The organism is Pantoea sp. AN62 (assembly GCF_050432985.1).
Taxonomy (GTDB): Bacteria; Pseudomonadota; Gammaproteobacteria; order Enterobacterales; family Enterobacteriaceae; genus Pantoea; species Pantoea brenneri.
The window spans coordinates 1-48,828 of record NZ_JBNPYB010000025.1 but is presented as its reverse complement, the minus strand read 5'-3'; the positions used below and the strand labels follow the sequence as shown (position 1 = coordinate 48,828).

Sequence of the window (48,828 nt, the reverse complement as noted above, 5' to 3'; positions counted from 1 at the left end):
TAGCTGAACAGGAGGGACAGCTGATAGAAACAGAAGCCACTGGAGCACCTCAAAAACACCATCATACACTAAATCAGTAAGTTGGCAGCATCACCTCAATCGCGAAGCTGGTGCAGTGCGGTTTGAACTGTACGCAGGTGGAGGGCGTCGCCAGGACCCGGCGGCCGTGCCACTCGACATCCAGCTCCTGATGGATATGGCCACAGACCAGGGTCTTCGCCAGCGGAAACTGTTGCAACACTGCATCCAGCTGATGCGAATTACGCAGGCTGTGCTGGTCAAGCCAGGTGCAGCCGGACGCCAGTGGATGGTGATGCAGCAACACCAGAGTGTGCCGTTGCGGATAGCGGGCCAGCGCGTTTTCCAGCCACTCCAGCTGATAGTCACTCAGCATACCGTGCGGCACGCCGAACACCTGGCTGTCGAGCAGGACAATCTGCCACTGCTCGCCGATCAGCACCTGTTTGTGCGGATTGATGTGGGCGTCAGCTAAGGTATCGACCATTGCGGGCTGGAAATCGTGGTTGCCGGGCAGCCAGACGCAGGGCCTGGGCAAACGTGAAATGCCCTCAGCAAAATGCTGATAGGCTTCAACAGAGTGGTCCTGGGCCAGATCGCCCGTGGCGATGATCAGGTCATAGTCCCGATGCTGTGCAATTATCGCATCCAGGACCGCCTCATAGCTCGACCAGGTATTCACCCCAAGTAGCGATTCATGTTTTCCTGCGAACAGGTGGGTGTCCGTGATTTGCAGAATCCTGATTGCGGAACCGTTCGCTGCAGGAAGAGTTAGCAGGCTATCCAAAGCGTTTCCTTCGTCTCCACGCCATTTAACGCATTATACGCATCAGCAGACCGGAACTGCCATCGCGCCGTGCGCCAGGCAGTAGCGCAACCAGTCAGCGAGGAACTGGTTTATCTGATGTTTTTCATCACGCTGATGCAGTTTTTTATTAGGATAATCATAGCGCGCTTTGAAACGATAGATCTGTTGAGTTGAACACACTTCGGCGACCATCGCATCGTGGTAGAGCCGCACCGACATCGAAGGCAGGCTCCAATAGCTCACGGCAGGCGCCACCTGGCGGATCTCCACCAGCGTGGTGTAGCGCGTCGACTCCTGAATCGTCAACTGATAACGGGCGCCACTCACCTGATAGATCACCGATGCGCCCGCGTCATCATCACGTGGCAGCAGGCGGCGTAACTGGGCGAAATTGGTTTCGCACAGCCGCATCATTTCGGGAAAGTCAGGGGTATAGCGCTGTTTCATTGTGGTATCCACTCTTCTCGTAGTTTCTCATGGTGCAACGCCAGCCATTGCAAGGCGATGACAGACGCCGCATTGTCAATAATCCCCTCTTCCACCCAGCGATAAGCCTGTTCGCGACTCACCACATGGACAAGAATATCCTCATTCTCTTCCTCCAGACCATGGCATCCTGTTGCCTGGCTGGCATCCACTTCCCCAATCAGCACCGATAAACGTTCACTGGTGCCTCCGGGGCTGGCCAGGTAATTAAGCATTGGCTTAATCCGTCCGACCTGTAATCCTGCTTCTTCGACCGCTTCGCGACGCACCACCTGTTCAACGGTTTCACCGGGATCGATAATGCCGGCCACCATCTCCAGCAGCCAGGGCGATGCACTGCTGTCATAGGCCGGAATGCGGATCTGTTCGATCAGCACCACTTCGTCGCGTAAGGGATCATAAGGTAGCAGCACGGCGGCATGTCCGCGCTCAAAAACTTCGCGCTGCACTTCGGCGCTCATTTCGCCATTAAAACGGCGGTGACGGAAGCGATAGCGTACCACTGAAAAAAAACCATCGTAGACGGTTTCGCGTGCAATAATTTCTACATCGTTTTTTGTAAAAGTCACAGGGGATTTTTTTTCTTCCGACATCATCTGGTTCCTTATGCAGATTGGGGTGGAGCGAAAAAAGCCTGGCACAGTGCTCCGTCTGAGTGGTTCTTTCTGAATTATTTACGTAAATTAGGGGAAGAAGGCACGTTCAGCCAACTTATCTAACAGTTGCCCTCTGCTAGAATCGGCGATAATTTTTTGGCTTACCCGGCAGCGCTACCACTGCAATTTGCTGCAACAAAAGGAATGCAAATGAAAAAACTGCTCCCATTTTTTATTGGGCTGAGCCTGGGCGGTTTCAGCTTCGCCAGCCAGGCCGAAGACCTGCTTCAGGTTTATCAACAAGCACGTCTGAGCAACCCGGATCTGCGCAGCGCCGCTGCCGATCGCGATTCTGCCTTTGAGAAAATCAACGAAGCGCGTAGCCCATTATTACCGCAGCTCGGTCTGGGTGCGGATTACACCTATAACAACGGCTACCGTGACAGCAGCGGTCTTCATTCCAACACGACCAGCGGCACGCTGCAATTAACCCAGACAATTTTCGACATGTCGAAATGGCGCGCCCTGACCCTGCAGGAAAAAGCCGCCGGCATCCAGGACGTTACCTATCAGGTTGCGCAGCAGGATTTGATTCTGAACACCGCGACCGCTTACTTCAACGTACTGAAAGCGATTGATACCCTTTCTTACACCGAAGCGCAGAAGCAGTCGATCTATCGCGAACTCGATCAAACCACCCAACGTTTTAACGTCGGCCTGGTGGCGATCACTGACGTGCAGAACGCCCGTGCGCAGTATGACAGCGTATTAGCTAACGAAGTCACCGCGCGCAACAATCTGGATAACGCGGTTGAATCACTGCGCCAGATTACCGGCATGGATTATCAGGCTCTGGCGTCGCTCAATATCGACCGCTTCAAAACCGATAAGCCGGATGCGGTCAGCGCGCTGCTCAAGCAGGCTGAAAGTCGTAACCTGACGTTGCTGTCTGCCCGTCTGAATCAGGATCTGGCACGTGAGCAGATTCGTTCAGCAGAAACCGGCCACATGCCAACGCTGGATCTGACTGCCTCAACCGGCATGTCCAACAGCAAATATGGCGGCAGCCGCGCTAACCAGAGCGCCGGTACGACCGATTCGATTACCGGTTCTAACCAGGTTGGCCTGAGCTTCTCTCTGCCACTCTACAGCGGCGGCAGCGTGACCTCGCAGGTGAAACAGGCGCAGTATAATTTTGTCAGCGCCAGCGAGCAGCTGGAAGGTGCGCACCGCTCAGCGGTGCAGACCGTGCGCTCATCGTTTAACAACGTGAATGCATCGATCAGCACCATCAACGCCTACAAACAGGCTGTGGTCTCAGCGCAAAGCTCACTGGATGCGTCTGAAGCCGGTTATCAGGTCGGTACGCGTACCATCGTCGATGTGCTGGATGCGACCACCGCGCTGTATAACGCTAAGCAGCAGCTTTCTGATGCGCGCTACAGCTACCTGATCAACCAGCTCAACATCAGCTATGCACTGGGAACGCTCAACGAGCAGAACCTGCAGGCGCTGAACAGCCAGCTGGGTAAAGAGATCCCAACGTCACCAGAAACGGTGGCACCGGAAAACGCGCAGCAGACCGCGCGCGTGGATAATGGCCCGTCTGCCAACGGCTCTGCCGCCGCAGCACGCCCTGCAGCTCGTAACAGCAGCAGCAATCCTTTCGGTAACTGATGACGATGACGGGTCGCTTTGCGGCCCGTCTCTCTATCGAACGTATAGCTAAGTAAAGATCCCTACAGTATCAGGCCCTCAGCTTCAATTTTGACCCCTCATCCCCTATTCTATGCGCTACCTTTGGGCACAGGATAATCATAATGAAACGCACAAAATCTATTCGCTATGCCGCTTTTCGAAAGAGCTGGCAGGCACGCCATTTAACGCCCGTCGCGATCGCCGTTTCGGCGGTATTTATGCTGGCAGGTTGTGAACAAAACGATGAATCCGTCTCGATGTATCAGAATGCGGATGACTGTTCGAAAGCCAATCCAGGCCAGAGTGCGCAGTGCACCACCGCCTTCAATGAAGCCAAAAAAGAGGCAGAACGCACCGCGCCTAAATATGCGACCCGTGAAGATTGCGTCGCCGAATTCGGCGAGAATCAGTGTCAGCAGGCTCCGGCTCAGGCTGGCGTCGGCAGCACCAACAATGCGGAAGCGCAACAGAGCGGCGGCAGCTTCTGGATGCCACTGATGGCCGGTTACATGATGGGCCGGATGATGGGCGGCGGCGCAGGCTTCGCCCAGCAACCGCTGTTTTCACCCAAAACCCCTAACAGCCCGGCAAACGGTCAGTTTGTTGATGCGTCCGGTCGTAACTATGGTGCTGCCACCTCAGGCAAAACCATGAATGTGCCGAAGACGGCGCTGGCACCGAAGCCTGCCACCACCTCGACCATCACCCGTGGTGGCTTTGGCGAGACGGTAGCCAAACAGAACAGCATGCAGCGCAGCAGCGCTACCGGCACCTCCAGCCGGACAATGGGAGGCTAACGCCCCGATGCAACGCATTGCCATTTCAGAACGCCCAGGCTGGCGGGAAAAAGCCACCGAGTTCGGTTTTCGTTTTCATACCATGCACGGCGAGCCGTACTGGTGTGAAGATGCTTACTACCAGTTTACGCTGGCACAAATTGAACAGCTTGAGGACGTCACCGCTGAGCTGCATCAGATGTGCCTGCAGGTGGTCGACAAAGTCGTTAACGATGAAGCGTTGCTGACCAAATTCCGCATCCCCAAACATACCTGGGATTTTGTGCGTGATTCCTGGCATCAGCGTCAGCCTTCGCTCTATTCCCGTCTTGATCTCGCCTGGGATGGCAAAGGCGACGCCAAATTACTTGAGAACAACGCCGATACGCCGACCTCACTGTATGAAGCGGCATTTTTCCAGTGGCTGTGGCTGGAAGACCAGCTCAGCGCCGGGCAGTTGCCGACAGGCAGTGACCAGTTCAACAGCCTGCAGGAAAAGCTGATCGCACGCTTTGCCGCGTTGCATCAGCAGCACGGTTTTAACTGGCTGCATTTCGCCTGCTGCCGCGACACTGACGAAGATCGCGGCACGGTGCAGTATCTGCAGGATTGCGCCACCGAAGCGGGCCTGCCGAGCGAATTTCTCTACATAGATGAAATTGGTCTGGGTGAAAAAGGTGAGTTTACCGACGTCCACGACCAGGTCATCAGCAACCTGTTTAAGCTCTATCCGTGGGAATTCATGCTACGCGAGATGTTCTCCACCAAGCTGGGCGACGCCGGCGTACGCTGGCTGGAGCCGGCCTGGAAGAGCATTCTGTCGAACAAAGCGCTGCTGCCAATGCTGTGGCAGATGTTCCCGAATCACCCTAACCTGCTGCCCGCCTTCTTTGCCGAAGATGAGGTGCCGCCGATGGACAAATATGTGGTGAAGCCGCTGTTCTCTCGCGAAGGTGCCAACATCCGCATTGTTGAAAACGGTCAGGAGATTGCCCGCGTCGACGGTCCGTATGGCGAAGAAGGTATGATCGTCCAGCAGTTCCATCCGCTGCCGAAATTTGGCGACAGCTACACGCTGATCGGTAGCTGGCTGATTGACGATCAGCCGGCCGGTATCGGCCTGCGTGAAGATCGCGATCTGATCACTCAGGATCTTTCCCGCTTCTATCCGCACGCCTTCATCGAGTAATGCCCTGACAAACAGACCCGCCCTGGGTCTGTTTGCATTCAGCCGACCTGCACCGACAACATACTGATCGCGCCCATCTCCATTCCATCCACCGGAATGCTGATCGTTTCCCCTTTCTGGCGTGTGCCCAGCACATATAACAGTGGCAGATAGTGTTCTGGCGTCGGGTTTGAGAGCGAAGCACCAGGATGCTGCATAAAGTTGACCAGCGGATGCGAAGCCGCGTCGCTCTCTGCCGTCAGGTTGTCACGCACAAACTGCTCAAAACTGCTGGCCCACGGATAGACCTCATCGCCACCGTCCCAGCGCACCTTTCTCAGGTTATGCACCACGTTACCACTGGCAACAAACATCACGCCCTCGTCACGCAGCGCCGCCAGCTTCTGGCCCAGTTCAAAATGCCAGGCCGGCGATTGGGTACTGTCGATACTTAACTGCACCACCGGAATATCCGCCTGCGGGTACATCTTGATCAGCACCCCCCACGAGCCATGATCGAATCCCCAGCTGTGATCCAGCTGTACCGGAATTGGCGCTAACAGACTAACAAGTTGTTCAGCCAGTTCCGGCGATCCCGGCGCCGGATAGCGGGTATCAAACAACGCCTGCGGAAAACCGCCAAAATCATGCAGGGTGCGAGGATGTGCCATCGCCGTTACTGCGGTGCCACGCGTATACCAGTGGGCCGAGACCGCAATAATGGCGCGGGGTCGCGGCAGGGTATCGCCCGCGTGACGCCACGCGGTGGTATAGCGGTTCTCTTCCAGGGCGTTCATCGGGCTGCCATGGCCCAAAAACAGCGCTGGCATACGTGACTGGCTCATAACGGGTTCTCAGAATTGAATGTTTGATAGCCACTACGATACGCGCTTTACCCGCTATATCACGCGGATAAGCCTGATGATGATGCTCAGAAAATCTGAATAAGATTGATGATAAAGGAGATGACCGATCGGGGATAACAGCAGACGAAGGCTGGCTGACGGCTCAGATTGCCGCCACAAAAGCGGACGTGCGGATTAAGCGCCGGTAAAACAGGCCGGGCTGGCCTGTTTTACCGCGTCATCACGCTGATTAACTGGCGTGACGCGTTTCGTGGCTACGACGCCAGGCCACTAAATCCTCAATCGTTACCACTGGCATATTGTGTTGTCTGGCAAACGTAATGGCTTCCGGCGCATGCGCCATGGTGCCGTCATCGTTGGTCAGTTCGCACAGTACGCCTGCCGGCTTGAAGCCCGCCAGAGTAACCAGGTCGATGGTTGCTTCGGTGTGACCGCCACGGGTCAGCACACCGCCTTCGCGCGCGCGCAGCGGGAAGACATGACCAGGACGATTGAGATCGCTGGGTTTAGCATTATCGGCAATCGCGGCACGAATGGTGGTGATACGATCCTGGGCAGAAACCCCGGTGGTCACACCTTCGGCCGCTTCAATCGTCACGGTAAAACCGGTGCCGTAGGAGCTGGTGTTGTTCTCCACCATCATCGGCAGATCTAACTGCTGGCGACGCTCTTCGGTCAGGCAAAGGCAGACGATGCCGCTGCCGTGGCGAATGGTCAGCGCCATCTGTTCAACGGTCATGGTTTCCGCGGCGAAGATCATATCGCCTTCGTTTTCACGATTTTCATCGTCGAGCACCATCACACCGCGTCCCTCACGAAGGGCGGCGATAGCACGTTCTACACGCTGTTCAGGCGTGCCAAATTCAGAAAGTAGCGTCTGATTCATGGTAATAAAAACCTTTAAATGTATGGGTTACCAGAATCAGGGCGTGCTTAGGAGTGACGTCAAAAAGACGTGGCAATAACGTGAAGCAGACACAATTGTCCGACAGATGTCGTTACCCTCTCCCATCCGGACTGTAACCGTCGGCCCCGGAATTACACCGGATCTGCTGACCTTCATGGCGAATTTTCATCATCATGAAGCGCTCGCGGGCTTTCAGCCTAAGCTGATTTACCGCCGGTGGGGAATTGCGCCCCGCCCTGAGAATAAGCGTTTTTACTATAGCGCCGATTATCTGGAGCGGCAATCATCAATAGTGCAATTGCTTTTGCATTTCCTGCGTTGCCGATTTGAGGTTTATCCTTTTCATTTCTGGCATTACACTTAACCGTTATCAGGTTAGTAAAATGCTGACACAGCTCCCCGAAACCAGGAAATCATCATGATCGACACGAAAAAAATTGAACAACTTGCACGTCAGGTTCACGAAGCGATGCCGAAAGGGGTACGTGAGTTTGGTGATGATGTCGAAAAGAAAATTCGTCAGGTTCTTCAGGCGCAGCTGACGCGTATGGATCTGGTCAACCGTGAAGAGTTTGATGTGCAGACGCAGGTGTTGCTGCGTACGCGGGAAAAACTGGCGGCGCTGGAACAGCGTCTGGCACAGCTGGAAAGCCAGAGCGGCGCAACGCCGACAGCACCAGCCACCAGCGCACCCGTTGCTACGGCAAACACCGCAGCGGCGGGCGCAGCGACCTCTCCTGCCGCGTCACCCGCACCGTCAGTGATCACTACTCCAGATGTGGTCAAACCTGATACTGACAGCAACAACTAATCACCGGTTTAGCGGGAGCAGGTCTCCCGCTGACTACGGGTGTTAGCTGTCGCCGCGAATGGTTTTAATGATATTGGTGGTTGAGATGCCATCTTCAAAATTCAGCACCTGCACGTCTCCGCCGTTGGCCCACACCTCTTTACTGCCGGCGATATCTTCCGGTTTGTAATCACCGCCTTTCACCAGCAGATCCGGCAGGATACTGGCGATCAGCCGCTGCGGCGTATCCTCTTCAAATACCACCACCCAATCTACCGCTTCCAGTGCACCGAGTACGATCATGCGGTTTTCCTGCGGGTTAACCGGGCGGCTCGCGCCTTTCAGCCGTTTGGTTGACGCATCGCTATTCACCGCCACGATCAGGCGATCGCCCAGCTTACGCGCATTGGCCAGATAAGAGACGTGACCGGCATGCAGGATGTCGAAAACACCGTTGGTCATCACCACTTTTTCGCCACGCCGACGCGCCATTTCGACTGCCGCTTTCAGCTCCGCTTCGGTCATGATGCCGAAGCCCTGCTCCGGACGGGCATGAATCGCATTTTCCAGCTCAACGGTGCTGACGGTGGAGGTCCCGAGTTTACCCACCACTACGCCAGCGGCGGCATTGGCGAGGAAACAGGCCTCTTCCAGCGAGTCACCAGCCGCTAACGCCGCAGCCAGCACGCCGATAACCGTGTCGCCCGCACCCGTCACGTCATAAACTTCCTGGGCCTGAGTCGGCAGATGCAACGGCGCTTTGCCGGGTTGTAGCAGCGTCATGCCATTTTCTGAACGGGTCACCAGCAGCGCGGAGAGATCGAAATCAGCGATCAGCTGCATACCGCGCGCCACGATCTCCTCTTCGTTTTTACACTTACCGACCACCGCTTCGAATTCAGACAGATTAGGTGTCAGCAGCGTTGCGCCACGATAGCGGGCAAAGTCGGTGCCTTTCGGATCGATCAGCACCGGGACGTTTGCTTCGCGCGCCAGGGCGATCATGGTCTGCACGCTGCAGAGCGCGCCTTTGGCGTAGTCAGACAGCACCAGTGCGCCCGCAGCCGCCAGCGAAGCACGCATTTTTTGGTGGATCGGTTCGGGATCGACCTGATCAAAACCCTCTTCAAAGTCGAGCCGGATCAGCTGCTGGTTACGTGACAGCACGCGCAGTTTGGTGATGGTCGGATGGCTTTTCACCGCCACGAAATCGCAATGTACGTTGACGTCTTTCAGCGTGTTACTCAACACGCGCGCCGCATCATCTTCACCGGTCAGGCCAATCAGCCGTGAGGCGGCACCGAGTGCTGCAATGTTCATCGCCACGTTTGCTGCGCCGCCAGGACGCTCCTCAACGGTGTCCACTTTCACCACCGGAACCGGTGCTTCAGGCGAGATACGGCTGGTAGGGCCATACCAGTAACGATCCAACATCACATCGCCAACGACCAGCACTGAGGCTTGGCCGAACGCGGGCAGAGTAACTTTCATTCCAGACACTCCAGACTGCATTAAAAATAGTGCGCGGATGATAGCACAGTTGCGATTTGTGCTATCAGCATCACGCCGGGAGAGACGCGGGCGAGTTAAGCCAGCGCTGCCAGCTGGCAACAACCGTTTGCCGTTCGGCGGCGAAAGCATCCGGCTCCACATGGCCGGGCAGCTCCTGCAATGCCCGATGGTGCAACGCATCGCGCAGCGTAACGTACACCTGCGTCAGCGCCTGCGCTTCATCGGCGGGCATTTTATGGTATTTCGCCATCAGTTCAAAAATACGCACATTGTCGGACCAGCGCGTCAACTCAGGTTGTTCAGCGGCGTAGCGTAAGACAAGATATTGGGCGATGAATTCAATGTCGGTGATTCCACCCTGATCGGTTTTAATCTCCCAGCGTCCTTTATGCTTGTTACTGAGGTGAGCGCGCATCTTTTCTCGCATTTCTCGCACTTCAGTCTGTAACGCCTCAGCGGGACGCGGCAGACAGAGGATCGCCTGGCGGATGGCATTAAAACGTTCGCCCAGCGCAGGTTCGCCAAACACCACGCGCGCCCGCACCAGCGCCTGATGCTCCCAGGTCCAGGCCTCATTGCGCTGATACTCGTCATACGCTTCAAAGGTGCTGACCAGCATGCCCGCCGCGCCGGAAGGACGTAGCCGCGCGTCCACTTCATACAGAATGCCGGATGAGGTGCGGGTACTGAACAAGTGCATAATGCGCTGGGCGAGGCGCAGATAGAACTGGCGGCCATCAATGCTGCGCTCTCCTTCGGTCACCGCATCTGCCGGGCAATCGTGCAGAAAGACTAAATCGAGATCGGAACTGTATCCCAGCTCCCAGCCGCCCAGTTTGCCGTAGCCCAGCACCGCAAAGCCGCGTTCGTGCTCATTACTCAGGTGCGATGGCCGGCCGTAGCGCTGCACCATCATGTGCCAGGCCTGGCGTACCACCGATTCGATAATCGCCTCGGCCAGCCAGGTGAGGTGATCGCTCACTTTCATCACCGGTAGCGTGCCGGCGATGTCGGCAGCGGCAATACGCAGATGCTGCGCCTGCTTAAACTGACGCACCGCCTCAAGCTGCTGCTCCTCATCATCGGTGGGAATTCGCATCAGATACTGACGCAACTCATCACGGTAGGCATCAGTGGCGGTGGGCTGGTAGAGCGTGGCCGGATCGAGCAGTTCGTCCAGCAACAGCGGGTGCCGGGCCAGCTGACTGGCCACCATCGGCGAAGCGGCGCACAGACGGATCAAATGCCGCAGCGCACCGTGATATTCGGTTAATAATTCGAGGTAGGTGCTGCGGGTCAACACGCCAAGCAGTAACGGCGTCAGGCGGCTGAGCGTGACGGCAGCATCGTCGCGCGGACAGACTTCGCTTAACAGACGCGGCATCAGCTGGTCCAGCGCCTGGCGACCGCGCGGGCCGATGGTGCGCCGGCTGATATCCTGGCGAAACGCCTCCAGCGTCTGGTGCAGCGTGCGGCACTGTTCATCGCTGAGTTGTGGCACCAGCGGTGCCAGTTCGCTCTCTTCCAGCGGGTCCTGCCACAGCATCTGGTATTCCGCCAGCTCGCGCTGATCGCCAATCTCTGGCGTATCTTCGCCAATCAGCTCATCAAAAATAGCGCGAACCGCCGCCATCTGGCTTTCGAGTGCCGCCATCAGGGCGGGCCAGTCCGCGTTGCCCATCGCCCATGCCAGGCGGGCGCGATGCAGCTCATCTTCAGGTAAAGTCTGGGTCTGCTCATCACCCAGGCTTTGCAGCAGATTCTCCAGCCGCCGCAGGAACAGATAGGCTCCACGCAGCGCATCGACCTGCTCTGCGGGTAATAACGCCAGCGCTTTTATCGCTTCCAGCGTCGGCAGTAAGGCGCGCAGTTGAAGTGAGCGCTCACGTCCGCCGCGAATCAGCTGAAACACCTGGACGATAAATTCGGTTTCGCGAATGCCGCCTGCACCCAGTTTGATGTTGTTTTTCAGGCCGCGCCGCCGCACTTCCCGGCTGATCATACCTTTCATGTTACGCAGCGACTGAATCACGCTGAAGTCGATATAACGCCGGTAGACGAACGGCCGCAGCATCTGTTGTAACTCCTGGCTCCAGCGATCGTGCTCGTCTCCCATCAGTCGCGCTTTGACCATCGCGTAACGTTCCCAGTCGCGTCCCTGCTCCTGGTAATAATCTTCCAGAGCGGCAAAGCTCATGACCAGCGGGCCGCTGTCGCCAAACGGACGCAGACGCATATCAACCCGGTAGACAAAACCATCCATGGTCGGCTGATCAAGCACCTTGATCAGCCGCTGTCCCATGCGGGTAAAAAACTGGGCATTATCCAGTTCCCGCCGTCCGCCGCGGGTGCTGCCGTTTTCCGGCCAGGCAAAAATCAGGTCGATATCGGATGAGAAGTTCAGCTCGCCGCCGCCCAGCTTGCCCATACCGAGGATCAGCATCGGTTGCGCTTCGCCATCGGCGTTGCAGGGAGTACCAAAATCACGACAGCAATCCTGATAGACCCAGTCGCGCGCCCGGCTGATTAACACTTCCGCCAGTACGCTTAACTGCTGCAGGCTCTGTTCCGTGCTGGCGTGTTGCAGGCACTGCATCCAGGCGATACGCACCAGCATCCGGCGGCGAAACAGTCGCAGTTCGCGCATCAGGCTGGCTTCGCTATCAACCGTCGTCATCACCTGATTCAGCCAGTCAGCGTAGTGCTGCCACTCGTCAGCCTGCGGCGGCGCATGACAGATCGCCTGCCACCAGTCGGGATGCTGTTGCAGGTTTTCCAGCACAAAATCACTGAAAGCCAACCCGGCCGCCTGCTCCGTGCTCAGCGAAGCAAGGGGAACCTCAAGCTGCTGCGCGGCGCGTGCCGCCTGTTCGCGTAACAACGCGGGAAGTGCTGACAACATAAATCCCTCCATGATGGCGTGGCACAGGTCAGGTTAGCGGGCAGACCCGCTGGTGAGCCAGAACGGTGGCTGTTTCAGCGCCTGCGTCGTCAGCCAGGCTAATCCGGCTTCCTGTTGCTCATGAATCGCTGACAGCAGCTGTTGCCATGGTGCCAGCCAGACCGCCACATCTTCCTGCGGATAAGCGCCGGCCAGTAAATGCACCGCCAGCAACTGGCGCGACAGGCGGGTCGCTTTATCCCGATACTCATTAGGCTGCTTAACCGTGCTGAAGGTCTCTCTGAGATCGGCATTAATGCGGCTCAGCATGATGTCGCCAAAGCGTTTAAACGAACCTTGTAATTTGGCCTGGCCTTTGACATCCACCCACTGCTGCCATTGCGATTCCACCAGCCAGTGCGTCAGCGCCAGCTGGGTTTCCACCGCCAGCGATGAGAGGCAGAAGCTGGTTGCATCCACCTCGTCGTTGACCAGCGTCTCTTCCAGCGTGGTCAGCTGCTGACGCAAGGCGCTGCTGGCCTTGCGCGGCACCAATGCACCAAACAGGGAAAACGCCTGACGCAGCACATCCAGCGCTTCACGCACCGCATCCTGTGCCGCTGCGTTGCCGCGCAGCCAGACTTCTTCGTGATACTGCCAGTGACTGAGACCGGCCGACATAGCTGCCACCATGCCCTCTTCTACCGTGGCTTTGGTACCGGCTTTCAGCAGCGGGAAAGGACGCAGCTGACGCGGCGGATTGCCCTGCGCCAGCTGATAACCGCGTGCGGCTTTGCTCAGGCTGCCCATGCGCAGGCCGCCTTGCGCCACCAGCTGTCGGGCAATGGCCAGCATATCTTTTCGTTCACCGCGCTTTAATTCCAGTTCGATTTCGCACAGCGGTTCGCTCAGGTCGCCCGCCGTGACGTCGCCCTGATCAAACGCCAGCTCAATCTCGCTGTCGCCGATGGTGATCAGCCAGGTTTCACGCTGGAAATGCGTGGTAAACAGCGGCTGTAACCGTGACTGCAACGCCGCAATGTCGGTGCCCTGCGGCCAGATGTCAGCGGGCAGCTGCGCAATATCCAGCGTGGGCTCGCTCAGGTCGACATTATATTCCGGGCGCTGATGCAGCCCGCCAAGCGTTTTACCGGCCGCTTTCAGCGTCATTTCATAACGCTTATCGACGCCACGGATGCGCAATCCCATATCCCAGCGTCGCAGCTGGTTATCGTCGGTTTCAAAATAGATGTTGGTCAGCTCGCGCGCAGGCTGATGCTGATGCGGCCACGCCGCGACAAGGTCAGCCAGTTTCCCGGCCGCCTGAGGAGTTGCAATGAACTTTAGTTCGATTTCGATGGTCATAATTTTTTATTCACTACGCCGCTGGCACTTAAGAGGATGTTTCCTGCATATTTCAGGCGATAATCAGCAGGTTACTCATGCTGTCGCCTGGAGGGCAAGGGGTTATCAGGCGAAGATTAATGCACAGAAGCCGCGCTGTCTCTGCTTTCTTTGTGCTTTCGCAGACCTTTTCGCACTCTCATGAGACCAGGATAGTTCTCATAGTGATTTATGTGAGGCCTCTCCAGACTGTGCCGGTAAATTTTTAGTCAGACTAAGCAAAACGAAATCGAATGAAAAAAATCACACTCGCTGGACTCACTTTGCTGGCCCTCAGCACCCTTGCACCTGCCCACGCCGACGAAAAACGCTACGTGTCTGATGAATTATCGACCTGGGTTCGCAGCGGACCGGGCGATCAGTTTCGCCTGCTCGGTAAGCTGAATGCCGGGGAAGAGGTGCAGCTGCTTCAGACCAATAATGATACCCATTATGGCCAGATCCGTGACTCGGAAGGCCGCACCACCTGGATCCCCCTGTCGCAGCTGAGCGCCAGTCCCAGCCTGCGTACCCGGGTGCCGCAGCTGGAACAACAGGTTAAAGATCTTACCGCCAAGCTGGATAATATCGACAACAGCTGGAATCAGCGCACCGCTGAAATGCAGAATAAAGTCGCCAGTAGCGACGGCGTGATCAACGGGCTGAAGGGCGAAAACCAGAAGCTGAAAAACGAGCTGATCGTTGCGCAGAAGAAAGTCAGTGCGGCAAACGTCCAGCTCGATGACAAGCAGCGCACTATCATCATGCAGTGGTTCATGTATGGCGGCGGCGTGCTGGGTGTCGGTCTGCTGTTAGGTTTACTGTTGCCGCACATGCTGCCGCGCCGCAAGAAAAACGATCGCTGGATGAACTGACCCGTCTCTGCCGTTTTTCATCAGGGGATCGCCAGATCCCCCTTTTGGCATGCCTGCAATCTGCTGAATCTGTGCAACAATAGAGCAACATGCACTGCTGAAGTGTCGCGCGGGATGCGCCCGGCGTGCAGGTCATTTCTTTTTCTCTGGAGTTTTGCGTGAAGACGTTTCTTGTGGGCGGCGCAGTGCGTGATGCACTGCTGAAGCTGCCGGTTAAAGACAAAGATTGGGTGGTGGTCGGTGCCACGCCCGAGGCCATGCTTGAGCAGGGCTATCAACAGGTCGGTCGCGACTTTCCCGTTTTCCTGCATCCTGACAGCCGCGAAGAGTATGCGCTGGCGCGTACCGAGCGGAAAAACGGGAAAGGCTATACCGGATTCGTGACCTGGTCCGCGCCCGATGTGACGCTGGAGCAGGACTTACAACGCCGCGATCTGACCATCAATGCGATTGCGCAGGATGAAAACGGCCGGCTGATTGACCCTTACCACGGCCAGCGTGATATCGCCCAGCGCCAGTTGCGGCATGTTTCTGACGCCTTCAATGAAGATCCGCTGCGGGTGTTACGCGTGGCGCGCTTCGCGGCGCGTTTCGCCCATCTCAACTTCCGTATTGCCGCCGAGACGCAGCAGTTGATGCAGCAGATGGTCAGCAGCGGCGAACTGGCCCATCTGACCGCTGAGCGGGTATGGAAAGAGACGGAAAAAGCGCTGACCAGCCGCAATCCGCAGGTCTATTTTCAGGTGCTGCGCGACTGTGGCGCGTTGCAGGTGCTGTTCCCGGAACTCGATAATCTGTTTGGCATTCCGGCGCCGGCGAAGTGGCATCCGGAGATCGACACCGGCGTGCATACCCTGATGACGCTGACCATGGCGGCCGCGCTTTCTGAATCAGTCGATGTGCGCTTCGCCACGTTGTTCCACGACGTCGGCAAGGCGCTGACGCCGCCTGAAAAATGGCCCAGCCATCACGGCCACGGCCTGGCGGGCGTGCCGCTGGTTGAGGCGATTTGCCAGCGTCTGCGGGTGCCTAATGCGATTCGCGATCTGGCGCTAATCGTCACCGAATTTCACGACATCGTGCATACCATTGAGCGCCAGTCGGCCGCCTCGCTGGTGGCGCTGTTTGATCGGATCGATGCCTGGCGCAAACCGCAACGCGTCGAGCAGATGGCGCTGACCAGCGAAGCCGATGCGCGCGGGCGTGCCGGTCTGGAAAGTATGGCGTATCCGCAGGGTGACTATCTGCGACGAGCGTTTGCGCTGGCGCAGGCGGTGCCGACCAAAGCGGTGATTGAGGCGGGCTTTAAAGGTGCAGAGGTGCGGGAGGAGTTAACGCGACGACGGATTGACGCCGTCGCGCAGGGTCTGGCTATACCGCAGCCTGACTAGCAGGCTGCGCTCGGTTTACATGAAGACCATGTAAACCGCTGCCGCCACGATAAAGCGGTAGATGGCGAATGAGACGAACGAGATACGCTTAATCAGCTCCAGGAAGGCTTTAATCGCGATCAGCGCCACCACAAAGGCGGTTACGAAGCCCACGGCGAACATCGGAAAGTCAGCCATGGTCAGGAAGCCGATGCTCTTGTACATATCCAGCACCGTCGCGCCCATCATCATTGGCACCGCCAGGATGAAGGAGAACTCAGAGGCCGCATAGCGGCTCACGCCCATCAGCATCCCGCCGGAAATGGTCGCGCCTGAACGAGAGAAGCCCGGCCACAACGCTAAGCACTGAAAGCAGCCAATCATAAACGCCTGACGATAGGTAATATCGTCGACGCCGACCGCTTTCGGCTGCTTCGGTTTGAGATACTCTGCCGCCAGCAGCAGCACGCCTCCCACCACCAGCGCATACATCACGTTGATCGGATTAAACAGCGTTTTGATCTGATCGTGCAGTACCAGCCCCACGACCACCGCTGGCACCATGCCCAGCAGAATGTGGATCAGTGATAAACGTCCGCTACCGACACCTTCATGTTTTACTTCACCGAAGTGGATACCGATCAGGCCAAACAGACGCCGCCAGAACATCACGACAACGGCCAGAATCGAGCCTAACTGGATAACCACCTCAAAGGTCTCTGCTTTCTCGCCCTCAAAGCCCAGCAGGTGACCCACTATAATCATGTGCCCTGTGGATGAGACCGGTAAAAATTCGGTCAGCCCTTCCACAACGCCCAGGATTGCAGCTACCCAAAGCTGATGAATATCTGCCATCAAATTTTTCCTCTATCCGTTTTAAAACCATTAAAAAGGCGCTAGCGCAAAGGCTATCGCCTGAAATCATGCCTGCATCAGCCTGAGTAAAACCTTAAGGTCTTAGGCCATTTCGCTTGCTCCAACGAAACGGCACTCGCTATGACAGACAGTAATTTGGTTTGGTTTCATTGTGATGGCAATCACATCGCATTTATTTAGGAATAGTCCCGCGCTCAATTCGCACGCCAACCTGCGCTGCCTGGGCGATAGCGCCCGGTTTGCTTACCTTTACGCGTACGCCAGGCGAATTGAAACGGTTCATCAACAGATCCGCGATTTCTTCAGCAACCCGCTCAACCAGCGCAAAACGACTGCCGGTCAGGTGCGTCAGAATCGCTTCAGAGACGTCGGCATAGCTGAGGCAATCGTTCACATTGTCGCTGCGCGCCGCCAGACGGTTATCCCACGCCATTTCGACATCGAGCACCAGCTTCTGCTGCATACCCTGTTCCCAGTCGTAAACGCCAATGGTGGTGAACACCGTGAGTTGTTCTATAAATACGATATCCATGATGATGGTCTCTGTTTTTGGCTAAGCCGGATACCACTTCCGGCGGATTATGCGTATTATCCACGGTTGATGAGATCAAAACGACCCAAAAGGTAACGGTACGGTGTTATGAGTGCTTTCGCGCCTGGTATGATTATTTTCGCGTATCTCTGCGGTTCGATTTCCAGTGCGATTCTGGTCTGCAAACTCGCTGGCCTGCCCGATCCCCGTACCCACGGTTCAGGCAACCCTGGCGCTACCAACGTGTTACGCCTTGGTGGTAAAGCGGCAGCAGCCTGCGTGCTGGTGTTTGATGTGCTGAAAGGGATGGTGCCGGTCTGGCTGGCGTATCTGCTGCATGTGACGCCACTGTTTCTGGGCCTGACGGCGATCGCGGCCTGCCTCGGTCATATCTATCCGGTGTTCTTCCAGTTCCGCGGTGGCAAAGGTGTCGCGACGGCTTTCGGGGCGATTGCGCCGATTGGCTGGGACTTAACCGGACTGGTGACCGGCACCTGGCTGCTCACCGTGCTGCTCAGCGGCTACTCATCGCTCGGCGCGATTGTCAGCGCGCTGATTGCTCCGTTCTACGTCTGGTGGTTTAAGCCCCAGTTCACCTTTCCGGTTTCGATGCTCTCCTGCCTGATCCTGTTACGCCATCACGACAATATTCAGCGTTTGTGGCGCGGTCAGGAAGGAAAGATCTGGAAGCGTAAGAAGAAATCGCAGGAATAAAAAAAGCCGGCTAAGCCGGCTTTTTTACCTTCAGATGGCGGGGAGTTCCGCCAGCGGCCAGCGTGGTCGTACGCTGACGCCTAATCCCCCGCGCGTTCCGCCTTTCAACCGCACCATGCCCGCATACGCGATCATCGCACCGTTATCGGTACAGAACTCAGGGCGCGCGTAAAATACTTCTCCGCCACGCTTCTGCATCATCACCGCCATCTGCTCACGCAGCGTCCGGTTGGCGCTGACGCCGCCGGCAATCACCAGACGTTTAAAACCGGTTTGATCCAGCGCGCGCTTGCATTTGATCGCCAGCGTGTCGACCACCGCATCTTCAAAGGCCCGGGCGATATCAGCGCGGGTCTGCGCGTCATCATCATTGGCGCGGATGGTGTTGGCGGCAAAGGTTTTCAGGCCCGAGAAGCTAAAGTCCAGCCCCGGACGATCGGTCATCGGACGCGGGAAGGTAAAGCGTCCTGCCGTTCCCTGCTGCGCCATCTTCGACAGCATCGGTCCGCCAGGATAATCCAGCCCGAGCAGCTTGGCAGTTTTGTCGAACGCCTCACCGGCCGCATCATCGATTGATTCGCCCAGCAATGCATATTCACCGATACCGGTGACGCTAATCAGCTGGGTATGCCCGCCCGATACCAGCAGCGCCACAAACGGAAATGCAGGCGGATTGTCTTCCAGCATCGGTGCCAGCAGGTGGCCTTCCATATGATGAACCGGCACCGCGGGCACTTTCCAGGCGAAGGCCAGCGCGCGGCCAATAGTGGCACCGACCAGCAGCGCGCCGACCAGGCCCGGACCGGCCGTATACGCCACCGCATCGATCTGATTCGGCGCTAACCCAGCCTGTTTCAGCGCCGCCTGAATTAACGGCACCGTTTTACGCACGTGGTCGCGTGATGCCAGTTCCGGCACCACACCGCCATAATCGGCGTGCAGTTTTACCTGGCTGTACAGCTGATTCGCCAGTAACCCGGCCTCATCGTCATAAATTGCGATGCCGGTTTCATCGCAGGACGTTTCAATACCCAGAATTCGCATTGCATCACCTCTTTCTCGCGGCGCGCAGTTTAGCACAGCAATTGTGCGGGCAGAGCGGGCAATCCCCGCAAAAAGTCATTTTCTGTCGGCTAAAGAGTACGCTATACTCCCGCCCCTGGAAAAACCGGCAGCCGCACAGGCAAACGCTCCTGTTGGTTTCAAATTATCCATGGTGCTTTACAAACCAACGCGAGTTGGAGTAAAATGCTGCACCATTTTGAAATGTGCTGGCGCCGCAGTCAGCAGCAAAAACCGAATTTTATCGAGGTGAGAGTTACATGCCGGTAATTAAAGTACGTGAAAACGAGCCATTTGACGTAGCATTGCGTCGCTTCAAGCGTTCCTGCGAAAAAGCAGGCGTTCTGGCTGAAGTTCGTCGTCGTGAGTTCTATGAAAAACCGACTACCGAACGTAAGCGCGCTAAAGCGTCTGCAGTTAAGCGTCACGCCAAGAAACTGGCTCGCGAAAACGCACGCCGCACTCGTCTGTACTAATTTCTTCTGGAGGTCCGCCTCCACCGCGTGTTAAACGCAGACAGAGTCAAGTAAAAGGCCGTGCTTTCCGAAAGGAAGCGCGGCTTGTTGCCGTTTATGAGCTGAAAATCTGGGGCGTATGGCTGGACGAATTCCACGCGTATTTATTAATGATTTACTTGCCCGCACGGATATCGTGGATCTGATCGATGCCCGCGTTAAGCTGAAAAAGCAGGGTAAGAATTTCCACGCGTGCTGTCCTTTCCATAATGAAAAAACGCCCTCTTTCACCGTAAACGGCGAAAAACAGTTCTATCACTGTTTCGGCTGTGGCGCACACGGCAACGCTATCGACTTTTTAATGAACTACGATCGTCTCGAGTTTGTTGAAAGTATCGAAGAGCTTGCCACTTCCCACGGTTTAGACGTGCCTTATGAAGCAGGCAGCGGGCCCAGCCAGATGGAACGCCATCAGCGCCAGAGCCTGTATCAGCTGATGGAGAACCTGAACGGTTTTTATCAGCAGGGCCTGCAGCAATCCAGTGCGCAGCCAGCACGCGACTATCTTGATCGTCGTGGTCTGAGCGCCGATATCATCAATCATTTCGCCATTGGTTACGCGCCTGCCGGCTGGGATAACGTTCTCAAACGGTTTGGTAAGCAGTCGGAAGACCGTGAGTCGTTGATGGAAGCTGGCATGCTGGTCAGCAATGATAAGGGTCGCACCTATGACCGGTTTCGCGACCGCGTCATGTTTCCGATTCGCGATAAGCGTGGCCGCGTCATTGGTTTTGGCGGACGGGTATTAGGCAACGATACGCCTAAGTATCTGAACTCGCCGGAAACACCTATTTTTCATAAAGGTCGTCAGCTTTACGGCCTGTATGAAGCACTAAAAAATCATCCGGAACCCGCCCGTTTACTGGTGGTCGAGGGATACATGGATGTGGTGGCACTGGCGCAGTACGGCATTGATTACGCCGTCGCCTCGCTGGGCACCTCAACCACGGCTGAGCATATTCAGCTACTGTTTCGCAGTACCGACAACGTGATTTGCTGTTACGACGGCGATCGCGCTGGCCGTGAAGCCGCCTGGCGTGCGCTTGAGACCGCATTACCTTACATGAATGATGGTCGTCAGCTACGCTTTATGTTTTTACCGGATGGCGAAGACCCGGATACGCTGGTGCGCAAAGAGGGCACAGCGGCTTTCGAAGCGAGGATGGAGCAGGCAATGCCGCTCTCTTCGTTTTTATTCGACAGTTTGCTGCCGCAGGTTGATCTGAGTTCACGCGACGGTAAAGCCCGCCTGAGTACGCTGGCTTTGCCGCTGATTTCGCAGATTCCTGGCGAAACCCTGCGTATTTATATGCGTCAGGAGCTGGGCAATAAGCTGGGTATCCTGGATGACAATCAGCTTGAAAAGCTGATGCCTAAGCTGGCCGCAAGCGGAACGGCGCCAGTTGCACCACCGCTTAAGCGAACCACGATGCGGGTGCTGGTCGCGCTGCTGATTCAGAACCCGCAGCTGGCCACCCTGGTGCCGTCGCTTGATGGGTTGTCTGAGTCAAAAATGCCGGGATTACCGCTATTTATCGAATTAGTGGGCCGTTGTAATGAGAATCCTGGATTGACCACCGGACAGCTACTAGAGTTATATCGCGGGACAAATTTTAGTCAGACGCTTGAAACTCTGGCGATCTGGAACCACATGATAGTAGATGAGGAAGCCGAAGCGGTGTTTCAGGACTCGCTGGCCAGCATCTACGATTCTGCTCTTGAAGAGCGCCTGGAGTTTTTGATTGCGCGCGAGCGCACCCAGGGATTGAGCGCCGATGAGCGCCGCGAGCTCTGGACACTGAGCCAGGCTTTTGCCAGAAAATAACCTTTTTTAATGATTTGTCCGTTCTGATGTATGAAAGGACAGATTAAGCGTTTTATGGCCGGAATGGCGAGTAAGCCAGGCCATTAGCACAAATTTTAAAGGCCGTCGGCGTCGCTGCCAGTCTGGTTATCGCCAGCGCACAGCCTCCGCAGCGTACTGAAGTACGTGAGGAAGGCGAGCACTGCCGGGGACCAGAATGGCGAGTAAGCCAGGCCATTAGCACCGAGTTTATACAAGCGGCTTAAGTGCCGAATACTGATGGGCAAAGCCCACGCCGCGACGAGGGCAGCGGCAAGAACTAAACGCCTTCACTGCTATTGTTGGCTCGCTGCCGACCGACACCAATCTAATTAACAGAAGTGTGGATACCGTCTTATGGAGCAAAACCCGCAGTCACAGCTTAAGCTTCTTGTCACCCGTGGTAAGGAGCAAGGCTATCTGACCTATGCTGAGGTCAATGACCATCTGCCGGAAGATATCGTCGACTCAGATCAGATCGAAGACATCATCCAGATGATTAACGACATGGGTATTCAGGTGGTTGAAGAAGCCCCGGATGCCGACGATCTGATGCTGAACGAAAACAGCTCCGATACTGACGAAGATGCCGCGGAAGCTGCAGCTCAGGTGTTATCCAGCGTTGAATCTGAAATTGGGCGTACTACCGACCCGGTCCGCATGTATATGCGTGAAATGGGTACCGTCGAACTGCTGACGCGCGAAGGCGAAATCGACATCGCGAAGCGTATTGAAGACGGTATCAATCAGGTTCAATGTTCCGTTGCTGAATACCCTGAGGCGATTACTTACCTGCTGGATCAGTACGACAAAGTTGAAGCAGGCGAATCACGCCTGTCCGATCTGATCACCGGTTTCGTCGATCCTAACGCGGAAGAAGATCTGGCCCCTACGGCAACGCACGTGGGCTCTGAGCTTTCTGAAGCCGATCGTGTTGACGATGAAGAAGAAGATGAAGAGAGCGACGATGACAGCTCCGACGACGATAACTCTATCGACCCGGAACTGGCGCGCGAGAAGTTTTCTGACCTGCGTAAGCAGTATGAAACCACCCGCAATGTGATTAAGAGCAAAGGCCGCAGCCACGCTGATGCCGTTGCCGAAATCCAGAACCTCTCTGACGTCTTCAAACAGTTCCGCCTGGTACCGAAGCAGTTCGATTACCTGGTGAACAACATGCGCGAAATGATGGAACGTGTCCGTACTCAGGAACGTTTGATCATGAAGCTGTGTATCGAACTGTGCAAAATGCCGAAGAAAAACTTCATTACCCTGTTCACCGGCAATGAAACCAACGAAAGCTGGTTCAAAGCGGCGCTGGCGATGAACAAGCCGTGGTCTGAAAAGCTGCTGGAAGTGCAGGATGACGTTATGCGTTCTCTGCAGAAACTGGCGCAGATCGAAGAAGAGACCGGCCTGACCATTGAGCAGGTAAAAGATATCAACCGTCGCATGTCGATCGGTGAAGCGAAAGCGCGTCGCGCGAAGAAAGAGATGGTGGAAGCAAACCTGCGTCTGGTTATTTCGATTGCGAAGAAATATACCAACCGTGGTCTGCAGTTCCTCGACCTGATTCAGGAAGGTAATATCGGCCTGATGAAAGCGGTTGATAAGTTTGAATATCGCCGTGGTTACAAATTCTCGACCTATGCGACCTGGTGGATCCGTCAGGCAATCACCCGCTCTATCGCTGACCAGGCACGTACCATCCGTATTCCGGTGCATATGATTGAGACCATCAACAAGCTCAACCGTATTTCGCGCCAGATGCTGCAGGAAATGGGCCGTGAACCGACGCCGGAAGAACTGGCTGAGCGTATGCTGATGCCAGAAGATAAGATTCGCAAAGTGCTGAAAATCGCTAAAGAGCCGATCTCAATGGAGACGCCGATTGGTGATGATGAAGATTCGCATCTGGGCGATTTTATCGAAGACACCACGCTGGAGCTGCCGCTGGACTCTGCTACCTCAGAAAGTCTGCGTTCTGCGACCCACGACGTGCTGGCTGGCCTGACCGCACGTGAAGCGAAAGTGCTGCGCATGCGTTTCGGCATCGACATGAACACTGACCATACGCTGGAAGAAGTGGGCAAACAGTTCGACGTGACGCGTGAGCGTATTCGTCAGATTGAAGCCAAAGCACTGCGTAAACTGCGCCATCCGAGCCGTTCGGAAGTGCTGCGCAGCTTCCTCGACGATTAAGTCAGACAAAAACCCCGGCACGCCGGGGTTTTTTATGTCTGTCGTTTAGCAATAACCGCCCTGCCCTGCTGTTACCGTCGGTTTTAACCCGCCTGCAATGCGTTATGGAGCTGTCGATAGGCTTCAACCATCTCATCCAGTGAAGCGCGATTCAGTCCACTGGGATTCGGCAGTACCCACACCGCCGTTTTACCGATCGCTATCGGCTGTTTACCCCATTCCACTTTGCTCTGCTGAAAGGCGCGCCGGAAGGCATCTTTACCCAGAATCGCCAGGGCCGCGGGCTGGTAATGCAGCACCTTTTCAATCAGGCGCTTGCCGCCATCGCGTAATTCATCCGGCGCTAACTCACTCGCCTGCACGGTTGGACGCTCAACCAGCATGGTGATGCCACATCCCGTCTCGGTTAACCGCTGCTCCTCTTCCGGTTTAAGCAGCTGTTGAGTAAAACCGGCCAGATGGATCACTTTCCAGAAGCGATTGCCGGGATGGGCAAAGTGATAGCCCTGATGTGCGGTTGACTGACCCGGATTAATGCCACAGAACAGGACGTTCAGATTGGCGCTGATGATGTCGCGGATACTGTGCTCAATCATGCTGCCACCAGTCCGGCGCGCTGCTTCAGGGCGTCACGGCTGCGCTGTAACAGCTGACCGGCATGCTTCGCGTCCGGGCAGGCACGCGCCAGCGCCAGCGCCCCGACCATCTCGGCCTGCATACTGGATGCCAGCGCATCCGCATCTTCACGCTCCAGCTCGCGCAGCAGCTGCGCCAGGCCGTCATGCAGCGCATCGATACCCTGCGTAAAAATAGAGCGGGTCTGTTCAGGCAGATGCGCGACTTCGCTCACCAGCGCAGCGATTGGGCATCCTTCCGCTGGGGTATTGCGATGCGTCTCGGAAAGGTAGGTATCAATAAATCCGGCTAACCGTTGGCCTGGCTGGGTCACCTGATCCGCTGGCGCAAAACTGCCCGCCTCGGCAAACATATGCTTAAGCACCTCCTGTACCAGTTCCTCGCGTGAGGCAAAATGCGCATAAAAGCCGCCGTGCGTCAGGCCAACCCGCTTCATCAGAGCCGCCACACCAATGCCCTCGGTGCCGGTTTCACGCATAACTCGCGCAGCCTCACTCAGGATACGCTGCCGCGTATGCGCTTTGCTGGTCTGCTTCTCCATATCCTCTCCTGCGGTTTCAGATGCGTTGCTTCTGGCTATTATAGTAATTATTACGCTCATCATATTCCAGCTTGACGGCGCATATGATGGTCGTCATATTGGTGTGAATTATGACGACCATCATACGAGGAGTAAATTATGTCAACATCAGGTACGGCGTTAATAACCGGTGCGTCCAGCGGCATCGGCGCAACTTATGCAAAACGACTGGCTGCACGCGGTTACGATCTGATTCTGGTGGCACGCGACGAATCGCGTCTGAACCAGCTGGCGGCGCTACTGAGTGAGCAGCACGCTATTCAGGTTAAGGTGTTGGCTGCTGATTTAACCAGTGAACAGGATGTGCAGCGGGTAGAGTCTGAACTGGTCACTAATGCCAGCATTACACTGCTGCTGAACAACGCGGGTATGAGCGTGGAGGGAGAGTTCCTTGAGGCGGACATCAACCGCATCAATACCATGCTGACGTTAAATATCGTGACGCCCACCCGGCTGGCGCAGGCCGCTGCCCGGGTCTTCAAAGCGCGTGGCAACGGCATCATTATTAATATTGCCTCGGTGCTGGCACTGGTGCATGAGATGTTCAACGGTGCCTACAATGCCACTAAATCTTACGTACTGACGCTAACGCGTGCGATGCAGCGTGAGCTTGCTGACAGCGGTGTGCAGGTGCAGGCAGTGCTGCCTGGCGCAACCCGTACCGAGATTTTTGACCGTGCCGGCCAGCCGATCAACACCATCCCTGCCGAAATGCTGATGGAAGTCGATGAAATGGTCGATGCGGCGCTGGCGGGCCTCGACAACAAGGAAGCGGTAACGATTCCACCGCTGGAAGATCTGCAGATGTGGCAGGATTACGATCGCGCACGCGGCACTATGGTGCCTCACCTGTCGCGTAATAAATCCGCTACGCGCTACCACCAGAGCTGATTCCGCTACCCGTCAGGGCGTTTTTGATGAGGGTACGGCGGCATCCTGCCGTACCAGTTTGAGACCCTGTTACGGTTTATCAGGATATTTGTTATAGAAATCAGCAATTAAAAGCTTGCTGCTTATTTCAGCAACCGGTGGCTGAGTGCTGGATCGCTCAGAAGAGATACTTTATAATCCCCGCTCCGCTGGCCCCTTAGCTCAGTGGTTAGAGCAGGCGACTCATAATCGCTTGGTCGCTGGTTCAAGTCCAGCAGGGGCCACCAAATAAAACAAGGAGTTAGATGAGAAATCATCTGACTCCTTTTTCGTTTTATACGAATCGGGTCAGGTAATGGGTCAGGTAAGGAATTGCCTCCCTGCCCTCTTCATCTCGCTGCCAGCATCCCCGGATAGTGCTTCGCCACGATATCATTCATCTTTTCTGTCAGGTCGATACGTTTAAAAGTGATGTGCGCGGTTCCTTTCTGGAAGTAACGTATACTGAAAAAATCATCTTCGTAAATATCCTTCGAAGGGTTATCCCGAATATGTTCCATCAATCGAGTAGTAACATCGCCACGGTTATCGGGTATCGGTTTACCATCCAGCAGAAATAACATTCGTTCCAGGTCCGCTAATTGATCCCGCCGCCATCCCCAGTTCAAACTAAATCCCCAGCGGCTATGCGTCACCAGATTGTTGACGATGATCTTTTTACCAAAGCTGCAGGGACTATTGGTTTTGTAATCCCACGACAGCCCTTTGAAGACATTGATAATGCCACGCTCAAACACATCCATTTTGTTCAGATGTAGCTGCTCAAAAGTACTGAGGATATTTGCCTCGCTGATGGCGGGCAGATCCCCCTCCTCCAGGTTCTTATGCCACTGGTCACGGGCCTGAGCATCCATCAAGGCCATCATGCCAGACTTCAACATCAAGTCTCGCCAGATACTACGGTCAATATTGCGGGTAACGGAAGGCAGCGCTTTGTCTACCTTTTCGGTCATCCAGCTATCGTAACGATGCCCGGCCTTCATCGCCCAGTCTTGCGCTGTGCCACCGCCAATTTCTGAGGTTAGCCGTGAAATGGCATCAAGCTGCTGAATGAGTTGTTCTATCTGTTTCAGTGCGGCATCGCGGCCAGTCACTATGCGTTCAATACTGGTCGAGCAAATCAGCTCGCTATGATCGGTTAATACTTCAGCTTTAGTTTGCATGACATTTTGTCCTTAAAAAGCAAACGCGCCCGCCGGGTAATGGCAGGCGCATTATGCAATATGTAAACAAGGGAGAAAGCTCAGAAATTTAAATCAGGAAGGTTGTACGCAATATTCACCGTACTACGTTGTTACGGCTTTGCCGCAACAAGCCAGTTGCCTGCCGTGCTCGCAGAATATCTGCTGCCCGAAGATAAGGTGATTGTTCCTGCCAACTAAACCTTCTGCGATCGATACGAACAAGCTCGTATTTTTCCACCAGAAAGTTAACGGCATTGGCCAGCGTGATACCTGCATCGATATGTTCCTGTATAACGGATTCATCCCTGAACGGCGTGTCGTTCAGGGTCAGGCCGTAGTGTTGTTCCAGCAGGCGTGTCAGTAGAATTTGCCAGATAGCCACGGGTGACAGGCAGGGTTTTACCGCCCGCGAAGTTGCTGCAGATTGAGGTTTCATGCTTGCTCTCGTGAAAGTAATTAGCGCTTAGTGGGGTAAATGGCGATGTATACGTAGCCGCAACTGCCGAGGGTGTCGGCTTCGCAGGTAAAACCGGTGTGGTACAGGGTGACGCAATGAACGTGTAGGGGATTCAGTTCACCGGAGGTCAGCATCGATTCCATCTGGCTGATAAAGAGCGGGAATGTTTCATCCAGCTTCTGGCATTCGGCGTCACTGAACTTACCGGTGATACTGGCCCGGTCAGCTAGGTAGTGCAGCCGGTTGCCCTCCTGCACCAGACGTGTTCCCAGGCGCGGCGTGATATCGCGCTGCAAGCCCCAAGTGATGTTGCTCATTACAGTTCTCCACTATTGTCAGTTTAGGGTGATGCTCATCAGGCAGGCATAAGGCCCGTTGCGGTCCTGGCGGCGTTCGGCGTACACAGCCAGGACTCCTGTGATATCCGGAACGTCCCTGCCGGTGTAATGGCAGACGCTACCGTGCCACTGATATTTTCCGGTGCAGTAGCGAAAGATTCGGGACTCAGGATGCTGGCGGTATATCGTCATTGCCCGGCGTTTACTGATAATTTTCATGTCATACCTCACAGCAGACCGTGTTCTGCGAACGAATAGATTTGCCTGCCGCCGACAATCAAGTGGTCAGGGACGCGGATATCCACCAGCTGAAGCACCTGCACCAGTCGCTGCGTGAGGGTTTTGTCAGCCTGGCTGGGTGTTGTCTCACCAGAGGGATGGTTGTGCGCGAGTATCACCGCCGCCGCGTTGAAGTACAGGGCACGTTTTACCACTTCCCGGGGATGCACCTCGGTACGGTTAATCGTGCCTGTGAAGAGCGTCTCATGGGCAATCAACTGATTCTGGTTGTCCAGATACAACACACGGAACTCTTCCCGCTCAAGCGCGGCCATATGCAGTCGCAGCCATTCACGTACGGCGTGGGTAGAGGTGAAGGCCACGCCGGGCTCATGCAGGTGGCGGTCCAGAGCCCTGAGCGCCCGCTGAATGAGACGCCGGTCCTGTGGCGTCATCTCGCCGGGTAAAAAGGAAAGCTGTTTCATCTGTTGCTCCTTCGGTCAGTCGATAATACGCAGAATGGCGTGGGCCTCTGGATGCTGCAGGGCGTAGTCCCGCAGGCGGTAATAGTGTTCAGTCATGGCATCGCATTGGGTGCGACAGGCGTGATGGCTGTACGCAATCAGGCAGACAGCAATACCTGCGGCTTCTGCACTCATTTGGGCATCGTTGCCGTTCAGGCAATTAAACAGACGCCATGTCTCATCATTGTCAGACTCGGGAGCCATAAACGCCCCGCCATTGCTGAGGGTGTAAAAGGACCAGATACCACCGCTGTAGGTCGAACAGAAGCGGTCCATCCAGGCAAAAATACGCGGTTCCAGGGTTGTCCACTGCGGGATAGTGCCAAAGTGTTGCGGCCAGAAATCGATACGCTGTTCGTCGGGTACCTGCGTGACGGTCAGTTCAAATTCTGATTGGTTAGCGGGTGCGAGGTCGTACTGCGTCTGTGTTGTCATGGGCATGTCTCCGTTAATAAAAAACGCCAGCGGCGATGGCTGGCAAATGGGGGAATAAAGCGTGTTCGGGGAGGTGAAATGTGCGGGTAAATGCTTCGCGGTCAGCGGGTGGAGGTGCCTGTACGGATGCCAGAGGTGCGGATGTAGCGGTTAAGACTTTCAGCGGCATCGGGTTCAAAGTTCCATGCCCGCCAGACCATCCGGCCTTCAGTGTCACGAACCACAAGGCGGAAGTGACTGCCTTGGTCGTCTTCGAGGGTGATATTGCTGTACGTGGTAGTGACCGCTTGCGCATGTCTTCGGGTGAAGGGTCCCGGTGGCAGTAAGTGAGATTCAGGCATATGCCTCCTTAAATGCAAAAAGCCCCTGTTGCCAGAGCAACAGGGGCTGTGAGGACTACTGATGCCACTCTGGTTAGAGTGGCAGGATTATCAGAAGGTGACTTTCAGTGTGGCCTGACCGTTGTAACCGTCAACGCTGTTACCGCTGACGCTGCGGGTATAACCGCCCTGCACGCCCAGTGTGACATTCTGCCGTACTCGTGCGTCAATACCCGCCTGCAGGTCAAGCGACGTGCCTTTCTGAGACGGGGTGAAGCTGACATTGCTGCCTGCAGTCGCCGTGCCCATGCTCATATCGCCATCGGAACTGAACGTGCGGATGACCGACGGACGTACCCACCAGTTCACCGGAAGCTCACTTGCGCTGCGCTTCATGCTGTCAGCAAACCCTGTGACCGCAGAGGTACCCTGACCGAAGTCCATTTCAGACGAACTGCCAAAACGGATACCGGCGCGGACATGCTGCGCACTGCCGTCACCAAAGTTCACGTAACCGCCGTTGTCATGCCCATCATCCAGAGACAGTCCTTGCCAGACGTACTGCAGTTGTGGCTCCAGCACCAATCCCTGACTGATGTTAAACGGTAGACCGGTTTCCACAGAGGCCAGCCAGCCAGTGCCGTCAGTATCAAAACGGTTATCCGAAGAGTTGGCTTTCAGGCTGTGACGGGAGCCTTGTGCCACGATATCTGCCCACAATCCACTGGCATCATGAACTGCTGTCAGATAGCCGCCGATGCTGTACACCGTGTCACGCACGCTGCCTGCCGCAGAGCGATCGTCGTTTTTCACATCCACCGACGATTGGCCTACTGCGCCATACAGACCAGTGGTTAGGGAAAGTGTACCGGTATCATGCTTGAACAAGTCACCACCAAGCTGCATAAAACCGTAGCTGCCGCTGCTTTCCGGGGTGTCGCCCTGTGCAATGCCGCCGTTACCATCACGCCCGGTATGCCCGCCCTGAATACGTCCCCAGATCCCTTGGTCGTTCACGGCGCTGCTGCGCTGACTGTATGTTCCCGCCAATGCACGGTCGTAATCCATACTCTGCGCAAACAAAGAGGCGTACAGCGCCACTTCGGCACGGTAACCCGCTTCACTGGTGAGGTACCAGTTTTCATCGGCACTGCCGTGGCTCAGGGTGTAGTTGTACGCCCCGGCCTGCAATTTGCGGCCCAGCGCAAAGGCTCCGGCTTCAGTGGTGGCTCCGTTAATCGCATCCACCACTTTGATGCCGTTGCCGGTTGTTGCTAGGCCCAGCCCTGCATCACCGGTATGGGTGAAGTTCAGCCAAGTTTTGCCGGTTGCCTGTCCGCCGTCAATGACCAGCATATCGGTCGGGAAGGCCGGGTCATCAAGACGAATCGACATGTTGATGGTGCCGTTACGGCCCGTCAGATTGGTGACCGTCAGTGTTTCCGGGACAAATTGACTACCGGTGGCTGGAGTAAAACTGATGGTTCCGGCGTTATCGAGGTTATCGAGCACCGATTTCACTGCCGCCCCACGCTGAATATTCCAGCTGGCAGCGCTGTCGAGGGTGACGTCAGTCGGGTCAATCGCGCCGTTCATCACCGAGTTGCCAGTCAGGCGCACTTGGGTACCAGACTGTGCGATGATATCGCTGTTGATGATCGCATTGTTCAGCGCCAGCGTTCCCTGATGCAGGGTTACCTGTGACTGAGACAACGTGCCATTGCTGACCGTCAGGGTACCGTTACCCTCTTTGAGTAATTGCCCGTCACCACTTACCGAACCGCTGATGGCTGCGTTACCGTTGCTGAAGTGCAGTTGTCCGCTATTGGTGGCACTCCCTGTCAGCGATGCACCGTCGCCAAATGTGGTGGTACCAGTAAGCGTGCCACCTTGGGCCACATTCAGTGTACTGCCTGCACCCACTGTGGTGTTATCCGCACTGCCGTTACCCAGTACCGTGAACTGACTGCCGTTATCAAGACGCAGGTTGCTGGCCTTACCGGTTGCGCCGTCAATGCCGAATGCGCCGGTGGTGTTCGTACCGCTGACCGTTGCACCGGTATCGGCAATCAGCACACCGCCGTCATGCATTACGATGTTCTGCGCCTTACCACCGGTCGCGACGGCCAGAATACCGCCCTGATTAACCGTAGTGGTATCGGCGATGCCATTGCCTAGTACATCAAGACGCCCGCCGTTTTCCAGCAGGACATTGGTGGCGATATGCGTGGTGCCATCAATGAAGAAATCCCCAAGACTGTTCGTCCCGGTAACCGTGGAATCGGTGGTCGCCCATAATGCACCGCCCTGTTTGATGACCACATCCGTCGCGGAAGTGCCCGCATCCACCGACAATATGCCATCCGCTTCCACTGTGACGTTATTCGCCGACCCGGCCACTGCCGTTTTCCCGGCAACAGGTTCATCCTGCCAGATGGACACTTCCAGCCGACCACCACGATTCACGACCGAGCCGATAGCTGTACCACCGGCAAAAACCGACTGTACCCCGCCATTATTGATGGTGGTATTTTCCGCACGTCCACCATCCACCATCTGATACGACAGGTCGGTCAGCAATTCGCCGGAGGGTGAATCATCACCGATAGTGGTGTTCAGGGCAGAGCCACCAGCCTGCACACTCTGCGAGGATGCGCTGTTGCCGTTTGCCACCTCGGTGCCAGTACCATTAAGGATAGTGGTATCCGTTGCCGTCGCTCCGTTCTTCACCACCTGCCAGCCGTTCTGGCTAATCACTGTACCTTCGGCGCTGGCACCTTCATGAACGTACTGGAAGCCACCTTCCAGCAGGGTATTAATTGCCGAACCGTGCACACTCTGGTCGCCGTCCGCTTTAATCACTGTGCTGGTAGCGAGGCCACCAGCGGCAATAATCTGACGACCATTTGCATTAATGGTGGTATCTGTTGCCGTACCGGCGACAAACATCCCGTCACTGTTCTCCGCATCCGGGCCACCCTGTGCACCGGTGTTAACTACAGTACCGGATGCCTGCGCCCCGGCTTTAACCAACTGATATCCACCTTCATTAATAACGGTGCCGAATACGCTACCGCCGCTGTGTACCCACTGCGCCCCGCTATTGAGTACCGTATTTGTCGCCTGACCATGTACGCTCTGGCCGGCGCCGCTGTTGACAGTGGTGTCCGTGGCGCTGCCGCCTGTCAGCACGCCCTGCAGACCGTTAGCGTTAATGGTCGTCTGGTTTGCCACACCTCCGGTCTGAACAAACTGGCCACCGCTGTTGGCATCGTCATCATCGCCATATTCTTGACCGGTGTTGATGACCGTGTTGTTTGCCGTACCGAAAACCAACTGGGTGTCATGGTTGCTGATAACAGTGTTGCTCGCCACGTCTCCGGCAACGATGGTACTGATATTGTCCGTCGCATCATCAGCCAGTGCCGCAGGGCTTGCCACCAGTCCGGCAACTGCCAGCGCGAGAACAGCAGTGCTGCGCTTTCCTTTTGCTTTTGCCAATTCTGAGACAACAACAAATGCTCCCAAAACTTCGTTCCATACCAGCCGGTAGCTGGTGTTCAGGTTTCGCTTCATCATAAATACCTTGTTGTGTGTAGAATTTCCCCTAAAAGGGTATCGGCAAGAAGCTGATTTCCTTTAGGTTGTAGTGATGTTGGTGATTGCCTGTTGAATAAACTGAAAATGCGGCAGTGCTCGGATAAAACTTAAATCTTCTGTCAGTCGGTAAAAGCGCTCGTTGCGTTTAAAACTCTCAGTGAGGGGCTGCACAAGGTGAATATCACTGAGCGAAAACACCACCGGACGGTCGTGATGCTCCGCAACCAGGTACCAGTGGCTCTGCTGGGCAATCAGCCTGTAAGGGGCCAGTCTTTCGCAACGATTTCCGTCAGTCAGCAACGTGACGCGCTGGCAGGTGGTAATAGCCTGTACCAGCCGGTAAAAGGACAGCTGGGTCGCAGGTGAGCCCACAGAAACCGCATCTCCGGTCAGGCAGGGGGCACCCTCGCAGTTCAGCAGCAGGCTCACCAGCCGACGGTCCAGCCCCGGAAAGAGGCCGGCGATGCCGGTACGGTGGGCAAACGTCAGGACATCCAGCTCGCCCTACGGCCCGGCCCCTGTCCGTAGGCGATAGCAGCCCTGATGGCATTCGAGATCCAGATAAATCAGCCGTTCACGAAAGTCTCTGTAGAGGGTGCGGACTGACACGTCAAACTCGGTCGCGAGCTTTTGCATATCCAGCGTTTCACCCGCTACGAGGCGGCTGATAATCAACGACAGCCTGACCGCCAGTCTGTCGTAGCGACGCTCTGTCGGTGGCATGATGGTTCCTCCGTGCAGGTTAACCGGTTGAAAGACATGAGATTCTAAAGGAGGGGGTTGTCATGATATGTCTGTTGGAGCCGCTATTTTGAGGGAGGCCTGAAGCCTGAATCTGTCAGGCCTGCGCCATTTTTCGGTGAAATACTCGGCAAAAATTCCCACCAAAAATGACAGGGAGTGTCATTTATTAACACCGCCGTAACGTTATCTGATGCAAAGTGTGAACTCACGCAGGCCGAAAACCACTGAGCATCGCTTCCGCCATCACCCACAGTGCCCGGTTAAGCTTCACATCACCGTCTATGCCCCGCACGGCACGGGTATGCGTGCGCCCGCCTTTTGCGCTACGACCACTGAGCCCGCCCTTAATCAGGTTCTCCTGAATACGCTGGTACGTGGTCCACAGGTCGTTACTCTCATCCTGCCAGCGGCGCGGGGAGAGCACCTGTGACGGCGCAACCGGCTGGTGGTCCTCCCCGAACCGGTACGTCAGTGCAGCCTGTGCCAGTGCCTGTTGCGCAGGAGGCTGCAACAGCAACGACTGCATCGCATCCCGCTTCTCCTCCACACGGTCAAAAATGCCCAGTACCTCATACGCGCCTTCAATTACCTGACTCACCACGTCCCCCTTGTGCGGCACCCGCACCTCGCCAAACGACTCACCACAGACGAGCCCGTTCTGACAAACTGCGCGAAATAGTCCCGGCAACATCTGGTACGAACTGGTGCCATCATGTGAATTCAGCAAAATGATTTCCGGCACCTGCTTACCGGTAATCTGCCCCTCCCGACGAAGGCGCAGCATGTGTTTCGTATGTTCACGACGACCCGGGTCACGTACCCGGGTCTGACAGGCAAAGAATGGCTGGAAGCCTTCTCGCTGTAAGCTGTCGAGCAGGGAGATGGTAGGTATATAGGTATAACGCTCACTGCGGGATTCATGTTTGTCCTCGCTGAACACACTGGGCACCACGCGAAACAGCTCCTCACGGGTTAACGGGCGGTCGCGACGGATAAGGTTTGCTGCGCCAAAGCGCGAAGCCAGACGGGTCATAAGCAGACTCCTCATAATGGGAAAACAAATAAAAGAAATCCCCGTCGCATCGGCGACAGGGTTAGGGAAATAACAGGGATGGGTTAAATACTCAGAAGAAGAAATCCCAGACGGCACGGGCCACTGACACCACGGTGGTGCGCACGGCCTGAATGACGGCCCGCACCGGGGCGGGTATCAGGGGAAAGGCACTGATGCTATCGAGTACAGCACCGACGGTTTCACCAAAATCGCTACGCGCCTGTTCCCGGACTACCGTCGTACGAAAGGAAGGCTGGAGTTGCGACACCACCGGGCTGGTGGCCTCACGTGGCAGGCACTTAATCATTCGCTCGGCCATCACCCGCAGTCCCCACTGAAGACGGACCGACACGGCACACACTGGATGTACGGGCTGGAACAGCTCATGCAGCAGACAGATTTTACGGCTGATATTCTGCTTCTGCTCTTTGGACAATGGCCCCCCACCGCTGGTGGGCTCGACCTTATCCGACTGGCTGATAACAAACAGCACCTTATGCCGGTATGCCTCCCCAATCACTTGATGATAAAAGTGTTCATCCACTGCCAGCGCCCGGTCATCGGCCTTAATCAGCCACAGCACCAGGTCAAGCCGGGGAAGCTGTTCGCGATACAGCGCAGCATATTCGTTATCGCGAGCGCCACTTTCGCCCACACCGGGCAGGTCCACCAGCGTCATATGGCGGTCGCCAACCAGCAGACGAAAGCGTAAAGGTTCACGGGTGCAGGCCGCCACATCGCTGACCGGCGATACTTCGCCGACAAACAAGGCATTGCAAAGGCTACTCTTTCCCGCGCCGGTTTTACCCAGAATGCCGATCACTGGCTCGTAGTCGGTTAACTGGTTTATTTGCTGCAGAATCCGCTCTGATGCCCACTGTGGCAGACCAGAAAGCGATTGGTGAAACGACTTCAAACCTTCAGAATTGTTCATTACTACTCCTCTGAAAAATAATACAAAAACGGCAGAATCGTGAGATTCTGCCGTTAATCGGGTATGTTCAGAAGAATGATATCTATCTGAAAATAATTTGAATTAAGGTAAGCGACGAGCCACAGCCGCCTGTGATCCCGGTCCCTGAGTCGTTAGGTTATTCTGGTATCCCTCATCCCAATACCAAAATAGTGGATAAGGGCAAATTGCCTGAGGGGGCTATAGGGCCTTGGGCAGCAAGGTTTTATAGTTGGATGGCATCAATTTAACGGTATAGAAACATCAACCCATACGATGACTGCCTACATTCAAGACATAAATTCTTGCTGTTACATAAGTATTAATGCTGATTGTCATCAATTTGATTATAATCATGGCACTTTATGGATTACCGTATTAAATATCATTTTTTCCCTATAGTGATGATTTATGCCTAGCTCCCCTTCTAAGCGGCTTGAGGACTTGAGTGTGGCCCAGCGAGAGCGGCTGGCCTACATCGATTTTCGGCTCTACTTCTTCGGTGAGATCGGTCGCCCAGATCTGATTGAGCGCTTCGGCGTGGCTCCAGCAGGGGCGACACGCGATTTGGCTTTGTACCGGGAAATCGTGCCGCATAACATCACCTTCGATGGTAGCAACAAGATCTATCGCATCGGGCAGGCGTTTTCCCCGTTGTTCAAACACGTATCGCAGCGTGTTCTGTCTGCGCTAGCTTTCGGCTTTGGCGATGGCGTGAACGGCTCAATGCAGGCGCTGCTACCATGTGAATCCCCCGCAGCCCTGTGCATCCCCAAGATGGATGTGTTAGCAGCGATTTGCCGAGCCATCCACGCCAAGCGACCTGTCGCCATCCGCTACCACTCGATGAGCGGCGGCGAGTCCGAGCGGGTAATTGTGCCCTTTGCCTTGGTTGATACCGGCCTGCGCTGGCACGTCCGGGCCTTTGATCGCAAGAGTAGAGAGTTTCGGGATTTCGTCGTCACCCGCATCGAAGTACCAACATTGCTCGACGAGGAGCCACAGGACAACGAACGGCAGGATAACGACATCCAGTGGACGCGCATCGTCGAGCTAGATTTAGTGCCGCACCCGAGCGTTGAGCGGCCCGATATTATCAAGATGGACTACGGGATGACAGATGGTTCGATCAGAATGCGCGTTCGCGCTGCGGTGGTGGGCTATATGTTGCAGCGCTGGCGGGTAGACTGCTCACCCGATCATTGCCTTCGTGGACCGGAGTACCGGTTATGGCTCAAAGATCATCTCGCAATTTACGGCGTAAAAAATGCCTTACTGGCACCAGGCTATAGCGCCACTAAGAAGGCTGACTATTAATGGAACTGATCGACAATATCAACCGCCTGCTCGGAGACGACCTAAAGCAGACGCTCGAACCTGGTGCTCGCCTGAAGATCGCCGCTTCCTGCTTTTCGATGTACGCGTTCGAAGCGCTCAAAGCAGAGCTGGAAAAAATCGACGAGCTGCAATTCATCTTTACCTCGCCGACGTTTACCGCTAACGAGGTTACCGACAAGATTCGCAAGGAACGCAGAGAATTCCACATACCGAAGGCTGACCGCGAACGGAGCTTGTACGGGAGTGAGTTCGAAATTCAGTTGCGTAACAAACTGACCCAGCGCGCAATTGCAAAAGAGTGCGCGGACTGGATGCGGCGCAAGGCAACATTCAAGTCCAATCGCAGCAAGGCACCGATGCAGCAGTTTACTTGCATTCAGGCTGCTGCCGCAGATACTGCCTACATGCCACTGCACGGCTTTACCGCCGTCGATCTCGGCTACCAGCAGGGCAACGCTGTCTCCAACTTCGTCAACAAGATGGACGAGCCGACATTTACGGCGACCTACCTCAGTCTGTTTAACCAGATCTGGCAGGACCCCGAGAAGCTGGAGGATGTAACGGCGCAGATCTGCGATCAAATTGCATCCGTCTACCAGGAAAACTCGCCAGAGAGCATCTACTTCCTGATGCTCTACAATATCTTCAATGAGTTTCTGGACGACATCAACGAGGATGTCCTGCCGAACGACCGCACGGGCTATCAAGACACGCTCATCTGGAACAAACTCTTCAATTACCAGAAAGATGCTGCTACCGGGATCATCAACAAACTTGAAAGCTACAGCGGCTGCATCTTGGCCGACAGCGTGGGTTTGGGAAAGACTTTTACCGCGCTGGCCGTGGTAAAGTATTACGAACTGCGCAACAAGTCAGTTTTGGTTTTATGCCCTAAGAAGCTGGCGGACAACTGGCTGAACTACAGCCGCAACCTCAAGACCAACATATTTGCTCGCGACCGGTTCAACTACGACGTGCTTTGTCATACCGACCTCAGCCGTACGAGCGGTGAGTCGTTCGGCACACCGCTGAATCGTATCAACTGGGGCAACTACGACCTTGTCGTCATCGACGAGTCGCACAACTTCCGCAACAATGACGCCTATAAGGACAAGGAAACCCGCTACCAGAAGCTGATGAACAAGGTTATCAAGGAGGGAGTGAAAACCAAGGTATTGATGCTTTCGGCCACCCCGGTGAACAACCGCTTCAACGACCTGCGCAACCAACTGGCACTGGCCTACGAAGGCGACTCCGAAAACCTCAGCAAGAAGCTGCGCACCGGCAAGACGGTAGAGGACATTTTCCGTAGTGCACAGGCCAGCTTCAATGCGTGGGCAAAGCTTCCATCGGAAGAGCGCACAGCGCGGGCCATCCTGGATTCGTTGGATTTCGACTTCTTCGAATTGCTCGACAGCGTCACCATCGCACGTTCGCGCAAGCATATTCAGACCTTCTATGATACCAAGGAAATCGGCCAATTCCCTGAGCGCCGCAAACCCTTGTCGTTCCATAGCCCGCTCACGCAGCGAACGGATGTGATGAGCTTCAACGAAATTTTCGAGCAGCTGTCGTTACTCAAGCTCGCTGTTTACGCGCCGATCAGCTACATCCTGCCCAGTCGGCTCAAGAAGTACGAGGAAATGTATGACACTCAGGTTGCAGGGAAAGGCAAGCTTAAACAAGTCGACCGAGAAAAGAGCCTGCAGGCATTGATGACGACCAACCTGCTCAAGCGCCTGGAAAGCTCGATTGAGTCTTTCCGCTTGACGCTCAAGTCCCTGCGTGCGAACCACACGAATACACTAGGCAAGATCAGCACTTTCAATGAGACTGGCGGCCTCAGTGGCATTGACAGCAGAATCAATGACCTCACCGACCAGTTAGAAAACCTCGACGCGGACGACGACCTGCCAATCAATGGCGACAGTGAGATCGGAGGCAAGGTCAAAATCAGCCTCGCCGATATGGACTTGCCTTCTTGGGAGCACGAGCTGAAGGTCGATCTGGAAATCATTGATGCTTTGCTGACGTCGATGAACAAGATCACGGCTGCCGATGATGCCAAACTGCAGCATCTCAAGACACTGGTTCTGGAGAAGATCGCAGCACCTCTGAATCCCGGCAACAAGAAGGTGCTGATCTTCACCGCCTTCGCCGACACCGCTGACTATCTGTATGCCAATTTGGCTCAGGAATTGCTGGCTACACAGACCTTGCACAGTGCAAAAGTCACCGGCAAAGGGGCACCGAAGAGCACGCTCAAGAAGAGCTATGACTTCCAGGAACTGCTTACCCTCTTCTCGCCGCACTCGAAGGAGAAAGCCATCGTGCTGCCAAATGAGGAGGCAGAGATAGATGTGTTGATCGGCACCGATTGTATCTCTGAAGGTCAGAACCTGCAGGACTGCGACTACCTCATCAACTACGACATCCACTGGAATCCCGTGCGCATCATCCAGCGCTTCGGCCGTGTGGATCGCATCGGCTCACCCAACAGCAGCATCCAACTGGTTAACTACTGGCCAGACATCTCGCTCGACGAATACATCAACCTGAAGGAACGGGTTGAGAGCCGAATGATGATTGCCGATGTCACAGCCACCGGTGACGACAATGTGCTGAGCGCCCAAGCCAACGATGTGTCTTATCGCAAAGAGCAATTGCGACGTTTGCAAGAGGAAGTGATTGAGCTGGAAGACCTGAAAACCGGAGTGTCGATTACTGATCTCGGGCTCAATGACTTCCGAATGGACTTGCTCAACTATGTGAAGGTCAATGGCGAATTGAGCAACGTGCCAAGCGGGATGCACGCCGTAGTGCCTGCCAAGCCGGAGATGGGCCTACGCCCGGGTGTGATCTTCACGCTACGCAACCGGAATCCAAGCGTCAACGTCAGTCAACACAACCGCCTGCACCCTTATTACCTCGTCTACATTAATCGCGAGGGGGAAGTCATTCACGATTACACCGAAGTCAAACGTTTGCTGGATCTGGTTCGCACATGCTGTAAGGGACAAGCCCAGCCTATTACAGATGCCTGTCTGCTGTTCAACGAGGAAACGGCCGATGGCCGCAAGATGCAGGTGTATTCGGACCTGCTTGGCAAGGCCATCCGCTCAATGATTGAAGTGAAGGAAGAGAAGGATCTGGACAGCCTCTTCTGCGCCGGTAAGACCACCGCGCTGGTCAATACCATCGCCGGGCTGGACGACTTCGAACTGCTCACCTTCCTTGTAATTCAGGAGGCCGGATGAGTCAGCCCGTCCAATTTGAGTCGAATATTGCATTCATCAACTACCCGAAGCAGGCCGTCTTTGGTCGTACCCTGCCAAAGAATAAGATCTACGAACACAGTGGGGCCAATGCAAGGCTGAAGGACTTGTTCGTCGAGCAGGTAGAGCAGATTGTCTGGCAATACAAGTTGGCCCCGGAAACGATCAACCTGCCCGCCAGGCTGGGAGTACCAGAGCTTCAGATTTTCTCAATCCAGCTCAAGACATCGGAGCTGAATCTGGACGTTTTGCGTTGCATCGACGGCGCGGTGCAGTTTCCCATTATCTTCGAGTTGAACTTTGATGGCCGAACAAAGATGATCGCTGCGTACAAACGCCCCAATGAGTCAGACGCCAGCCGTTGGGTCTTGAGTGACTACTTTGCGACAGCCTGGTTGCCGAGTGACTGTGAGCGCGCCGCCATGCCCTTAGCACTCGACTTGGGCGGCTTGTATGAGCAGTTGCTTCACCGCCTGATCCCCACCCCCGCGCGCCTACAAGAAAGTCTCGCGGACTTGGTCGCACGTGTCGAACTGGTTGCAGCCAAGCAGCGTGAGGTTGAGAAAGTAGCCAGCAGACTTGCCAAAGAAAAACAATTCAACCGCAAGGTAGAGATCAACGCCAAACTGCGGATGTTGAAAATAGAACTGGAAGAACTCAAACATTGATAGATCACAACAGGTATAAGGGAATAAAACTGAAATGAAGATTCAATCCGTTCGCATCAAAAACTTCCGGGCACTCAAAGACGTCACGATTCCCTTCGACTCCGTTACGACATTCATAGGGCCGAACGGCGCTGGCAAGTCGACAGTGCTACATGCACTCGATTGGTTCTTCAACGGCAAGCCCGGCTCGCTGACAGAGAAAGACTGCTCTTTTGGAGAAGCTAGCGAAGATATCGAGGTGCAAGTCACATTCGCAGGTCTCACCGAAAAGGATCGGGAGGCGCTTGGTAAATACGCGCCAGATGGAGCGACCACGTTCACCGCATGGCGGCAACGGTCACCTGATGGATCCGAGCGACTCTCCGCCAATGCAAAGGGTTTTCCTGCATTCAATGCAATCAAATCAGCGGTCGGCGCAACCACAAAGAAGGACCTTTACAGGGAACTCCGAACCAATCGTCCAGAGCTGGACCTGCCCACCGCGAATACTGGCCCTGCAGTTGATGAAGCGATGACGACGTGGGAAGCTGCACATACAGACCAGCTAGAAGATGCTCTCGAATCGCTGGAAACCAACTTCTTTGGTTTCAACAGTGGCGGCAAGATGAGTGGCCTTTTCGACTTCGTGCTGGTGACTGCAGACCTTCGTGCAAGCGAAGAGTCCATTGACGGTAAATCGAGCATCATCGGACGCATCCTGGAGCGTTCCGTTGATCGTGCAGCGGCAGATCAGGAGATTGCGGCAATCGTCGAGGAGTCCAGAGCAAAGCAGCAGAAAGTCTACGAAGAGAAATTCCAAGCCCAGCTTGAAGTGATGACGACACAGCTTAACGAGGTCGTGTCCTCATACTCACCCGGTCGGGCGGTCACTGTTTCTCCTGCAGAGGTAGAGCTCAAAGCCCCCAAGACCACGTTCGAAGTGACCGTTCTCGATGGAACGGCAGAGACGGCTGTAGAGCGACAGGGGCATGGTTTTCAGCGGACGATTTTGATCTCGGCGCTCCAGCTCTTGGCACAGTCCGGTTCTGCATCAGCCGACGGAGTCATCTGTTTAGCAATTGAAGAGCCGGAGCTCTTTCAGCACCCGATCCAGGCACAGGCCTTCGCAAAAGTGCTCCGCTCACTCGTTGAAGACCCTGACAAGTGTATCCAAGTAACCTATGCAACACACAGTCCTTATTTCCTTGAGGCCCGCCATTTTGATCAAGTCAGGAGATTGACGCGATCATCTGGAGAGACTCCGACTGTGACTATCCACTTTGCCTCCATTGATGATGTGAAGACCAGGCTGCACCAGATAGTAAATGGTGATGTTGTCGAACGTCAGTTAGATGGCATCGTTTCAGATCAACTGGCTGTAGCCCTCTTTGCCCATCGCGCTTTTCTTGTGGAGGGTACCACCGAGTCATCGGTGTTCCACGGTATCCTTGCTGGAGCCCGACAGTGAGCTTTACAACGCTGGGATTGTTGACGTATTTCACCGCTACCCGAAGATGTACGTCGTTCGGCCTCAGTTCTTCATCCCCATCATCACGCTACTACGCAATGCAGCGATGAAGTCACTTCAATACAAGTCCGAGCTGGCGCTGGTGAAGGCGCAGAACATCGACATCACCCAATTTGAAACCCAGCTCGACGACTTCAAGACCGCATTTGGTCGCAACTGGCGTTTGGCTTCTGATGGGTTTGAAGAAGCGGTCAAGCGCATCGACGAAGCCATCAAGGACCTTGAAAAGACCAAAGAAGCCCTGCACAAGTCCGCCAACAATCTACGGCTTGCCAACGATAAAGCCGAAGACCTTACGGTCAAGCGACTCACGCGCGGCAACCCAACGATGGCTGCCAAATTTGCCGAGCTCAAACACCAAAACAATTCTGACGCCGAATAAAACCAGCCCAGAAAGAATTAGGACGCCCCGCAACAGTGCGACGTCCAGAGGAAAAGAACATGGAAAAGCTAAAAATGCATTCACCCAATCTCACGCAGGACAACATCGCCCGCATTCGCGATCTGTTTCCTGGCAGCGTCACCGAAGTCAAGGGCGAAGACGGCAGCGTGAAGTTGGCGGTAGATTTTGACCAATTACGGCAGGAACTGGCCGATTCGATTGTAGAGGGACCACAGGAACGCTATCACCTGAACTGGCCGGGTAAGCGCGAAGCTTTGCTTGCGGCTAACGCGCCGATTGCCAAGACACTACGCCCCAGCTGCGAAGAAAGCGTGGACTTCGATACGACGAAGAACCTGTTCATCGAGGGCGATAACCTCGATGCGTTGAAGCTCCTGCAGGAGACCTACCTCGGTAAGGTCAAGATGATTTACATCGACCCCCCGTACAACACGGGTAATGATTTCATCTATGACGATGATTTTGCCGTGGATACGGGGAAATTTTTGCTTCAGTCTAATCAAGTCGACGACTCAGGAAACCGATTGGTAGCAAACACCGCATCCAATGGCCGATTCCATTCAGATTGGCTCAGCATGATGTTCTCTCGTTTGCGACTTGCTCGCAATCTCCTTGCGGATACCGGCCTAATTTTTATCAGCATTGATGAGAATGAGCTGTGCAATTTGAAAGAGGTTTGTGACGAAATATTTGGTGCAGAAAACTGTAGGGGGGTCGTTTCTCGTCCAACAGGAACTCCGAGTGGACAGGGATATAACATACTCGTTAACGAAATCGACTATATCCTCGTGTACGCGAAGTCGTCGGAGAGCGCGATTCTGGGTCTACCATTCTCAAGCGAAGATGAAAAAATTTATGACCAAGAAGATGACGGTGGAAAATACCTAAACAGAACTCTTCGAAAAACCGGTGGTGAAGATCGTAGAGAAGATCGACCAACCATGCACTACGGAATCAAAGCTCCTGATGGGACAGTCGTTTTTCCCATTGGGCCTACTGGTTATGAGAGCAGGTGGCGTTGTGGTGAGGACTCATACTGGGACTTAGTTAAGCAAAACAGGATTGAGTGGAAGCAAAGCAGTGAAGGCTGGAAACCCTATCAGAAGTTCTATCTAGAGGGACGGCTCAAGCAACCGTCTAATCTTTGGGAAGGAATTGAGGGCAACAAAAAGGCAAGTCTCACCATTAAGGGGCTATTCGGAAAAAAAGTATTCGATACCCCTAAGCCGGTAGAGCTAATTGAGCGCTGCTTGAAAATAGCCACCGGAAAATCCGACCTGATTCTTGATTTTTTCGCTGGTTCGTCCACGACTGCTCATGCCGTGATGAAGCTTAATGCGGAAGATGGTGGCAATCGTCATTTTATCATGGTTCAGGTACCTGAACCGTGCGACGAGAGTTCAGAAGCATTCAAAGCTGGATACAAGACGATCGCCGAAATCAGCAAAGAGAGAATTCGCCGTGCTGGCCGGCAAATCAATGAAGGCAAACGCCACGATGTTGGCTTCCGTGTCCTTAAGATCGACGCATCCAATATGGCCGATGTTTACTACACGCCTGACTCTCTCGACAAATCTAAGTTTGATCTGTTCGTTGACAACATCAAGCCCGACCGCACTCCTGAAGACCTGTTATTCCAGGTGATGCTGGATTGGGGGGTCGATCTGGCCCTTCCTATCGACAAACAGTCCATTCAAGGTAAGGGAGTGTTCTTTGTTGACGGCAATGCGCTGATCGCTTGCTTCGACGCCAGCGGTAGCATCGACGAAGACTTTGTGAAGGAACTGGCCAAGCATCAGCCGCTGCGCGTGGTATTCCGCGACGCGGGCTACAAGAACAGCGCGGTCAAGATCAACGTCGAGCAGATTTTCAAGCTCATGTCGCCCGTCACCGAAGTGAAATGTATCTAAGGGGCGCGCAATGAAGCTTAAATTCAAACATCAGCCCTATCAGGCTGCCGCGGTGCAGGCGGTCGTGGATATTTTTAAGGGACAGCCACTGGCCTCTGCTGCGGCCATGAGCTATCGCCTTGACCCTGGTAATACCAAAAACGGCATGGGTGATCTGTTTGCGGTAGATACCGGTTTTAAAAATGCTGAGCTAATCCTCAGTGAGGATACTTTGCAGGAGAACATCCAACTGGCGCAGCGCCAGCAAAACCTGCCGTTGTCGGATAGCCTGGTCAAAACTAAGGTTGCCGGGCTTAACCTGGATATTGAGATGGAGACAGGTACGGGTAAGACCTACTGCTACATCAAAACAATCTTCGAGCTGAACAAACAGTACGGTTGGAGCAAGTTCGTTATAGTGGTGCCGAGCATTGCCATCCGCGAGGGCGTGGCCAAGTCGTTCGATATCACGGCTGAGCACTTTCAGGAGACCTACCACAAGAAGGCGCGCTTCTTTATTTACAACTCTAAGCAGCTGCACCAGCTTGAGAGTTTTTCTTCCGATGCCGGTATCAATGTCATGGTGATCAACGTACAAGCGTTTAACGCCACCGGCAAAGATAACCGCCGCATCTATGAAGCGCTTGATGATTTTCAGTCACGCCGCCCGATCGATGTGATCAGCGCAAACCGCCCCATCTTGATCCTCGATGAGCCGCAGCGGATGGAGGGGGGCAAGACGCTGGATTCTCTGGCGAATTTCAAACCGTTGATGGTGTTGCGCTATTCCGCTACCCACAAGACCACACACAACAAGATCCACCGCCTGGATGCGCTCGATGCCTACAACCAGAAGCTGGTGAAGAAGATTGAGGTTCGCGGGATTTCGGTGAAGGGACTGGCGGGAACCAACGCCTATCTCTATTTGCAAGCCATCGAAATCTCAAACAAAAAACCGCCAGTCGCGGTTGTGGAGTTCGAACAGAAACTCAGTGGTGGCAACATCAAGCGCGTCACCCGCAAGCTGGGCAAGGGCGACAATCTGTTTGTGCTATCGAACGAACTGGATCAATACCGCGATGGGTTTGTGGTATCGGACATCAATGCCAATACGGACACCTTGAGCTTTACCAATGGCGTAGAGCTGACGGTAGGTGATGCGACTGGTGATATTTCCGAGATAGCGCTGCGCCGTATTCAGATCCGTGAGACGATCAAGGCGCACTTTGACAAGGAGATGGAGCTTTTCGATAAAGGGGTTAAGGTTCTCTCGTTGTTCTTTATCGACGAAGTCGCCAGGTACCGGGACTACTCCGCTGCCGATGAAAAAGGCGAGTACGCAAAAATATTTGAAGAAGAGTACGCCAAGCACCTTCAAGAAGCGTTTGATAATGGATTTATGGAGGGGGACGCCCCTTATGCTAAATATCTACGCCACATTGCGGCCGATAAGACGCATAGCGGCTACTTTTCCATCGACAAGAAGAGCAAGCGCCTCACCGATCCCAAGGTCGCTGCACGCGGTGAAAATGCGGGCTTGTCGGATGACGTAGACGCTTATGATCTGATCCTCAAAGACAAGGAACGGCTATTATCACTCGCTGAGCCGGTGCGTTTTATCTTCTCACACTCGGCCTTGCGTGAGGGTTGGGATAACCCGAACGTGTTTGTTATCTGCACGCTCAAGCATAGTGATAACACCATTTCACGTCGCCAGGAGGTCGGGCGTGGCCTGCGTTTGTCCGTCAATCAGAACGGTGATCGCATGGATCACCCGTCCATTGTTCATGACATTAACGTACTGACAGTTGTGGCCAGCGAAAGTTACAAGGACTTCGTAACAGCCTTGCAGAAGGACATTAGCGAGTCCTTGTCAGCTCGTCCGCGTGTGGCGGACAAGGCCTACTTCACGGGCAAGATGCTGAACACGAACGAAGGCCCGATTACGGTCTCGGATGAACAGGCCACGGATATTGAGTTTTATCTTATCCAGAACGGCTACGTCGATAAAAAACGCAATATCACGGAGAAGTACCATCAAGCCAAGAAAGACGGCACGCTGGTGGCATTGCCGGAAGAGCTACAGTCCTATACAGAGCAGATACTCCAACTGATTGATAGCGTATTCAGCGAAAGCCAACTGATGCAGGTAGAAGATGGTCGCAAGCCCAAAAGACTGCTGCCCAACGCCAACTTTGAAAAGCAGGAATTCAAGGCGCTATGGAGGCGAATAAATCGCAAGGCTACCTACAGCGTGCTGTTTGATGATGTTGAGCTAGTAAACAATGCAATCAAGGCACTCAATGACAAGAATACTGGGTTGCGAGTGACACCGTTGCAATACACCATCCACCGTGGCGAGCAGGCTGATACGGCAACTTACGATGACCTCAAAAGGGGTAATGCCTTCGAGTTGAAAGTTACCGAAACAGAATCGGACAGCACCTCAATCCACTCCACTGTACAGTACGATCTGATTGGCAAGTTATCAGAGGGGACTTTGCTTACAAGACGAGCCGTTGCCGAAATTCTTAAAGGCCTCAATGCTGACGTTTTCGCACAATTCAAGAGCAACCCGGAAAGCTTCATTGCCGAAGCCATTCGTTTGGTCAACGAACAAAAAGCCAATGTCATCATCGAGCATCTGGCTTATGACACGCTAGAGGACAAGTTTGATCTGGATATCTTTACCACAGGTCAAAGCAAACAGGACTTGAGTAAGGCCGGGAATAAACTACAAAATCACATCTATGACTACGTGCTTACCGACTCTGCGATTGAGCGCAAGTTCGTCGAAGAGCTGGATACCAGCAAGGATGTGGTGGTATATGCCAAGTTGCCGCGTGGTTTTCTGATCCCAACCCCTGTCGGTGATTACAACCCCGATTGGGCCATTTCCTTCAAAGAAGGCTCGGTCAAGCATGTGTATTTCGTTGCTGAGACCAAGGGGTCGATGTCGTCACTGGATTTACGGCCTATTGAAGCCACCAAGATTAGATGCGCCCGTAAGTTCTTCTATGAGATCAACAAGAAGTTTGCTCCAGAAAACGTGAAGTATGACGTCGTGGATAGCTTCGGTAAGCTGATGGAAGTGGTGAAGTAAGACACTAAGGATTGGCCATGTGGTGGGGAAATTATGGCGTACGCAAATTGCCACCTATACACATGGCCACATCTGAGCTTTCATCCATTATCTCTTGTTTGCGTTTGTAATACGGCGTTAGTTCCTCTCTGGAAACGGCCGAGCAATGCTTTGAGGTAAGCTACTTTAGCTGCGATTAACTTATCTGTGCGCGTGATGCAGCAGACCGAACCAGTGTCTGAGGAACCTGTAGTCATCGGCAAAATTCGCATGACGATAAAGGGCGGCTCAACGTTTATCTTCGGACTTGAATCCGACTACAACAAAAAGGAAATGAGCTAATGATCCTCAGAGATACGCGAAAAACTCGTCAGGGAACCAGCCATAATATCCAACTCCAACCGGCAGATGCAATCGTTGAGCAGGCATCGTAGTCATGGGAACGGTATCCTATCAGGTAAAAAAAATCGGGATGCTACTAGAGCAGAGCCTCGCTATTCCGTCATACCAGCGCCCCTACAAATGGCAACAAAAGCACGTCAATCAACTAATTGATGATGTGTTAACCCACCAAAATAAACAGAGCTACCGCCTTGGGACTGTGGTGTTGCACAGGGATAAATTAAAGCCAGCTTATGCAGGTGAGCTCGATATTGTTGATGGTCAGCAGCGCCTTCTGACCTTAACCTTGCTTTGCTCAGTGCTCGATCAGAGTGGTGATGACCTGCCCCCAGGATTAGATACAACGCTCACTTAGTAATGTCGGAACCTTCATTTTCAGAATTACCCTTTCTCCAGCCCGCCGCAAATTCAGA

General features: G+C 54.6%; 41 protein-coding genes, 1 tRNA gene, 2 pseudogenes and 1 riboswitch. Of the genes and pseudogenes, 20 read left to right on the top strand and 24 right to left on the bottom strand.

What is annotated here, in order from left to right; translation table 11 throughout:
• Window positions 1-82: 82 nt before the first annotated feature.
• The 3 genes and pseudogenes from cpdA to nudF all read right to left on the bottom strand — a co-directional run.
• Window positions 83-805: pseudogene (gene cpdA / locus FHW04_RS22295) on the bottom strand (3',5'-cyclic-AMP phosphodiesterase); the annotation flags it as partial.
• 42 nt (window positions 806-847) lie between these two features.
• On the bottom strand, window positions 848-1,273 hold the full coding sequence (locus FHW04_RS22290) for a DUF1249 family protein (RefSeq protein WP_031376508.1): 426 nt from the start codon (window positions 1,271-1,273) through the stop codon (window positions 848-850).
• Window positions 1,270-1,905, bottom strand: coding sequence for an ADP-ribose diphosphatase (gene nudF / locus FHW04_RS22285; protein WP_031376507.1), 636 nt, complete (start codon window positions 1,903-1,905; stop codon window positions 1,270-1,272). The genes FHW04_RS22290 and nudF overlap by 4 nt, the downstream gene beginning before the upstream one ends.
• Before the next feature lie 213 nt (window positions 1,906-2,118).
• Here nudF and tolC point away from each other — a divergent pair, with 213 nt between their 5' ends.
• The 3 genes from tolC to FHW04_RS22270 all read left to right on the top strand — a co-directional run bounded on the left by tolC (window position 2,119) and on the right by FHW04_RS22270 (window position 5,571).
• Window positions 2,119-3,585, top strand: a complete 1,467-nt coding sequence (gene tolC, locus FHW04_RS22280) for an outer membrane channel protein TolC (protein ID WP_089561956.1) — start codon at window positions 2,119-2,121, stop codon at window positions 3,583-3,585.
• Between the two features lie 143 nt (window positions 3,586-3,728).
• Window positions 3,729-4,403: a DUF1190 family protein gene (locus FHW04_RS22275; RefSeq protein WP_031376505.1), complete on the top strand. Its 675-nt coding sequence runs from the start codon at window positions 3,729-3,731 to the stop codon at window positions 4,401-4,403.
• Between the two features lie 7 nt (window positions 4,404-4,410).
• Window positions 4,411-5,571, top strand: a complete 1,161-nt coding sequence (locus FHW04_RS22270) for a glutathionylspermidine synthase family protein (RefSeq protein WP_031376504.1) — start codon at window positions 4,411-4,413, stop codon at window positions 5,569-5,571.
• 38 nt (window positions 5,572-5,609) lie between these two features.
• On the opposite strand, the gene ygiD is transcribed toward FHW04_RS22270, so the two are convergent.
• Window positions 5,610-6,395, bottom strand: coding sequence for a 4,5-DOPA dioxygenase extradiol (gene ygiD, locus FHW04_RS22265; protein WP_089561957.1), 786 nt, complete (start codon window positions 6,393-6,395; stop codon window positions 5,610-5,612).
• 250 nt (window positions 6,396-6,645) lie between these two features.
• The gene (gene ribB / locus FHW04_RS22260) at window positions 6,646-7,302 is read right to left on the bottom strand and encodes a 3,4-dihydroxy-2-butanone-4-phosphate synthase (protein ID WP_046289251.1); all 657 of its coding nucleotides are present in this window, start codon (window positions 7,300-7,302) and stop codon (window positions 6,646-6,648) included.
• Between the two features lie 110 nt (window positions 7,303-7,412).
• Window positions 7,413-7,571: riboswitch (FMN riboswitch) on the bottom strand.
• A gap of 170 nt (window positions 7,572-7,741) precedes the next feature.
• On the opposite strand from ribB, the gene ubiK reads away from it, so the two are divergent.
• Window positions 7,742-8,134: a ubiquinone biosynthesis accessory factor UbiK gene (gene ubiK, locus FHW04_RS22255; protein ID WP_031376501.1), complete on the top strand. Its 393-nt coding sequence runs from the start codon at window positions 7,742-7,744 to the stop codon at window positions 8,132-8,134.
• Between the two features lie 42 nt (window positions 8,135-8,176).
• Here ubiK and hldE read toward each other — a convergent pair whose 3' ends face one another.
• The 3 genes from hldE to FHW04_RS22240 form a co-directional block, all read right to left on the bottom strand.
• Window positions 8,177-9,604, bottom strand: coding sequence for a bifunctional D-glycero-beta-D-manno-heptose-7-phosphate kinase/D-glycero-beta-D-manno-heptose 1-phosphate adenylyltransferase HldE (gene hldE, locus FHW04_RS22250; RefSeq protein WP_031376500.1), 1,428 nt, complete (start codon window positions 9,602-9,604; stop codon window positions 8,177-8,179).
• Window positions 9,605-9,674: 70 nt separating this feature from the next.
• Window positions 9,675-12,527 (bottom strand): bifunctional [glutamate--ammonia ligase]-adenylyl-L-tyrosine phosphorylase/[glutamate--ammonia-ligase] adenylyltransferase, encoded by a 2,853-nt coding sequence (glnE, locus tag FHW04_RS22245; protein ID WP_089561958.1) that lies wholly within the window; start codon window positions 12,525-12,527, stop codon window positions 9,675-9,677.
• Between the two features lie 33 nt (window positions 12,528-12,560).
• On the bottom strand, window positions 12,561-13,871 hold the full coding sequence (locus tag FHW04_RS22240) for an inorganic triphosphatase (RefSeq protein WP_031376498.1): 1,311 nt from the start codon (window positions 13,869-13,871) through the stop codon (window positions 12,561-12,563).
• A gap of 272 nt (window positions 13,872-14,143) precedes the next feature.
• On the opposite strand from FHW04_RS22240, the gene FHW04_RS22235 reads away from it, so the two are divergent.
• Both FHW04_RS22235 and FHW04_RS22230 read left to right on the top strand, forming a co-directional pair.
• Window positions 14,144-14,764, top strand: coding sequence for a TIGR04211 family SH3 domain-containing protein (locus FHW04_RS22235; RefSeq protein WP_069729240.1), 621 nt, complete (start codon window positions 14,144-14,146; stop codon window positions 14,762-14,764).
• 158 nt (window positions 14,765-14,922) lie between these two features.
• Window positions 14,923-16,155: a multifunctional CCA addition/repair protein gene (locus tag FHW04_RS22230; protein WP_031376497.1), complete on the top strand. Its 1,233-nt coding sequence runs from the start codon at window positions 14,923-14,925 to the stop codon at window positions 16,153-16,155.
• Between the two features lie 15 nt (window positions 16,156-16,170).
• On the opposite strand, the gene bacA is transcribed toward FHW04_RS22230, so the two are convergent.
• The gene (gene bacA, locus FHW04_RS22225) at window positions 16,171-16,989 is read right to left on the bottom strand and encodes an undecaprenyl-diphosphate phosphatase (RefSeq protein WP_031376496.1); all 819 of its coding nucleotides are present in this window, start codon (window positions 16,987-16,989) and stop codon (window positions 16,171-16,173) included.
• Window positions 16,990-17,182: 193 nt separating this feature from the next.
• Entirely contained in the window at window positions 17,183-17,542 is a 360-nt protein-coding gene (gene folB / locus FHW04_RS22220) for a bifunctional dihydroneopterin aldolase/7,8-dihydroneopterin epimerase (RefSeq protein ID WP_031376495.1), read from the bottom strand.
• 108 nt (window positions 17,543-17,650) lie between these two features.
• On the opposite strand from folB, the gene plsY reads away from it, so the two are divergent.
• Window positions 17,651-18,256, top strand: coding sequence for a glycerol-3-phosphate 1-O-acyltransferase PlsY (plsY, locus tag FHW04_RS22215; RefSeq protein WP_046289254.1), 606 nt, complete (start codon window positions 17,651-17,653; stop codon window positions 18,254-18,256).
• 30 nt (window positions 18,257-18,286) lie between these two features.
• Here plsY and tsaD read toward each other — a convergent pair whose 3' ends face one another.
• On the bottom strand, window positions 18,287-19,300 hold the full coding sequence (tsaD, locus tag FHW04_RS22210; protein ID WP_069729241.1) for a tRNA (adenosine(37)-N6)-threonylcarbamoyltransferase complex transferase subunit TsaD: 1,014 nt from the start codon (window positions 19,298-19,300) through the stop codon (window positions 18,287-18,289).
• Window positions 19,301-19,578: 278 nt separating this feature from the next.
• On the opposite strand from tsaD, the gene rpsU reads away from it, so the two are divergent.
• The 3 genes from rpsU to rpoD all read left to right on the top strand — a co-directional run bounded on the left by rpsU (window position 19,579) and on the right by rpoD (window position 23,878).
• Window positions 19,579-19,794: a 30S ribosomal protein S21 gene (gene rpsU / locus FHW04_RS22205; protein WP_001144069.1), complete on the top strand. Its 216-nt coding sequence runs from the start codon at window positions 19,579-19,581 to the stop codon at window positions 19,792-19,794.
• 118 nt (window positions 19,795-19,912) lie between these two features.
• Window positions 19,913-21,658 carry a DNA primase gene (gene dnaG, locus FHW04_RS22200; RefSeq protein ID WP_089561959.1) on the top strand — a complete coding sequence of 582 codons (1,746 nt, stop codon included), beginning with the start codon at window positions 19,913-19,915 and terminating at the stop codon, window positions 21,656-21,658.
• A gap of 375 nt (window positions 21,659-22,033) precedes the next feature.
• The gene (gene rpoD / locus FHW04_RS22195) at window positions 22,034-23,878 is read left to right on the top strand and encodes an RNA polymerase sigma factor RpoD (protein ID WP_031376492.1); all 1,845 of its coding nucleotides are present in this window, start codon (window positions 22,034-22,036) and stop codon (window positions 23,876-23,878) included.
• A gap of 83 nt (window positions 23,879-23,961) precedes the next feature.
• Here the strand turns inward: rpoD and mug are convergent, their stop codons facing one another.
• Window positions 23,962-24,474, bottom strand: a complete 513-nt coding sequence (mug, locus tag FHW04_RS22190) for a G/U mismatch-specific DNA glycosylase (RefSeq protein WP_089561960.1) — start codon at window positions 24,472-24,474, stop codon at window positions 23,962-23,964.
• Complete coding sequence (locus FHW04_RS22185) at window positions 24,471-25,055, bottom strand: TetR/AcrR family transcriptional regulator (protein WP_089561961.1); 585 nt, start codon at window positions 25,053-25,055, stop codon at window positions 24,471-24,473. Before FHW04_RS22185 ends, mug begins: the two co-directional genes overlap by 4 nt.
• A 138-nt stretch (window positions 25,056-25,193) precedes the next feature.
• On the opposite strand from FHW04_RS22185, the gene FHW04_RS22180 reads away from it, so the two are divergent.
• Together FHW04_RS22180 and FHW04_RS22175 are read left to right on the top strand one after the other, a co-directional pair.
• Complete coding sequence (locus FHW04_RS22180) at window positions 25,194-25,985, top strand: SDR family NAD(P)-dependent oxidoreductase (protein ID WP_089561962.1); 792 nt, start codon at window positions 25,194-25,196, stop codon at window positions 25,983-25,985.
• A 190-nt stretch (window positions 25,986-26,175) separates the two neighbouring features.
• A tRNA-Ile gene (locus FHW04_RS22175) sits at window positions 26,176-26,251 on the top strand.
• 102 nt (window positions 26,252-26,353) lie between these two features.
• Here FHW04_RS22175 and FHW04_RS22170 read toward each other — a convergent pair.
• From FHW04_RS22170 to FHW04_RS22120, 11 genes and pseudogenes are all read right to left on the bottom strand, one after another.
• The gene (locus FHW04_RS22170; RefSeq protein ID WP_046495848.1) at window positions 26,354-27,187 is read right to left on the bottom strand and encodes a DUF4942 domain-containing protein; all 834 of its coding nucleotides are present in this window, start codon (window positions 27,185-27,187) and stop codon (window positions 26,354-26,356) included.
• 115 nt (window positions 27,188-27,302) lie between these two features.
• Window positions 27,303-27,644 carry a TA system toxin CbtA family protein gene (locus FHW04_RS22165; RefSeq protein WP_048215514.1) on the bottom strand — a complete coding sequence of 114 codons (342 nt, stop codon included), beginning with the start codon at window positions 27,642-27,644 and terminating at the stop codon, window positions 27,303-27,305.
• A 20-nt stretch (window positions 27,645-27,664) separates the two neighbouring features.
• Entirely contained in the window at window positions 27,665-27,982 is a 318-nt protein-coding gene (locus tag FHW04_RS22160; RefSeq protein ID WP_089561963.1) for a type IV toxin-antitoxin system YeeU family antitoxin, read from the bottom strand.
• Between the two features lie 18 nt (window positions 27,983-28,000).
• Window positions 28,001-28,222, bottom strand: a complete 222-nt coding sequence (locus FHW04_RS22155; protein WP_000691995.1) for a DUF987 domain-containing protein — start codon at window positions 28,220-28,222, stop codon at window positions 28,001-28,003.
• A gap of 8 nt (window positions 28,223-28,230) precedes the next feature.
• Window positions 28,231-28,707 (bottom strand): JAB domain-containing protein, encoded by a 477-nt coding sequence (locus FHW04_RS22150; RefSeq protein WP_046495838.1) that lies wholly within the window; start codon window positions 28,705-28,707, stop codon window positions 28,231-28,233.
• 15 nt (window positions 28,708-28,722) lie between these two features.
• On the bottom strand, window positions 28,723-29,181 hold the full coding sequence (locus FHW04_RS22145) for an antirestriction protein (RefSeq protein WP_063618749.1): 459 nt from the start codon (window positions 29,179-29,181) through the stop codon (window positions 28,723-28,725).
• A 101-nt stretch (window positions 29,182-29,282) separates the two neighbouring features.
• Window positions 29,283-29,522 (bottom strand): DUF905 domain-containing protein, encoded by a 240-nt coding sequence (locus FHW04_RS22140; protein ID WP_001115184.1) that lies wholly within the window; start codon window positions 29,520-29,522, stop codon window positions 29,283-29,285.
• Window positions 29,523-29,612: 90 nt separating this feature from the next.
• The gene (locus FHW04_RS22135; protein ID WP_089561964.1) at window positions 29,613-33,080 is read right to left on the bottom strand and encodes an AIDA repeat-containing protein; all 3,468 of its coding nucleotides are present in this window, start codon (window positions 33,078-33,080) and stop codon (window positions 29,613-29,615) included.
• A 60-nt stretch (window positions 33,081-33,140) separates the two neighbouring features.
• A pseudogene (locus FHW04_RS22130) lies at window positions 33,141-33,824 on the bottom strand (helix-turn-helix transcriptional regulator).
• 226 nt (window positions 33,825-34,050) lie between these two features.
• Window positions 34,051-34,878, bottom strand: a complete 828-nt coding sequence (locus tag FHW04_RS22125) for a DUF932 domain-containing protein (protein WP_000197390.1) — start codon at window positions 34,876-34,878, stop codon at window positions 34,051-34,053.
• A 91-nt stretch (window positions 34,879-34,969) separates the two neighbouring features.
• On the bottom strand, window positions 34,970-35,833 hold the full coding sequence (locus FHW04_RS22120) for a GTPase family protein (RefSeq protein ID WP_049015602.1): 864 nt from the start codon (window positions 35,831-35,833) through the stop codon (window positions 34,970-34,972).
• Between the two features lie 429 nt (window positions 35,834-36,262).
• Here FHW04_RS22120 and FHW04_RS22115 point away from each other — a divergent pair, with 429 nt between their 5' ends.
• The 8 genes from FHW04_RS22115 (at window position 36,263) to FHW04_RS22080 (ending at window position 48,770) form a co-directional block, all read left to right on the top strand.
• Window positions 36,263-37,168, top strand: coding sequence for a helix-turn-helix transcriptional regulator (locus FHW04_RS22115; protein ID WP_049015599.1), 906 nt, complete (start codon window positions 36,263-36,265; stop codon window positions 37,166-37,168).
• On the top strand, window positions 37,168-40,446 hold the full coding sequence (locus FHW04_RS22110; RefSeq protein WP_089561965.1) for a helicase-related protein: 3,279 nt from the start codon (window positions 37,168-37,170) through the stop codon (window positions 40,444-40,446). Before FHW04_RS22115 ends, FHW04_RS22110 begins: the two co-directional genes overlap by 1 nt.
• Window positions 40,443-41,132 (top strand): DUF4391 domain-containing protein, encoded by a 690-nt coding sequence (locus tag FHW04_RS22105; RefSeq protein WP_089561966.1) that lies wholly within the window; start codon window positions 40,443-40,445, stop codon window positions 41,130-41,132. Before FHW04_RS22110 ends, FHW04_RS22105 begins: the two co-directional genes overlap by 4 nt.
• 34 nt (window positions 41,133-41,166) lie before the next feature.
• Window positions 41,167-42,579 carry an ATP-dependent nuclease gene (locus FHW04_RS22100; RefSeq protein WP_227021991.1) on the top strand — a complete coding sequence of 471 codons (1,413 nt, stop codon included), beginning with the start codon at window positions 41,167-41,169 and terminating at the stop codon, window positions 42,577-42,579.
• Window positions 42,560-43,021, top strand: coding sequence for a DUF2130 domain-containing protein (locus FHW04_RS22095; RefSeq protein WP_227021992.1), 462 nt, complete (start codon window positions 42,560-42,562; stop codon window positions 43,019-43,021). Before FHW04_RS22100 ends, FHW04_RS22095 begins: the two co-directional genes overlap by 20 nt.
• A 59-nt stretch (window positions 43,022-43,080) precedes the next feature.
• On the top strand, window positions 43,081-44,952 hold the full coding sequence (locus tag FHW04_RS22090; RefSeq protein ID WP_111986647.1) for a site-specific DNA-methyltransferase: 1,872 nt from the start codon (window positions 43,081-43,083) through the stop codon (window positions 44,950-44,952).
• 10 nt (window positions 44,953-44,962) lie between these two features.
• Window positions 44,963-48,034: a type III restriction-modification system endonuclease gene (locus tag FHW04_RS22085; RefSeq protein WP_089561967.1), complete on the top strand. Its 3,072-nt coding sequence runs from the start codon at window positions 44,963-44,965 to the stop codon at window positions 48,032-48,034.
• A gap of 415 nt (window positions 48,035-48,449) precedes the next feature.
• On the top strand, window positions 48,450-48,770 hold the full coding sequence (locus FHW04_RS22080) for a DUF262 domain-containing protein (protein WP_227021993.1): 321 nt from the start codon (window positions 48,450-48,452) through the stop codon (window positions 48,768-48,770).
• Window positions 48,771-48,828: the final 58 nt, after the last annotated feature.

Coding starts and splice junctions, on each gene's coding strand:
- glnE (WP_089561958.1), bottom strand. CDS start 12,527: ATGTTGTCAGCACTTCCCGCGTTGTTACGCGAACAGGCGGCACGCGCC.
- FHW04_RS22080 (WP_227021993.1), top strand. CDS start 48,450: ATGGGAACGGTATCCTATCAGGTAAAAAAAATCGGGATGCTACTAGAG.
- FHW04_RS22170 (WP_046495848.1), bottom strand. CDS start 27,187: ATGCAAACTAAAGCTGAAGTATTAACCGATCATAGCGAGCTGATTTGC.
- hldE (WP_031376500.1), bottom strand. CDS start 9,604: ATGAAAGTTACTCTGCCCGCGTTCGGCCAAGCCTCAGTGCTGGTCGTT.
- FHW04_RS22150 (WP_046495838.1), bottom strand. CDS start 28,707: ATGAAACAGCTTTCCTTTTTACCCGGCGAGATGACGCCACAGGACCGG.
- FHW04_RS22145 (WP_063618749.1), bottom strand. CDS start 29,181: ATGACAACACAGACGCAGTACGACCTCGCACCCGCTAACCAATCAGAA.
- ubiK (WP_031376501.1), top strand. CDS start 7,742: ATGATCGACACGAAAAAAATTGAACAACTTGCACGTCAGGTTCACGAA.
- FHW04_RS22165 (WP_048215514.1), bottom strand. CDS start 27,644: ATGAAACCTCAATCTGCAGCAACTTCGCGGGCGGTAAAACCCTGCCTG.
- FHW04_RS22270 (WP_031376504.1), top strand. CDS start 4,411: ATGCAACGCATTGCCATTTCAGAACGCCCAGGCTGGCGGGAAAAAGCC.
- rpoD (WP_031376492.1), top strand. CDS start 22,034: ATGGAGCAAAACCCGCAGTCACAGCTTAAGCTTCTTGTCACCCGTGGT.
- FHW04_RS22120 (WP_049015602.1), bottom strand. CDS start 35,833: ATGAACAATTCTGAAGGTTTGAAGTCGTTTCACCAATCGCTTTCTGGT.
- ribB (WP_046289251.1), bottom strand. CDS start 7,302: ATGAATCAGACGCTACTTTCTGAATTTGGCACGCCTGAACAGCGTGTA.
- tolC (WP_089561956.1), top strand. CDS start 2,119: ATGAAAAAACTGCTCCCATTTTTTATTGGGCTGAGCCTGGGCGGTTTC.
- FHW04_RS22275 (WP_031376505.1), top strand. CDS start 3,729: ATGAAACGCACAAAATCTATTCGCTATGCCGCTTTTCGAAAGAGCTGG.
- FHW04_RS22155 (WP_000691995.1), bottom strand. CDS start 28,222: ATGAAAATTATCAGTAAACGCCGGGCAATGACGATATACCGCCAGCAT.
- FHW04_RS22100 (WP_227021991.1), top strand. CDS start 41,167: ATGAAGATTCAATCCGTTCGCATCAAAAACTTCCGGGCACTCAAAGAC.
- FHW04_RS22240 (WP_031376498.1), bottom strand. CDS start 13,871: ATGACCATCGAAATCGAACTAAAGTTCATTGCAACTCCTCAGGCGGCC.
- nudF (WP_031376507.1), bottom strand. CDS start 1,905: ATGTCGGAAGAAAAAAAATCCCCTGTGACTTTTACAAAAAACGATGTA.
- FHW04_RS22160 (WP_089561963.1), bottom strand. CDS start 27,982: ATGAGCAACATCACTTGGGGCTTGCAGCGCGATATCACGCCGCGCCTG.
- ygiD (WP_089561957.1), bottom strand. CDS start 6,395: ATGAGCCAGTCACGTATGCCAGCGCTGTTTTTGGGCCATGGCAGCCCG.
- FHW04_RS22235 (WP_069729240.1), top strand. CDS start 14,144: ATGAAAAAAATCACACTCGCTGGACTCACTTTGCTGGCCCTCAGCACC.
- FHW04_RS22110 (WP_089561965.1), top strand. CDS start 37,168: ATGGAACTGATCGACAATATCAACCGCCTGCTCGGAGACGACCTAAAG.
- FHW04_RS22115 (WP_049015599.1), top strand. CDS start 36,263: ATGCCTAGCTCCCCTTCTAAGCGGCTTGAGGACTTGAGTGTGGCCCAG.
- FHW04_RS22125 (WP_000197390.1), bottom strand. CDS start 34,878: ATGACCCGTCTGGCTTCGCGCTTTGGCGCAGCAAACCTTATCCGTCGC.
- FHW04_RS22135 (WP_089561964.1), bottom strand. CDS start 33,080: ATGATGAAGCGAAACCTGAACACCAGCTACCGGCTGGTATGGAACGAA.
- mug (WP_089561960.1), bottom strand. CDS start 24,474: ATGATTGAGCACAGTATCCGCGACATCATCAGCGCCAATCTGAACGTC.
- FHW04_RS22140 (WP_001115184.1), bottom strand. CDS start 29,522: ATGCCTGAATCTCACTTACTGCCACCGGGACCCTTCACCCGAAGACAT.
- FHW04_RS22185 (WP_089561961.1), bottom strand. CDS start 25,055: ATGGAGAAGCAGACCAGCAAAGCGCATACGCGGCAGCGTATCCTGAGT.
- rpsU (WP_001144069.1), top strand. CDS start 19,579: ATGCCGGTAATTAAAGTACGTGAAAACGAGCCATTTGACGTAGCATTG.
- dnaG (WP_089561959.1), top strand. CDS start 19,913: ATGGCTGGACGAATTCCACGCGTATTTATTAATGATTTACTTGCCCGC.
- bacA (WP_031376496.1), bottom strand. CDS start 16,989: ATGGCAGATATTCATCAGCTTTGGGTAGCTGCAATCCTGGGCGTTGTG.
- folB (WP_031376495.1), bottom strand. CDS start 17,542: ATGGATATCGTATTTATAGAACAACTCACGGTGTTCACCACCATTGGC.
- FHW04_RS22085 (WP_089561967.1), top strand. CDS start 44,963: ATGAAGCTTAAATTCAAACATCAGCCCTATCAGGCTGCCGCGGTGCAG.
- FHW04_RS22290 (WP_031376508.1), bottom strand. CDS start 1,273: ATGAAACAGCGCTATACCCCTGACTTTCCCGAAATGATGCGGCTGTGC.
- plsY (WP_046289254.1), top strand. CDS start 17,651: ATGAGTGCTTTCGCGCCTGGTATGATTATTTTCGCGTATCTCTGCGGT.
- FHW04_RS22090 (WP_111986647.1), top strand. CDS start 43,081: ATGGAAAAGCTAAAAATGCATTCACCCAATCTCACGCAGGACAACATC.
- tsaD (WP_069729241.1), bottom strand. CDS start 19,300: ATGCGAATTCTGGGTATTGAAACGTCCTGCGATGAAACCGGCATCGCA.
- FHW04_RS22180 (WP_089561962.1), top strand. CDS start 25,194: ATGTCAACATCAGGTACGGCGTTAATAACCGGTGCGTCCAGCGGCATC.
- FHW04_RS22105 (WP_089561966.1), top strand. CDS start 40,443: ATGAGTCAGCCCGTCCAATTTGAGTCGAATATTGCATTCATCAACTAC.